Origin of the sequence: Massilia rhizosphaerae, from assembly GCF_016093545.1 — a bacterium.
Lineage (GTDB): Bacteria > Pseudomonadota > Gammaproteobacteria > Burkholderiales > Burkholderiaceae_D > Telluria > Telluria rhizosphaerae.
Window position 1 is genome coordinate 1 of the sequence record NZ_JADKYX010000006.1, and the last position, 56,691, is coordinate 56,691.

A 56,691-nucleotide genomic window follows, 5' to 3' on the forward strand; every position below is an offset into this window, starting at 1 on the left:
GAAGCATGCCAAGCACTTCTGGCGCCGCTTCGTTGCCAGGAACGGCGCGGATTTGCTCGACGAAATTCAATCCTTGATGAGAGGCTTCGGCAGCAAGTTCACGATAAATTTTGCATGACTACTTAGTGAATTAACACGGCCACCTTTAATTGGCCGCTACGAACGATTCTTACCAAGAACGATGTTTCTGCGCTGTATGTGCATACAGTATAATCACTGGCCTCGTGAATCCACTATTGGAAGCATGATTGCCGCGCGGCAATCAAAAAATAAGTTGACGGAATTTCATATTTGCACAAAAATTAGGTTGACGTTTCCGAAAAAACGCACCAAAATTAGGTTGACACAATCCCGAAAGTGCACAAATGACCTTGCCTCTGCCTAGCACCTTTAATCACAACCTTTCTCACGATCGCTTGGAATTCATAGCGCGTCTACTCCTGGATGAGCTTTATGCTACGGAGGACGACTTGACTAGACCTACTGACAACGGTTATACGCGTGGCTGCACGACGTTCATGCGTCAACGGAATCGCATTATTGCAGAGGCGCTGACCGGACAACAGCCTTGGTTGACGATCGTGAATTCTGGTAATGATTTGGTGTTCGCTCTTGGTGGGGTTCCGTGCAGGTTTAGCAACGATGATCCTGCTAATCCTTCTAAGGTTGCTGTGCTCACTGCGAACCGGTATCAGACAGAGTTTCTTGAGTTCGCCCCTGCGACAGACGCTGGACGGTTTTGCTTCGTAATTGATCGTGGTTACAACGGCGCTGATGAGCCGAGGGTAGAGTTTTTAGGGTTTACAGCCAACGATACATTGGCTTGCCGCTGGGTGTCGGGCACGATTCGAGTTCTTCGGGTTGAAGGCAAACAGGCGCTGCCACAAGCCGTTGAAGTGGCGAAACCTGTCGTTGCGCCCAAGCGCCGCGACGATGGAGATGTTGCTGAAGAATCGGTTCAATGAGCAATTTTATTGGAAGTAATTTACGACTAATTCGCCTATTTCACAGACTTTCTCTTGCGGACTTAGGCGAACGAGTTAGCGTGTCTAAACAGTTTCTGAGCAGAATCGAAAATGGTGGTGAGGCAGTGGCGGATTCGCTAGAAGACGCTTTAGCTGCTGAGCTAAATGTACTTCCCGATTTCTTTTATCACGTTGACCCCAATCCGATCACAGATGAGCAATGCCATTTTCGAAGGCAACTCACTACAAAGATAGTTCTTAGGCACGAAGCTCGCGCTCGAGGTGAAATTTTGAAGCGCCTTGTTGGCGTTTTGGACGAGCATGTCGAGCTTCCTAAGTACCAAGTTGCTGAAGCTGATCCTACCTATGCAGAATCCATTGAGCGCGCGGCAGAAAAATTCAGATCAGCCTTTGGGCTCGGCCTTGGGCCTCTTAGCAACGTAACTCGAATCGCTGAAAACGCGGGTGCCGCAGTTATGAAAGTCCGTGGCCTCGCAAGTGAAATCGACGCAATTTCGTTCGCTACTAAACGGCCTATCATTGCCTTGAACGATACGGATCGGTCCGCGTGTCGTGAGCGGTTTGGCATCGCACACGAACTCGGTCATTTCTCTTTGCACATTGGCATTTTGACTGGTGATAGGTTGACTGAAGCCCAAGCAAATCATTTCGCAAGTGCTTTGTTAATGCCTAGGAGCACGTTTGTACGCGAGTGTCCAATTGCAATCAGGGGTTCTCGGTTGAACTGGCCGGGACTTTCAGAGTTAAAGCTACGTTGGGGTGTTTCGAAGGCAGCTATCCTCTTTAGAGGAAAGCAACTTGGAGTATTTAACGAGGAACAAGTACGAGCAGGCTATATTAGGCTCAATCGTCATGGGGAAGCTGTTCAAGAATCTGAGGATAGGTTCATGACAAGCGAAGAGCCAGAGATCATCGTTGATGGATTGGAAGTAATGAGAGATCACTTTGGGATCCCGACAGCAGCGATTGCGCGTGAGATGCGTGTTCAACCATGCTTGCTTGATAGCTTACTTCCTCTGCCATGCGTAGAAAGAGCAGAAAACGTCGTCGCATTCCGTCGCTAAGTATTATTTGGGCCAGTGGAGATAAAGCGAGTTCGCCAGAAGTTTGACGAGTCTTTCTCTTCGAGGAGTGCCCAGCTGGACCGTTCGCAATATCCGTCTCATGCAACGCATGGGGCCGAAGGGGGACGTCGATCTAAAGCGCGTTGGATAGCTTGCCGCATCCTGTACAGGCAGTCGGCGTGATTGCCGTCGTGCGCACGCGCGTCGTGGTGGGCCGGGCAGAATAGCACGGTCTCTAGGTCCTTGCCGTGACCCGCAGTAAGGTAGGCCTCGCCGCAACCGGCGCGCCAGTCGCTGCTGGTCACACCCACCATATTAGATATACGGCCGCATAACACTTACTCTGTTCCGTCTCGTCCGTCTCGTTAGCCGTTGCCACCATGAGGCGTGTGACACCTCTAGGTCAAAGCCATAGCGGGCTTCCTGCCGCAACTCCATGGCCGCCGGTAGTCGGCTTGGGTCGATGCCAATCGCGGCACAGTAGTAGTCTAGTACCTGCTGTGGGTCCTCAAGCGCGAGTACCGTGTCATGCAGGTGCAGCGGCAACGGGAGCGCATGTTCTGGCGCACCATTAGGCGACCAACTACGCCGGACTGCACCTCTCGATAGCAAGTTCCGGAATAGGTTCCATTCGTAGATCAAGACGCCGTCGATTTCGTAAGCATTGAAATAAGGCAGCGTATGCACAACGACAAAATACGAGTTCGCCAAAATGTGATCGACGGAGATTTTGATGTCTCCCAGTGCAGAACGAACTTGATCCAGTACTGCGGGTTCGGCGAGTCTGGCGCGCAGCGCGGCGAGACGGTTGACGCCCTTAGTCAACGGTCCATTTTTCGCTCCCCAATCGTGCAATTCGTCGTCTAAGCCGGCTGTGCGGCTGTCGCGTTTCCATTTGGCCTGTACGAAAAAAAATTTGCGACGCTCAACGTCATAAAGGGTTAGGTCACAGTCGTACATTGAACCTGCGCCATTGGCGCTACGCTTGAAACCGGGCCGAACTAAGTAATCGGTGGATGGCACGTGTTTGCGCACATAGGTTGTGATCTCATCCTCGAATTTTTCCCCCAGCTGAGTTGCTTGAGTTTCGCTTAGGACGGCGCCCTTGCAGCAGTGGATTGCATGGGCGAGTCCAGTCGTTCCAAGACTGAGCGTGCCCGAAACGCTGCGCTGAATGCCTTGGTCCGAGGGCAGCGCATTCGCGCGTTCAGTCAATACATGATCGAGCAAGTCGGAGTCTAGACGTAGTCGTTCGATCAGGTCGGAGTCCGGGCGCAGGATCGTTTCGCCGGCCAAGCGTACCAATTCCAACAGGGCGAACCAGCGGCACAAGTTGCGCGCATTGCGAATAAGCGGGACTACCTCTGGGGCGCGGCGCATATGGGAACCGAGCGAGAAAAAGGTGTCGAGAAAGCGGTCTGCTAATTCGTCTAGCAGCTCTGGCCTAACCAGCGCGGCAATGCCGCTAGTTCCTGTTCGATCATATCGACGCAGATCGGCAATAAGTGCAAGCAACTCTCGACGAAGCATCAACTCCGTATGCTCCTGCATCGGCGCTGTTAACACTCGATTGCGGAGGCATTTGATACCGCTGGGTGTCAGGGAAAACTCGATCTGTGAACCGATGCTTTGCGCCTTGAACAAGCCGGCTAGCGCAAGGAAGGCAGCTTCGTGCAAGGCAATCGCGCGCAGAGCTAAACGACTGCTATCTACATCGAGCTTGGACATTGATCCGGCAGCGGGTACGGGGTGACCTTGTGCTTTGGCACGCTTTTCCGCACGCTTCCGCACCCAAGCAGCATTATCACGTAACACTTCCTCAAGCAGAAATAATTGCGTCTTGAGCATATCTTCAGGCATCCGAGGCAGTCGCCGTGAGCCGATTGCACCAGGTTGCATGAATACGCCAGAAGCGTCATCAATTTGCGAAACAGGTAATGCGCCCTCCCAGATAGCCCGAGTATTGGCCATTCCGCGGTACGCTTGAGCCAGTTGCGGCAACTTTTCGTCAACACGTTTGCAACTTTCGTCGCTGAAAGGGTGGCGAAAAAAATTTTTAAGCGATTCCCATTCGGGCCGTACCAACAGCGCCAGATCTATGTCGATCAGCATAGGAGTAGCAAACAGTAAGAGGAAAGCCCACATGAGCGAGCCATCGGTTGTCTATCGGACATGCAATCATCAAAAAAAGGCGGCGCTCGAATGTGTTGACGGGTGCGCTAAACGCACCCAATATGTGAACCAGTGCGACGCGTCGAGCGCTGCACTGAAGACGAACCACTTGGCGCCGCAATGGCGTCCCGTCACGGCCTGGACCCAGAGCGGACGTCACTCCTCCACAGGAACCCAGTCGGACGGAAGCTGATGCCATGGTGCGTCAGGAAATTTTCTAGCCAGTGCTTGCTTTTTTACCCGCTCACGTCTGATGCTTCCACCTACCGACCATGCATCCCCGTTGCCGTTGTAGTCCACTCTTAACCGCTCGGGCACATGGGCCTCAGCGTCGTACGCAGCGATAATTTCCAGATCTTGAATACTTGGATCGTGTACTTGGGTTGTCCCGATAGTTACTCCGCCCTTCCAAATAGTCACCTCAGTGGTACCTACTGGCCATTGCACCATGGCGGCCTGGTCGCAAAGCGCTGTATGAATGGGATGCGTTCCTATGCTCAACCACTTTCCTGATCTGACAGCCCGCCCAATAGAAGGATGTCCAACTAAGAAACGAGACATGACTGCGGCAGAAAGTGCATCAGGAATTGAAACGACTTCGCTCCTTAAGCGAAAGAAGCCGATACTTTTTTCTGGCGTCACTTGACCATAGTAGATGAATCCGTCATCACCGTCGATCGCGTATAACGCACCTGGCTTCAGGCTAGCTCGTGCGCTCGGGAAAGGGGTAAATGGTAGAGATTGACGTAGAGGTGCCGACATGGTTTTGAGACTTACACTACAGGGTTGGTTCAGTGATCTGAGCGTCCATCAAGGCCACTCTTCGCCGGAAGCAGACGGTTTAACTACTCATCGTCAAGTTCGAGCAAGGGCGGCAGCGGCGTTCCGTCCTCCAACGATCCTAGCTCGTCTCTCGCCATCCGCATCAGCTTTTCGACTTCGGTGAACGGCAGCTCCTCGACGCACAACGTTGAATGCGGCTTCGAAGGCTGCTTCTTGGCCAGCACGTATTTGCAGCGGGGCGACTTCCAGGATCATCAACGTTGCTTTCAACGGTAAAGGTTTGTGATGGCGAAAGGCCGGGAGCCCTGAACGGCCGATCTTGGCCGAATTCTGCCTGTCACGACCGGCGGCGTCCGACCCTGAGCATACGGTCGCGGCCCACGAGGGCTCAACGAGTCTATCCGGAACCAGACCCATGGAACAGGCGTTCGAGTTGGCCCAGCTCGCAGTCAATGCCAGCGGTGACAGTCCATTCTTCAGTTGCGCCCTGCAATCCGTGCAGCTCGACGTTGAAGACAACATTCCCGAGTGCAGTACAGGTCGCGGAAAGCTTGAAATCTCCTTCAATCGACTGCCATTCCCGTGTGCCTCTCCATGGCCCGTCCTGCTTGCCAAGGTCGGCAAGGAACGCTTGAAGTCCGGGAGCATCGCCGGTTTCAACCCACACTTCGACCTTTGCCGAGACGGGGAAACCAACGAGCTCAGCGAGCAAATACGAGCCGCTTGCGCAGCTGATTCTAAGTTCGCGATTTGAGCTACAGGATCGGATATTGATCATGGGGAGCGAGCACTTGTTAGGTCGGAATTGCAGGTCCGCTTGTGGCCCAGGCTGTGTAAAAACGCGACCCGGGTGGCGCGATGCCGCGACTCGACCTCTTAAAGCGCTCGCTACGCCGTTTTCTCGAGGTCGGGAATGGTAAAGAGCCCCCTGAAAACACGCGTGTCGCGCGTTTTTACACAGCCTCGGCCGATTGCAGGCGTCCGGTATGGCTCAGTGTATGAGCTTGTTGCTGCTGGAGCAAGTACGACGTCTCCTCAGGCGCTCTACAGTCGGATGTTTTGCGGCGCCAAGTCGCACGGGTTCGGGCACGGCGAACGGTGAGACAAATCGTCGAGCTGTTCCCGCTACCGCTTCGGATACCCCGTAATCTCCGCAATCTCCCGATACAGCGGCTTCAACTGCCGATACATCTTCAGATAGACCTGCCGGTACAGCCGCTCGTACACGTCGCGGTGCGCCGGCACGGGTTCGAACACGCGGCCCACCCGCGTCATCGCCCCGATGGCCGCCGCGAAATCGCGATGCAGGCCGAGGCCCACGGCCGCGTCGATGGCGGCGCCCAGGCCCGACGTTTCGTACACGTGCGGGCGCGCCGTCGGCAGGCCGAAGATGTCGGCCGTCAGCTGCATCGCGCAGTCGCTCTGCGAGCCGCCGCCCGATACGCGCAGCTCGGTGATCGCCACGCCGCTGCGTTTTTCGATGCGTTCCTTCCCTTCGCGCAGCGCGTATGCCAACCCTTCCAGGATTGCGCGGTAGACGTGCGCGCGGGTGTGCACGTCGCCGAAGCCGACGATGGCGCCCTTCGCCTCGCGGCCCGGCACGCGGATGCCCGGCGTCCAGTACGGCTGCAGCATCAGGCCCATCGCTCCCGGCGGGACGGCGCTCGCCATCTGGTCGAACAGCTGTTCGGGCGCCACGTCCTCCGCCAGCGCGCGGGCCAGTTCGCGGTGACCGAACTGCTCCTTGAACCAGTTGACCATCCAGTAGCCGCGGAACACCTGCACCTCGCTGCTGTACGCGCCGGGGATCGCGGCCGGATACGGCGGCAGGAACGGCGTCACCTCGACGTAGCGCGTGCCCGTCGTGTTGATGGTTGCCGTCGTGCCGTAGCTGAGACATCCCACGTGCGGCTCGCGGCAGCCGGCGCCGATCACCTCGCACGCCTTGTCGGCGGCGGCCGCCAGCAGCGGCGTGCCGGCCGGGATGCCGGTCGCCTCGGATGCCGCACGGCTGATTTCGCCCAGACGCTCGCCCGGTTCCACGAGTTCCGGCAGCATGCGCGGCTCGACTGCCAGCGCCTGCCACTTCCAGTCGCGCGGGCCGGCCCAGCGGCGGCGCTTGTAATCGAACGGGACGTAGGCGACCTGCGAGCCGGACGAGTCGGCGAAACGCCCGCACAGCCGCCAGTTCAAGTAGCCGGACAGCAGCAGGAATTTGTCGGTCGCGGCCCAGACGTCCGGTTCGTGCGCGCGGATCCAATTGATCTCGGCCTCGCCGCGGAAATAATCGATGGTGCGGTCTACGCGCGCCAGCTTGAACGCGGCACGCCACCACCACGGCAGCGGCGGCACGATGTCCGTGTGACGCTGGTCGAGCCACGTGATCGCGGGCCGCAGCGGCCGGCCGTCGCGGTCGAGGTTGACGACCGTGCCGCGCTGCGTCGTCACCGCCACGCCGGCGATCGATGCGCGGCGCACGCCGGGCCGGGTCCACAGACCCTGGCACGCGCGGCACAGCGATTGCCAGTAATCTTCCGGGTCGTGCTCGGCCCAGCCGGGGTGCGTGGAAAAATACGGGTCCAGCATCACCTGCGATTTGGCGACGATGTTGCCGGCGAGGTCGAACAGGATCGCGCGCACGCTCTGGGTGCCGTTGTCGATGGCGAGGATGGTGGGCTCAAGCTTCATCGGGCAGGCCGTGGTGCTGGTTCCAGTGCGCGCGGTAGGCCGCTTCTTCCTGCGCCCACTGCGCGTCGTCCCAGCCGAGTTCCGGCTGGCAGATGGCGCGGATGCGTGCCATGTGTGCAGCGCCGCCGCCGCGCAGCAGCAGGCCGAGGCGGGTGCGGCGCAGCAGCACGTCGTCGAGGTGCTGCACGGCTTCGGCGCGCGCGGCCCAGCGCAGCTCGGCCCACGCGGTGTCCGTGCCGGGAATGCGTTCCAGTTCGCCCGGCCGCGCCGCGTCCAGCAGCGCCGCGGCGCAGGCGCCGTAACGGCCGCGCAGGCGGCGGCCGAGCCCCGCGTCGACGCTGCCCCGCCCCGCCGGCATGGCCACGGGCGCGAACACGGCGCGGACGTCGAGCGGATCGCGCCAGCCCGGCAGTTGCGCCTGCACGAGGCGCAGCGCGTCGAGGGCGATGGCGCGGAACGTCGTCAGCTTGCCGCCGGCGATGGCGACGAGGCCGTCCGCGCTCCACACGACGTGCTCGCGCCCCTCCTGCGACGGCGCCCCGCCCTCCTTGCCCGCGATGACGGGGCGCACGCCCGCGTAGGTCGACACGATGTCCTCGTCGGTTAGTTGCAGATGTGGGAACTGCGCCCGCAGCGCCGCCATCAGGTAGTCGACCTCCGCGCGGGTGATGCGGGCCTCGCGCTCCATCGGGTCGCGGTGGTCCAGGTCCGTCGTGCCGACCAAGGTCGCGCCCTCCCACGGAAAGGCGAACACGGGCCGGCCGTCGTGCGGGTGCATCAGGCTGACGGCGCGCGCCAGCGGCAGGCGCCACGCGGGCAGGACCAGGTGGCTGCCGCGCAGCGGACGCAGGCGCGGGCCTGCGCCATGCAGGGGCCCGGACCACGCCCCCGTCGCGTCGACGACGACCTTGGCGCGCACCGTGTATTCGGTGCCGTCGACGCCGCAGGCGAGCGTCGCGCCGCACACCCTGCCCCCGTCGCGCAGCAGCGCGGTCGCGCCGAGATGGTTGACGGCCGCCGCGCCGTGGCCCTGCGCCTCGCGCAGCACGCGCAGCACGAGCCGGGCGTCGTCCGTGCGGGCGTCCGTGTAGACGATGCCGCCCGCGAGGCCGTCCCGTTTCACGTTCGGCGCCGCCATCAGGAAGTCGTCGGCGGGCAGCCAGTGGCGTTCGCGCCGTCCGGCCATCATGTCGTAGAGCGCAAGGCCGGCCAGGAAGCTGCGCCGCCCGCGCGCCTTGCCGTACTGCGGGAACGCGAAGCCCTGCGGCTCGACGAGGCCGGGGGCGCAGTGCAGCAGCATCTCGCGCTCGCGCACGGATTCCGCCGTCAGGCGCACGTGGCCGTCCTTCAGGTAGCGCAGGCCGCCGTGCACGAGCTTCGACGAACGGCTCGACGTGCCCCATGCGAAGTCGCGGCGTTCGACCAGCAGCGCGCGCAGGCCGCGCCGCGCGGCCTCCAGCAGCACGCCGGCGCCGCAGATGCCGCCGCCGATCACGAGCACGTCCCAGTCGCGCGCCAGCGCGTCCGGCAAGCCCGCGCGTCCGCCCCGTTGCCACAACGCGGAGAACTGGCCGCTCATGGCGTCACCAGCTTGCCGGGATTCATGCGGCCGTCCGGGTCGAACGCTCGGAACAGCGCGCGCAGCGCGGCCATGCCCAGTTCGCCCTTCTCGCGCGCGAGCCACGGCGCGTGGTCGCGGCCTACGCCGTGCTGGTGGCTGATCGTGCCGCCGCTCGCGACGATCGCGTCCGACACGGCCGTCTTGAGCAGGCGCCAGCGCGCCAGGTCCGCGTCGTAGTCGCCGGCCAGGCGCCAGATAAACGTCGAATAGACGCTGGCGCCCTGCGGATACAGGTGCGACAGGTGCGTGTACGCGTGCACGCGTTCGCCGTCCCGGGCGAGCGCATCGTGCGCGGCGCCTTCGATCGCCTGCATGGCCGGCGTGACGCGGGGCCAGTCGAGCGCCGTCTCCACCGTGTCGATCGCATAGCCGTGCGACCACGCGCTGTTGCGCAAGTAGACGTTGCGGAAGCGGTTGCGCTTCCAACGCTCGCCCAGCCCGCGGCCCGCATGCACGCCGCCGTCGCGCCGCGCCAGGGACAACGCGCCCTTCAAGGCGGCGCGGGCCTGGGCGCGCTCGCCGCTGGCGCCCACGAGCAGCATGCATTTGCCGGCGCCCGCGCCGCGCAGCTTCAGCCACGCCTCGAGCAGCGCCACCTGGCGGCCGTGGCCGGCCAGGGTGAGCATCGTCGCCGTCTCCACCGCGTTCGACAGGCGCAGCATCGACAGGCCCAAACGCGCCTGCACGATCGTCCGCACCGCGAGTTCGGCGGCCGTCCAGTCGGGGAAGAACACGGCGTGGAAAGCCTCGTACGACGGCAGGGGCGCGATGCGGACCGTCGCTTCCGTCAGGATGCCGAGCCGCCCTTCCGACCCCAGCACCAGTTCGCGCAAGTCCGGACCGGCGGCGGAAGCGGGAAAGGTCGGGATGACGAGCGGGCCGGCCGGCGTCTCGACGCGGCCGCCGGCGAACAACTGCTCGATGCGGCCGTAGCGCAGCGATTGCTGGCCGGACGAGCGCGTGACGACCCAGCCGCCCAATGTCGAATAATCGAACGATTGCGGGAAGTGGCCCAGCGTGTGGCCGTGCGCGCGCAGCTGCGCTTCCAGATCGGGCCCCGCCACGCCGGCCTCGAACACGGCCAGCTGCGCGTCGCGGTCGATGGCGACGAGCGCGCGCATGCGCGACGTGTCGACGGACAAGGTGGGGCGCGCGCCGACGGTATCCAGGTGGCCGGCGACGCTCGTGCCGCCGCCGTACGGGACGACGGCCGCGTCGTTGTCCGCGGCCCAGCGCAGCAGCGCGCGCACGTCGTCCGCGCTTTCGGGAAAGGCGACGGCGTCCGGCGCCGCGTCGATGCGGCCGTAGCGCAGCCGCAGCCAGTCCGGCAGGCTCTGGCCCGTCGCATGCGCCAGGCGAGTCGCGGGACGCGCGTCGGCCAGCGGATGCGCCGGCAGCCGGCCGGGCGGGAGCGCCCCGCACAGCGCGTCGAACGCGGCGTCGCGCGGCGCCGTGCCCGCGCCGATGCCCGCGCGCAGGAACGCCAGCGCTGCCTCGCCCAGCGCCACCTCGATCGTATCGTCTCCCCACCCGTTCCAGCGTCGCATCCTGCCGTTCTCCCCGTCGTGTTATGTCGTTATACTCGTTGGCGACCACTTTAAGAAAAACGACGACGGGGGTATTGCGGATTCATGCCAAGCGCTTGTTCGAACATGCCAGCCTCGCCGCCGCGCGTCACCGCGGCCTATCTGCAGCCGCTGCTGGAGACGGCCGCCGCGCGCGGCGTCACGCCGGCCGCGCTGGCGGCGGCCGCCGGTCTCGCATCGGGCGCGCTGGACCCGCCGCCGGACACGCTGGCGGCGCTCGACTACATCGCGCTGCTGGACGCGGGCAGCCGCCTCGCGCGCGATCCGCATTTCGGCCTGCACGTGGGCGAGCGCGTGCGGCCCGGCACGTACAGCGTGTACGGCCTCGTGCTGCTGGCCTGCCGCGACATCGGCCAGGCGCTGGAACAGACGCAGCGCTACGAACGGCTGGCGCACGATCTCGGCCGCTCGCGCCTCGAACCGCTCGGCACCCTCGCGCGCTACACGTGGACCAGCCATTTTCCCGGCGCGAGCCGCCACCTGGCGGAAAGCGTGTTCGCCGGCATCCGCACGTTCGGCAGCTGGCTCGCGGGCCGGCCGCTGGCGCCGCATGCCCTCGCCTTCGCGCACGCGCGCCCGCGCGAAGCCGACCCGGCGGAATACGCGCGCGTGCTGGGCATGGTGCCGGACTTCGGCGCGCCCGCGCACACGGTCGATTTCGATGCGGCGCTGCTCGCGCTGCCGCTGCCGGCCGCGGACACGGGCATGTATCCGCTGCTGCAGCAGCATGCCGAACGCCTGCTGCGCGAACGGGAGCGGGCGGCGGGGGACATCGTCGCGCAGGTGCACGCGGCCATCGTGCCGCGCCTCGCGACGGAGCCCGTGCGGCTGGCCGGCATCGCGGCGGCGCTCGACCTGTCGCCGCGCACCCTGCAGCGCAAGCTGGCCGACGCGGGCGCGACGTTCCAGCACGTGCTCGACGCGGCGCGCTATGCGCTGGCGATGGACTACCTGCGCCAGGACGGGCTGTCGCTCGTCGACATCGCCTTCCTCCTCGGCTTCCAGGAACAGAGCGCGTTCACGCACGCGTTCCGCGAATGGTCGGGCATGAATCCGGGCGCCTGGCGCGAACGGACGTCGGCGCGTTCATGAAACCTATCATTTCTGAATGTTCGCGTTAACATTTCATGTTAGACTTTGAAATCACGTCGACACGACGTTGACCAACGCATCCGCCCTGGGGGACTGTCGGCGGGTTGAACAACACGAACAGGAAAAGAAAAAATGTGGAAGTCGTTATTCCTTGCGGGGGCGTCCGTGTGGGCGCTGTCGGCGCAGGCCGCGGCGCCGGCCATGCAGCGCGTCGGCACGGGCATGCAGGTGCGCACGGACGCGGGCGTGCTGACCATCGAACCGGTGGCGCCGCGCGTGATCCACGTCCGCTTCGGCCCGGCGGGCTTCGCGGGCAATTACAACCCGGCCGTCATCGCGCCGCCGGAGAAGATCGCCTTCAAGATCGACGAGGGCGCCGACGCCTGGACGCTGTCGACGGCCGACCTGCGCGTGCGCGTGGCGCGCGCCGACGGCAACGTCACGTTCCAGACGCCTGACGGCAAGGACGTCCTGCAGGAAGGCGGCCGCGACGTCACGCACGGCGTCACGCAGCGCTTCAATACGGGCGGCATCGTGTACGGCCTCGGCCAGCACCAGAACGGCCTGCTCGACTACAGCGGCAACATCGTGCGCCTGCAGCAGGCCAACCGCGACGTGGCCGTGCCGGTGCTCGTCTCGCCCAAGGGGTTCGGCATCCTGTGGAACAACGCGGCCGTCACCAACGTGGAACTCGACCTGCCCTCGGGCCCGGCCATGCTGCTCCGTTCGGAGGCGGGCGGCGTCGACTACCATTTCATGTACGGGCCCGAGCTCGACGACGTGATCAAGGACTACCGCCACCTGACCGGCACGGCGCCGATGATGGCGCGCTGGACGTGGGGCCTGTGGCAATCGAAGGAACACTACGCGACGCAGGACGAGCTGCTCGGCATCGCCGCGAAATACCGTGAAATGAAGGTGCCGCTCGACGCCGTCATCCAGGACTGGCAGTACTGGGCGCCGGGCCAGTGGGGCAGCCACGCGTTCGACAAGTCGCGCTACCCCGATCCGGCCGCGATGGTCAAGAAGCTGCACGACGAGCACGTCCACGCCATCATCTCGGTGTGGGCCCGTCTCGACCCGGACACGGCGAACACCAAGGCGCTGGACGCCATCGGCGGCCTGTACCCGGCCACCTACCCGAACGTCTACCCGGCCGGCAAGGGCCGCTGGTACGACGCGTACAACCCGCGCGCCCGCGACCTGTACTGGCGCCAGGTCATGCGTGGCCTCGGCACGCTCGGCTTCGACGGCTGGTGGCTGGACGCGTCCGAGGCGGAACTGGGCGGCTGGTGGGGCCAGATGCGCGACGTGAAGACCGCCGCCGGACCGGGCAGCGTCGTCTACAACGCCTACCCCCTGCTGCACACGACGGCCGTGCATGACGGCATGGTGCGCGATCAACACGAAAAGCGCGCATTCATCCTGACCCGTTCCGCCTACGCGGGCCAGCAGCGCAACGCGGCCATCACGTGGTCGGGCGACACGATGGGCACCTGGGACGTGTTCCGCCGCCAGGTGCCCGCCGCGCTGAACTTCACCATGAGCGGCATCCCGTACTGGTCGGCCGACATCGGCGGCTTCTTCGGCGGCAAGCCGAAGGACCCGGCCTATGCGGAACTGTTCACGCGCTGGTTCCAGTTCGGCGTCTTCAACCCGATGTTCCGCGTGCACGGCACCGGCGACAGCAAGGAAATCTGGCAGTTCGACGACGCCACGCAGGCGATCCTGCGCCGCTACATCGACCTGCGCTACCGCCTGCTGCCGTACATCTATTCGGCGTCGTGGGACGTCACGCACAACGACGGCACGATGATGCGCGCCCTCGCCTTCGACTTCCGCGACGACGTCCAGGCCCTGCACATCCCGGACGAATACATGTTCGGCAAGGCCCTGCTGGTGGCGCCCGTCGTGCAGGCGACCGCGCAGGCGCGCGAGGTCTACCTGCCCGGCAAGGATGCGTGGTTCGATTTCTGGACCGGCGCGAAGCTGGATGCCGGCCGGGTCGTGACGGCGAAGGCCGACATCGCGACGATCCCCGTCTACGTGCGCGCCGGCAGCATCCTGCCGCTGGGCCCCGTCAAGCAGTTCGCGGACGAGAAGTCGGACGCGCCGATCGACCTCGTCGTCTATCCAGGCAAGGATGGCGCGTATGAACTGTACGACGATGGCGGCGACGGCTACGCCTACCAGAAAGGCGCCTACGCGCTGGTGCGGATGACGTGGCACGACGGCGCCAAGCGGCTCGACATCGCCGCGCGCCAGGGCCGCTACGACGGCATGCCGGCGCGCCAGGCGTTCGCCGTGCACTGCGGCCCGCAAGCCGGCGCCATCGTCAAGGTCGTCTACGACGGCAAGGCCACCTCCGTCGCGCTGCCGCACTGCGGCGGCTGAACGGGCTCAGGACCTGCGCGCCCGTGCGCGCAGGTCGTCCAGCGCCGGCACGATGGCGAGGCCGCACAGCAGCAATGCGAGCGGCACCGTCGCCACGTAGCCGAGCACCTTGAAGCCGAGGGCGCCGGCCACGCCGCCGCCGAAAAAGCTGCCCAGCAGCCCGCACAAGACTCCGAGGCGCTCGTGGTTGGCCGTCACGCGCGGCCGCGCCGGGTTGCCCGGGCCCTTGTCGATATTCCAGTACAACATCTTGCCCAGTTCGATGCCGATGTCGGTGACGATGCCCGTCATGTGCGTCGTGCGGATCTCGGCATGCGACAGCTTCGTCACGAGCGCGTTCTGCAGGCCCATCGTATAGCACAACAGCATCACGGTCGCGGGCACGAACAGGCCTTTGACCTCGGACAGGCGCGCGCCCAGCACGCCGAACGCCAGCAGCAGCACGGCTTCGAACAGCAGCGGCAGCGCGTACTCGCTCGCGAGCGCGCGCCGGCGGCCGTAGTTGACGAGCAGCGCCGTGCTGGCCGCCCCGAGCACGAACGAGAGCATGGCGCCCAGCGCGTCCAGCACGAGGTCGAACGCGCCCAGCGCGAGGTTGTCGGACGCCGACGACACGATGCCCGTCATGTGCGACGTGTACTGGTGTACGGCCAGGAAGCCGCCGGCATTCATCGCACCGGCCACGCCGGCGAGGGTGAAGCCGAGATGGCGGTTGGCGCGCGCGCTGCGCGCCTGGGCGGTAAGGGTGCGGACGTAGTTGACGGGCATGATGGGTGGGCGGCAGGGATTCCTTCCATCAATACTAGCGCAGCCGGAGGCGCCCGGAAAGGCCGCCGCGGCACCGGATTGCGCCTACGTGGCTATAATTGCCCTTCTCATACCGAACATCGCCAAGAAACCACATCGCCGTGAATCCACATCTCGACCGCCTGCATCCCTATCCGTTCGAAAAGCTGCGCCAGTTGTTCGCCGGCGTCACGCCGAATCCCGACTACCAGCCCATCAGCCTGGGCATCGGGGAACCGAAGCACCCGACGCCCGCCTTCATCCAGAAAGCCCTGACGCACGCGCTGGCCGGCCTGGCCTCGTATCCGACCACGCACGGGACCGAACCGCTGCGCGCCGCGATCGCCGGCTGGCTGGAACGCCGCTACGGCATTCCGGCGCTGGACCCGGCCACGATGGTGCTGCCGGTGAACGGATCGCGCGAGGCGCTGTTCGCGATCGCGCACAGCGTGGTCGACGCATCGAAGCCGGGCGCCCTCGTCGTCAGCCCGAATCCGTTCTACCAGATCTACGAAGGCGCGGCCTACCTCGCGGGCGCCGAGCCGTATTTCGTGAACTCCCAGCCGGCGCGCAACTTCGCCTGCGACTATGCCGGCGTGCCGGCAGACGTGTGGCCGCGCGTGCAACTGCTGTACCTGTGCTCCCCCGGCAATCCGACGGGCGCCGTGCTCACGCTGGACGATTGGCGCGAACTGTTCGCGCTGTCCGACCGCCACGGCTTCGTCATCGCGGCCGACGAATGCTATTCCGAGATCTATTTCGGCGCCACGCCCCCGCTGGGCGCGCTGGAAGCGGCGCACCAGCTGGGCCGGAGCGGCGGCGCGCGGCCGTATCCGAACCTGATCGTGTTCTCGAGCCTGTCGAAGCGCTCGAACGTGCCGGGCATGCGCTCGGGCTTCGTCGCCGGCGATCCGGAACTGATGAAGAAATTCCTGCTGTACCGCACCTACTGCGGCGGGGCGATGTCGCCGCCGGTGCAGGCCGCGTCGATCGCCGCGTGGAACGACGAGGCCCACGTGCAGGACAACCGCACCCTGTACAAGGAAAAATTCAACCTCATCACCCCGCTGCTGAAACAGGTGATGGACGTGGAACTGCCGGACGCCGGCTTCTACCTGTGGGCGGACGTGCGCCGCACCGGCCTGTCGGACACGGAGTTCGCACGCGGCCTGTACGCCGAATATAATGTGACGGTTTTGCCCGGCAGTTACCTGGCGCGCGACGCGCACGGCAGCAATCCGGGCCGCAACCGCATCCGCATGGCGCTCGTCGCCGAAGTGGACGAAGGACTGGAGGCGGCGAATCGCATCGTCCAGTTCTGCAACAACCTCAAGGCTTCCTGAATCACCACCTGAACAGACCGACATCATGACCCAACAACTCCAGAGCATCATCGACACCGCGTGGGAACAGCGCGCAGACATCAGCCCGGCGGGCGCCAGCGCGGAAGTGCGCGACGCGGTCGCCCACGTCCTGGCCGGCCTTGACGACGGCACCCTGCGCGTCGCCCAGAAAGATTCCGGCAGCTGGGTCGTGAACCAGTGGATCAAGAAAGCCGTCCTGCTGTCGTTCCGCCTCGAGAACAACGTGCCGGTCGAGGGCGGCGGCATGCAGTTCTACGACAAGGTTCCGACCAAGTTCGCCAACTACACCGCCGAAGATTTCGCCAAGGGCGGTTTCCGCGTCGTCCCGCCGGCCGTCGCCCGCCGCGGCTCGTTCATCGGCAAGAACGTCGTCCTGATGCCGTCGTACGTGAACATCGGCGCCTACGTCGACGAAGGCGCGATGGTCGACACGTGGGCCACCGTCGGCTCCTGCGCCCAGATCGGCAAGAACGTCCACCTGTCGGGCGGCGTGGGCATCGGCGGCGTGCTGGAACCGATGCAGGCCAACCCGACCATCATCGAAGACAACTGCTTCATCGGCGCCCGTTCGGAAATCGTGGAAGGCGTGATCGTCGAAGAGAACTCGGTGATCTCGATGGGCGTGTACATCGGCCAGTCGACCAAGATCTACAACCGCGAGACGGGCGAAGTGACGTATGGCCGCATCCCGGCCGGTTCCGTCGTCGTGTCAGGCAGCCTGCCGTCGGCCGACGGCAAGTACAGCCTGTATTGCGCGGTGATCGTCAAGCAGGTCGATGCCAAGACCCGCGCGAAGACCGGTATCAACGAGTTGCTGCGCGGCGTTTGATCCGCCACTTCATGTGTTGGTGATGGTGGGCTCGGGGAGCCCACCCTACGCGAGATGCCGTAGGGTGGGCACCCCGTGCCCACCATTACATTTGCACCGTCGCGCCATCAGGTTAGAATCCCTTAAACGCAAAAAATTACCGCGAAGCAAGGGAGAACACCATGATGATGGAACGCCTGTTCCAATTGATGAAGGAAAAGAACGCGTCCGACATGTTCTTCGCGGTCAATTCCCCAGTCCACATCAAGATCAACGGGAACCTCATCCCGATCAACCAGAACAAGCTCGAGCCGGAAAACATCCGCGTCCTGCTGTCGGAAATCGCATCGCCCGAGCAGATGGACGAGCTGGACCGCGACAACGAGCTCAATATGGGCATCTCGGTGGCCAATCTCGGCCGCTTCCGCCTGTCCGCCTTCCGCCAGCGGGGCAGCATTTCCGCCGTGTTCCGTTTTGTTCCCGCAACGATCCCGCCGCTGGCCGAACTGGGCCTGCCGCCCGTGCTGTCCGAGCTGATCATGGAAAAACGGGGCTTGCTGCTGATCGTCGGCGCGACCGGCTCCGGCAAGTCGACGACGATCGCCTCGATGCTCGACCACCGCAACGAGCAGCGCCACGGCCACATCCTCACCCTGGAAGACCCGATCGAATACCTGTTCAAGAACAAGAAATCGATCGTCAACCAGCGCGAGATCGGCAGCGACGCGAAGAGCTTCGACGTCGCCCTGCGCAATTCGATGCGCCAGGCGCCGGACTGCATCCTGATCGGCGAGATCCGCGACAAGGACACGATGGCCGCCGCCCTCGCCTACGCCCAGTCCGGCCACCTCGTGCTCGCGACCCTGCACGCGAACAACAGCTACAACGCGCTGAACCGCATCATCAGCTTCTACCCGATCGAAAACCGCCCCGCCCTGCTGCAGGACTTGTCGTCGAGCGTGAAGGCCATCGTGTCGCAGCGCCTCGTGCGCGCCAAGGCCGGCGGACGGCGCCAGGCGGCCGTGGAAATCATGGTCAACACGCGCTACGTCGCCGACCTGATCGAGAAGGGCGACATCGGCCAGATCAAGGAAGCGATGGACAAGAGCCTGTCGCCGGGCTCGCAATCGTTCGAAAAAGCGCTGCTGGAACTCGTGCAGGCCGACCTCGTCACGCAGGACGAGGCGCTCGCGAATGCCGACTCGGCCACCAACCTGCTCTGGCTGATCAACAACGGGCCGGACAGCAAGGCAAAGGAAGAGGAAGCGCCCAAGCCGGCCGAGCCGGAAGGGCCGTCGTTCACGGAGTTCACGCTGGACAATTAAGCGGCCGCGCCTGCGCGCTGCCGGGGCGCCGCCCTTGCTAAACTATCGGGTGGATGGCCGGCCTGTGCTATCCTTTCCGGCTTCCCCAACAGCAAGATCGACCGGCCGCACGGCCGGCAGCGACCGCCATGAAAAAGATCCTCTACGGCATTCCCAACTGCGACACCGTCAAGAAAGCCCGCACCTGGCTCGCCGACAACGGCCAGGAATTCGCGTTCCACGACTTCAAGAAACAGGGTCTGGACCGCGCCACCGTCCTGCACTGGCTCGAGCAACTTGACTGGGAAACCCTCGTCAACCGCAAGGGCACGACGTGGCGCAAGCTGTCCGACGAGCGCCGCGCGCAAGTCGTCGACAAGGCCAGCGCCCTCGACCTGATGCTGGAGAATCCGTCCGTCATCAAGCGTCCGGTGCTGGAAGGCGCCGGTAAATTGTCGGTCGGCTTTTCCGTCGCGCAGTACGAAGAGCTGTTCGGAGACTGGCCCGCATGAAACCGTCGCGCACCCAGAAGCTGACCGAAGAGCTGATCACGCTCGACTCCGTCACGCCGCACGACAAGGGTTGCCAGCAGAAGTTGCAGGAATTGCTGGCGCCCCTCGGCTTTCGCTGCGAGACGATCGAATCGAACGGCGTGACGAATCTCTGGGCCCGGCGCGGCGACGCAGCGCCCGTGTTCGTGTTCGCCGGCCACACGGACGTCGTGCCGACCGGTCCCGCCAGCCAATGGGCGTCGCAGCCGTTCACGCCAACCCTCCGCGACGGCAAGCTGTACGGCCGCGGCGCGTCGGACATGAAGACGTCGATCGCGGCCATGGTCGTCGCCGTCGAGGAATTCGTCGGCGCGCATCCGGACCACATCGGCTCGATCGCCTTCCTGCTCACGTCCGACGAGGAAGGCCCGGCCACGGACGGCACCGTCATCGTCTGCGACCTGCTGGAAGAACGGGGCGAGACGATCGACTACTGCCTCGTGGGCGAGCCGACGTCCAGCCACGTGCTGGGCGACATGATCAAGAACGGCCGCCGCGGCTCGCTGTCCGGCTGCCTCGTCGTCAAGGGCGTGCAGGGCCATATCGCCTACCCGCACCTGGCGCGCAACCCGATCCACCTGGCGGCGCCGGCGCTGGCCGAGCTCGCGGCCGAGCAATGGGATGAGGGCAACGAATACTTTCCGCCGACGAGCTGGCAGATGTCGAACATCGCGGCCGGCACGGGCGCGACGAACGTGATCCCGGGCGAACTCAAGGTCGATTTCAATTTCCGCTTTTCCACCGCGAGCACGGCCGAGAGCCTGCAGGCGCGCGTGCACGCGATCCTCGACCGCCACGGCCTCGACTACGATCTCAAGTGGACCCTGTCCGGCCTGCCCTTCCTCACGCCCAAAGGCACGCTGTCGGACGCGATCTGCGGCGCCATCATGCAGGAACTGGGCGTGTCGACGGAATTGTCGACCACGGGCGGGACGTCGGACGGGCGCTTCATCGCCCGCATCTGCCCCCAGGTGATAGAATGCGGGCCACCCAACGACAGCATCCACAAGATCGACGAGCACATCGACGTGCGCTACATCGATCCGCTCAAGAACATCTACCGGCGCACGCTGGAGCGATTGCTGACCATCCCGCCGTCCGCGGCATAACGACGAGACCTGGCCATGACCACGACCCAATTCTGCACGCCGCGCGACCTGCTGCGCTACGCCGTCACCCGCTTCAACGGTGCCAAGCTGTTCTTCGGCCACGGCAGCGCCGAAGCGTTCGACGAGGCCGCCTACCTGATCCTGCACACCCTGAAACTGCCGCTGGACAAGCTCGAGCCCTTCCTCGACGCCCGCCTGCTGCCGGAAGAAGTGCTGCAGGTGCTGGCCGTCATCGAGCGCCGCGTCACCGAGCGCGTGCCCGCCGCCTACATCACGAACGAAGCATGGCTGGGCAGCTACAACTTCTACGTCGACGAGCGCGTGCTCGTGCCGCGCTCGTTCATCGCCGAGCTGATCCCGAACCAGTTCAGCCCGTGGGTGGCCGATCCGGACGCCGTCGAGAACGTGCTCGAACTGTGCACCGGCTCCGGCTGCCTGGCGATCATGCTGGCGGACGCGTTCCCGAACGCCGTCGTCGACGCCGTCGACATCTCGCAGGACGCGCTGGCCGTTGCCGAGCGCAACATCCGCGACTACAAGCTGGAAGGCCGCGTGAACCCGATCGAGTCCGACCTGTACCAGCACGTGCCGTTCAAGAAATACGACCTGATCGTCACGAACCCGCCGTACGTGAACAGCGACTCGATGGGCAAGCTGCCGCCGGAATACCTGCGCGAGCCGCAAATCGCCCTGGCCGGCGGCGACGACGGCATGGACCTCGTGCGCAAGATCGTCGACGGCGCGGCCGAGCGCCTGACGCCGGAAGGCGTGCTGGTCGTCGAGATCGGCAACGAGCGCGAGTTCGCGGAAGCGGCGTTCGGGCACCTGGGCCTGACGTGGTTGACCACGAGCCAGGGCGACGATGCCGTCTTCCTGCTGACGGCCGAACAGTTATCGCTGTAGGGTGGGCGGCCTCCGCCCACCAAATGCGTGCGTCGCGGTAACGCATGGTGGGCACGCATTTCATGCCCCCGGCATAAAATGCCCCACCCTACTGTCTGCGCCTCCCGAGCTAGATTGCAAGTAATATGATCCGATTTTCCAACGTCAGTCTCATGCGCGGCACGAAGCCGCTGCTGGAAGACGCCGACCTCACCCTCAACCCCGGCGACAAGATCGGCCTGATCGGCGCGAACGGCGCCGGCAAATCCAGCCTGTTCGCAATGCTGCGCAATGAGCTTCATCCGGACCAGGGCGGGATCGACTTCCCCGCGCGCTGGCGCATGGCCTACGTGGCGCAGGAGACCCCGGCGCTGGATCGTCCCGCCATCGAGTACGCCATCGACGGCGACGCCCACTTGCGTACCCTGCAGGCCGAGCTCGATCGCCTGGAAGCCCTGCCGCACACGACGGACAACGGCATCGCCATCGGCCACGTGCACTCGGGCCTCGCCGACGCCGACGCGTACACGGTGCAGTCGCGCGCCGAGCAGCTGCTGCTGGGCCTCGGCTTCTCGCTGGACCAGATGCGCCAGCCCGTCGCCAGCTTCTCGGGCGGCTGGCGCATGCGCCTGAACCTGGCGCAGGCGCTGATGTGCCCTTCCGACCTGCTGCTGCTGGACGAGCCGACCAACCACCTGGACCTGGACGCCATCATCTGGCTCGAGGACTGGCTCAAGCGCTATGCGGGCACCCTGATCATCATCTCGCACGACCGCGATTTCCTCGACGAGATCGTGAACGTCGTCGTGCACATCGACGAGCGCAAGCTGAAGCGCTACTCCGGCAACTACTCCGCGTTCGAGCGCCAGCGCGCCGCGCACCTGGTCCTCGCCGCGGCCGCGTACGAAAAACAGCAGCGCACCCGCGCCCACCTGCAATCGTTCGTCGACCGCTTCAAGGCCAAGGCCACCAAGGCCCGCCAGGCGCAGAGCCGCATGAAGGCGCTGGCGAAGATGGAAGAACTGGCGCCGCTGCGCGCGGCCGCCGAGTTCTCGTTCGAGTTCCGCGATCCGCTGTCGGCACCGAATCCGCTGCTCGTGATGGAAGACGTCGACGCCGGCTACCCCATCCTCGACGGCCACGGCGACAAGGTCGGCGGCAAGACCATCGTCCACAAGGTGAACTTCTCGCTGCAGACGGGCCAGCGCATCGGCCTGTTGGGCGTGAACGGCGCCGGCAAATCGACGCTGATCAAGACCGTGGCGGGCGACCTCGCGCCGCTGGCCGGTACGGCGACGCTCGGCAAAGGCCTCGTGATCGGCTACTTCGCCCAGCACCAGGTCGAGATGCTGCGCCACGACGAATCGCCGCTGTGGCACCTGCAGAAGATCGCGCCGACGACGCGCGAGCAGGAGCTGCGCAACTTCCTCGGCGGCTTCAACTTCCCGGGCGATATGGTGACGAGTTCCATCGCGCCGTTCTCCGGCGGCGAGAAGGCGCGCCTGGCGCTGGCGCTGATCGTGTGGCAGCGCCCGAACCTGCTGCTGCTGGACGAGCCGACCAACCACCTGGACCTGGAAACGCGCGAAGCACTCACCCTGGCGCTGGCGCAGTTCGAAGGCACGCTCGTCGTCGTCTCGCACGACCGCCACCTGCTGCGCGCGACGACCGACCAGTTCATCATCGTGGCCGACGGCCGCCTGCAGCCATTCGACGGCGACCTGGACGACTACAAGGACTGGCTGTTCCAGACCAAGCTGAAGGCCGACGGCGCCGCCAGCGCGCCGCTGCCCTCGTCCGCCCCGGCGGCAGCCGCCCCCGCCGTCGACCGCAAGGAACAGAAGCGCCTGGAAGCGGAAGAACGCCAGCGCCTCGCGGCGCTCAAGAAGCCGATCGAAAACCGCATCAAGCGGCTGGAAGAGCAGATGGCCAAGTTGAACGCGAAGAAGGCCGAGGTCGACGCCCGGCTGCTGGAACCGGGCATCTACGAGGCCGACAAGAAGGAAGAGCTCAAGAACCTCGTGGCCGACCAGGCATTCCTCACGCGCGACCTGGGCAATCTCGAAAACGAGTGGCTGGAGTTGCAGGAGCAGCTGGAAAGCCTCGTCGCGTAGCGCGCGGGATAAAACGCCCTCTGCTCCGGCGGCCGAATTTGGTTATTCTTTCGATTCCTCAACTGGAAACGCAGGCATTGACGCAATTGGCATCACCAGGATATCCGGATCGTCGGGAAGTGGTACAAACCCGTATTTTGCATAGAAGCTGGCAGCTCCGTCCTTGGCATCTACGAAGAGCGCAAATCCTCCAACGAGTTTCGAAGCCCGATATGCTCGCTCCATCGCTTCAAACAACAGGTATTCTCCATGGCCCTGCTTCTGCGCGTTCACGGACACTGCCAGTCGCGCAAGCGTATATCCAGACACGTTTGCGGGAAGCTTCTTTGCCATCGTCTGAGGCAAATCTTCCTTAGGGGTGACAACCCTGATGGCCATGGTGACGAAACCAATAATCACTGTCGGCTGCTCGTCGTCGATGAGCACAAATGTCTTGGATGTCCCATTTTTCTGATGTTGTCGAGCCGTGGTTTTGAACCAGTGATCGAGGTCCGGATTCCCACAGTCGAAGCTCGCTACATCATGCGCTTTTTCCAGCGCTTGTACTTTCAGTGTTGCCATATTTCTCTTTCATGAAACGCTTGAATCCGCGTTCCATCGCCGCGTTAGGCTTCGGTGGGTTGTCAAGCAAGTTGAGTAACATGGCCGCATCGTTATTTGAAATCATGATCCGTTTTTCCCGGTCCACGATCTTCTGCGCTTTTTCCAGTGCAGCTTGAACCACAAAACCATTCAATGTAGTTCCAGTCAACTCAGCTGCCGAGTTTAAAGTTTCCGCTACTGCGGCTGAAATCCTCGCGGTGATCCGCTCTTTTTCAACTAAAGCGCTCATATAAATACCTCTCAGGTTTTAAAAGTGTTTCCTGCTCCTTCCATTTATGCAGGCAGGTTTTTCATGACCAAGTCACTATAGCGCCCCCCAGGGCCGGCGTCAAATTGACGCCATGCGGCAACATGGCACCTATCGGCAATCTGGCACCAAGGGGACCGCTCGTGTCGAGGCCCCAGCCGCACCCTCCCCGGCGGGAACGACGATTGTCAGGCGACCTGGCGCGCCTCTTTTTTCGGCCGGCGCACCGACATCAGCCGGTCGATGTCGACGAGGATCAGCCGGCGCGTCCCCACCTGCCCCAGTCCGATCAGGTAATCGACCGGGGCATCGTCCGTGGCCGGCACGGGCGACACCTGCTCCGGCGTCAACGACACGACGCCCGTCACGCCATCCACCACCATCCCCATCACGCATGAAGACAGCCTGAGGATGATCACGTCGGTCATCGGATCGGGCGCGCCGGGCGCCCGGCCGCAGGCGGCGCGCATGTCGACGAGCGGCATGATCACGCCGCGCGACACCGCGACGCCGCCGATGATCTCGCCGGCCGACGCGAACCGCTCGAGCGCCTTGAGCACGCGCAGTTCCTGCACCTTGGCGAAATCGAGCCCGTATTCGAGCCCGCCGAGGGTGAAGCTCAGGAATTGGGTGGTCGTGGTCAGAGTCGTGTGCATGGCGAATCCTTTCTCAAGACCGCCATGCTAAGACGATGACGGCCAGCAATTGTTGAGTGCAGTCAACAATTTATGAGACATTTCCTACCTTGCGTTCAGCGCCTGCGTCCGTACAATGTTCGGAATTGACCTAGAGGGGATGACGATGTTTCGGTGGCTGCAACGCTTGATCTCCGGCCCGGCCGCCGGGCAACCCCAGCCTGCCGCGGCTGCCGTCGAGGCGGTTCCCATGCCCGCGGCGCCAGTGCCCGCGCCGGCCCCCGCTGCGGTGCCGGTACCGGTGCCGGGATCCGCTCCCGCTCGGGCGGGCACGGCCCCCGTCTCGTTCGAGCAGCTGGAGCGGATCAACGGCGCCTGGAACGCCTGGCTGTTCGACCGCGCCGACGGCGGCCTGGAGCTCTCCGGCGCCGAAGCCCGCGTGCTGGATGCGCTGGCCGCGATCGTCGCGTCGCAGCAGTCCGGCGCGGCGCTCGTGCGGCGCATGCCGGGGCTCGTGCCGCAACTGCTGCAAAGCCTGCGCAGCGAAACCTTTTCCGGCGCCGCGCTGTCGCGCACGATCGCCTCCGACCCCGTGCTGGTGGCGGCCGTCGTCCGCCTCGCCAACAGCTGTTACCAGGGGAACGGGCAAGCCATCGCGAGCATCGAGCACGCTGTGATCCTGATCGGCCAGGAGGGCCTGCGCCAGCTGATCACGACGGTCGCGTTCCGGCCGATCATCGACATGCATTCCGGGTTCTACACGCGCCGGCTGGCGCCGCACCTGTGGGCGCATTCGGAGCGCTGCGCGCTGGCCGCGCGCCAGGCGGCCGGCGCCGGCATCGAGCCGTTCGACGCGTTCCTGGCCGGACTGCTGCAGAACGTGGGGCTGATCGTCAGCCTGCGCGTCATGGACCAGACGGCGCAGGACGGCGAGCGCCTCGGCTCCGACGTCTTCCTGGCCCAGCTGGCGCGCGACACGCGCCGCCTGTGCGCGAGCATCGCGCGCGAGTGGAATTTTCCGGACACGGTGGCACAGGCGCTGCTGGAACAGGGAGAGCTGCGGCGCGGCGCGCCGGTGTCGCCGCTGGGGCGCTTGCTCAAGCTGACGGATTACCTGGGGAAGGTGAGGATGCTCGTCGAACAGGGGCTGGTAGACGAAGCCGACGAAGCCCTGTTCGCGGGCCTGCCGCCCGAGGCGGCGCAATGCTACGACGCGTTGGCCGCGACGTATCACGATTGACGGCGGCGCGAGCGCTCGGTGGGCGCGGGGCGCCCGCCCTACGACTTGAGAGACCTCGTAGGGTGGGCACCCCGTGCCCACCAAAAGGTGTCGCCGAGGACCATCAGCGCTTCGTCAGCTTCGCATCCTCGATGGCCAGCTGCTTGTTCTGCGCATCCAGCCAGGCCTTGAGCGGCGCGAAGTAGTCGAGCATCGCCGTCGCATCCATCTTGTCCGACCCCGTGATGGCCTTCAGCGCTTCCGGCCACGGCTTGCTGGTGCCCATCGCCAGCATCTGCTGGAACTTGGCGCCCGCCTTCTTGTTGCCGTAGATCGAGCAGCGGTACAGCGGTCCCGTGTCGCCCGCTTCCTTGCACAGCGCGCGGTGGAACTGGAACTGCAGCACGTGGGCGAGGAAGTAGCGTGCGTACGGGGTGTCGCTGGCGACGTGGTACTTGGCGCCGGCGTCGAAGCCGGCGTCGTCCGCGATCGGGGCGGGACGCGACACGCCCTGGTACTGCTCCGTCAGCGCCCACCAGGCCTTGTCGTAGTCGGCCGGCTTGACCTTGCCGTCGTACACCTCCCAGCGCCACTTGTCGACCTTGTACGCGAACGGCAGGAACGCGACCTTCTGCAACGCCGTGTACAGCAGCGGGCCGATCTCCTGCTGCGGATCCGGGTCCGTTTTCATGAGGCCGATCTTCTTGAGATAGGCCGGCGTGATCGACAGCGCGACGGTGTCGCCGATCGCTTCGTGGAAGCCGTCGTTGGCGCCGTTCTTGAACATCGGCGGCTGCCCGCTGTACGCGAGGTCGTAGTACAGGTGGCCCAGCTCGTGGTGGATGGTGCGGAAGTCTTCGGCCGTCGGCGTGATGCACATCTTGACGCGCACGTCGTCCTGGCCGTCCAGGTCCCACGCGGACGCGTGGCACACGACTTCGCGGTCGCGCGGCTTGGTCAAGAGCGAACGTTCCCAGAACGTGGCCGGCAGCTTCTGCATGCCCAGCGACGTGTAGAAGCCTTCCGCGTAGCGCGTCATTTCGACGGCGCTTGCCTTGCGCTCTTCCAGCAGCGCGGTCAGGTCCGCGCCCTTCTCCAGGCCTTGCGGTTTCAGGATCGGGTACAGGTTGTCCCAGCTCTGCGCCCACATATTGCCCAGCAGGTGGGCGGGAATCGGGCCGTCGGCCGGCACGGCATCCGGGCCGTAGGCCTGGCGCAGCTTGTAGCGCGTGTAGGTGTGCAGCGATTCGTACAGCGGCTTCACCTGCTGCCACAGACGCTCCATCTCGGCCGCGAAAGCACTGGGGGCCATGTCGTAGCGCGAGCGCCACAGGGCGCCGGTATCGGCATAGCCCATCGTGCGGGCGCCCTTGTTCGACAGCTCGACGTATTTCGCATAGTCCTGCTTGTACGCGCGCGACTGGGCATGCCAGCCGAGCCAGACTTCCTTCAGGCGCGCCGGATCGTGGCTCGTGGCCAGCACTTTTTCCAGTTCGCCCAGCGGCATGCAATCGGGCTTCGCCCCGTCCGGGGCGGCCGGCGGGCAGTACTTGGCCTTGCCGTACGCGCCCGTCATGCTGGCGGCCAGGCGCGCGTACGCGGCGCGGTCGGCGGCGTTTTCCAGCATCAGCGACTGCTGCATCAGCATCAGCTTGCGGCGACTTGCATCGGACACCTTCAGGCCGTTGTAGCGGCGCGCATTGAGGGCGATGTCGCCGCTCACGGTGAGGTAGCGTTCGTTGGCCTGGGCGGTCAGGGTTTCGGTGTCGAGCGTGATGAAGTTCTCGGCCACCCACTCGGCGCGGCCGGCGTCGAGCCCCAACTGGTCGAGTTTCTGTTCGGCGTCGGCGACGAAGCGCTCGGCGTCAAGCACGGTCGGCTTGCCTTTGGTGTTGGTGGCCTTGGTGGCGGCGCTTGCCGGATGGGCGAGCAGCGCACCGGCGCACAGCGCGGCGACCAGCGCGCCGATCGGGCTGCGCTGGTGGATGGGACGCATGTTGTTCAAGGTTTCCCCTCTATTGGTTTGGATTCGTCATGGATCGGCCTCGCGGCCACCGCAAGTATATGCTGCCGCGGGTCCGTCGCGAATCTTTACGCCGCGGGGACGGCGTCGCTGCTCCATGCGAAGTTGCCGGCGCCGCCCAGGAACAACAGCTCGCCCGCCTGCGGACCGCGCAGGCGCGTGCGGATCTCGCGCGGCGTCCAGAGGTACGGCTGCCCGTCCGCCGGGCTGTAGCCGAGGATGCGCACCTGCGTCTCGCCCTGCACCGAGGCGATCGTCACGCCGGACACCGTGGCGGCGTCGTTGCGCTGCGCCTCCAGGCTCGCGAGCATGGCCGTGCCGGCCTGCTGCTCGGCCTCGGCGGCCTTGATCTTCGCGGAGACGTCGCCCATCGCCTTGAGCGCGGGCGCCACGTCCTGCGCCAGCTTCTGGAACTGGCGGCCCTGTTCGGGCGACAGATTGACCTCGCCCTTGCGCACGCGCGTCGCCAGCATCATGTAGCCGCGCACGTCCGGCTTGGCCGTCATGGCGTCCATCGCGGCCTTGAGCTGCGCGGCCAGCGCGGCGAATTGCGCGACGCGCTGCGTCACCGCCGCGATCACCTCGCCGATCTGCTGGCCGTCCGGGCGCAGCACGGCGACGAGCATCTCGCTCTGCTTGCGCGGCACCGCGCACTCCACGGTCACGCGCCGGCCCGCGAGCGCGCAGCCCTCGGCCATCTTGACGACCACTTCATCGCCCACGATCTCGCAGTTGACGGCATGCGCGATCTCGACGCGCGTACCGGCGACGACGCAGTTCTCCGCGCGCTCCAGCACGATCCTGCCGTCCTCCGCGCTCAGCACGGCGGCGGACGCGACGCCGCGCACGTGGATGTCGCCGCGCGCGTTGCGGGCGCCGCCGCCCACGAGGTTGGCGCGCATCACGATCGTGCCGCCGCGCGACACCAGATCGCCGAACACGTCGCCGTGCACCGTGATGCTGTCGGCTTCGATCACGCGCTTTTCCTGGACCTCGCCGAACTCCTCGTAGTCGCCCGTCAGGTTCAGGTTGCCCGTCGTCTTGGCGCTGACGCCGTCGCGGCTGACCACCTTGTCGTCGATTGAAATACGGCTCGTCTTCCCGTCGATCATCAGGAAGCCGGCCCGGCTCGACACGAGGAAGTCGCCTTCCGGCATGCGCTCGACCTTCGTGCCCGTACCGGCATACGCCGCGAGATCGGTGTCGCTTCCCGGCTTCGGGAACAGCTTCGTGCCGGACATCTCGAAGCCCGGCACGCCGGGCGTCGCGGGCCGCTTCTCGAGCAGCCGCACGCCGGCCTGGATCTGCGGGAAGCGGTTCTGGAAGCTGTTCAGGTCGAGGCGGCCGTTGGCCAGTTCGAGCGGCGCGTCGTTGCGGTGGATGTCGTCGGACACTTCGACGATGTGCGCGTCCGCGCCCGGCACGGGATCGCACTGGCGCGCGACCGTGACGCGGTCGGCCTTGTTCGAGGCGATCGCGGCGCGGATGGCGTCCAGGTCGAGGCCGAAGCGCAGGCCCTTGCCCCACATGTCGGCGACGAATTCGTCGACGTCGAGACGGGTCGGGATGCCCTCGCCTTCCGGGTCGGCCGGGTCGGGCAGCCAGACCGGCTCGAAATAGTATTCCGCATACCCGCGCCCGATCTTGGCGGCGCGGTACAGCGCGCGGCGCGCCGGGTCGAACGGCTGGATGTCGGCGGCGATGCGCACGACGGCGGCGCCGTCCGGCCCGCGCGGCAGGTCCGGGCCGTGGCCGAACAAGGCTTTCATCAGGACCGGATAGTCGACGCCGACGAAGTAATTGCCGGCGCGGTAGACGTTGTCGACGGCGGCGAGGAGCGTCGTGCCGAGCACGGAGGGGTCCGCGTAGACCCCGTCGTCACGCTGGGCGATGCAATGCTCGGGGCCGGTTGCTGCGATCCGGGTCGCCGTTGCCTGCGCCTGTTCGTGCATGGGCGACGCGGCGGGAGAGTCTGTCGTCAAGATACGCTCCGTGCAATGATTTGCCACGGCAAGGGCTGGGCCGGGGCGGAATCCGGCTAGCGTATCATGTTGTCAGCTGAAAATAAACAAGAAGCAACTAAGTTGACGCATGGAAAGCAAAAACAAGCCGCTCAACGGCGCTGCGGGTACAAATCCATGCCTGCTTCGTTGATCTGGCGGCGCAGGTCGCGCCGTTCGTCCGGCGTCATGCGGCCGCTGCGGCGCTCGTGCTGCGGTTCGCGCTGCTCGCGCTGATCCTGCTGCGGGGCCCGGCGCTGGTCGTCGAAGCCGCGCATGTCGTCGCGCGGGTCGCGATCCTGCGGCAGGTGGAAGCGGGAAAACTGCGATTGCGACTGCGATTGCGATTGCGATTGCTGCAGGCCGCCCTGCTCGTCCCGGCGGTCGCCGTGCTGCTGGGCAAACGCGCTGCCGGCTCCCAGCACCAGGGCGCACGCCAGCACGGCAAAGCGGGCCAGGCGGCCTGCCTGTTTCGCTGCGTGATGGTGTGTGAACGCACTGTTCATGGTGTTCCTCATTCGCGTTGCCGACTTAGGAGTAAGCTGTAGGGTGGAGCTGTGTTCCAGCTGCGATTCGATGAGGCCAGTGTATGAGGAATCAGCTCCAGGCATAAGGCGAATTGGGTAAAGTTTGTAACACAATGTAATGGCTCGGCGATACCCCCTTGGCGTCGAGCCATTAGACGTTACCATAGCGACATTAATCTGACAAATCCGACAGAAGATGAATGCAACGAGCTCGAATGCCGGCACGGCCGGCGCGAATGGCGGCCACTCGGCCCGGATCATGGTCGTCGACGACGACGTGCGCCTGCGCGACCTGCTGCGCCGCTACCTGACCGAACAGGGCTTCCAGGTCGTGACGGCGGAGAGCGCGCCGGCGATGAACAAGCTGTGGTTGCGCGAGCGCTACGACCTGCTGGTGCTGGACCTGATGCTGCCCGGCGAGGACGGCCTGTCGATCTGCCGCCGCCTGCGCGGCGCCGGCGACCAGACCCCGATCATCATGCTCACGGCGAAAGGCGAGGACGTCGACCGCATCGTCGGCCTCGAGATGGGCGCCGACGACTACCTGCCGAAACCGTTCAACCCGCGCGAGCTGGTGGCCCGCATCAACGCGGTCCTGCGCCGCAAGGGCCCGGACGAGATCCCCGGCGCCCCCAGCGAGACGCCGCAGACCTTCGAGTTCGGCGACTTCGTGCTGGACCTCGGCACCCGCACGCTGAAGAAGAACGGCGAGACAGTGCCGCTGACGACGGGCGAATTCTCGGTGCTGAAGGTGTTCGCGCGCCACGCGCGCCAGCCGCTGTCGCGCGAAAAGCTGATGGAACTGGCGCGCGGCCGCGAATACGAGGTGTTCGACCGTTCGCTGGACGTGCAGATCTCGCGCCTGCGCAAGCTGATCGAGCCCGATCCGTCGAGCCCGCTGTACATCCAGACCGTGTGGGGCCTGGGCTACGTATTCATTCCTGAAGGCCAGCCGCGCTAGTGTTCGCATCGAACCCGAAGGACGAGCCCATGCCGCGTTTCTTCGGCAGGATGAAAAGCGGCCTGTTCTGGCGCACCTTCTTCCTGCTGTCCGTGCTCACGGGCCTGTCGATGGCCTCGTGGATCGGCATGCTCAACGTGTTCCAGCGCGGCCCGCAGGTCGAGCAGACGGCCGAGCTGCTCGTATCCGTCGTCACGATCACCAAGGCCGCGCTGACGCACTCCGCGCCCGACCTGCGGCGCGAACTGCTGTTCGAGCTGGTGTCGAACGAAGGCATCCGCATCTACGACGTGAAGCCGACGGACACCGTGGAGCCGCCGCCGCCGAATTCCTTGATGCCGGAAGTGGCCGCCCTCGTGCGCGACAAGCTGGGTCCGGACACGCGCTTCTCGCGCCAGGTGAACGACATCCCCGGCTTCTGGGTCAGCTTCGACATCGACGGCGACAAGTACTGGCTCATGCTGGAACGCGACAAGCTGCCCGGCCTCACGCGCGTGCAATGGCTGGGCTGGGCCACGGTCGTCGGCGTGCTGTCGCTGCTGGGCGCGGCGCTGATTTCCAGCCTCGTGAACCTGCCGCTGGCGCGCCTGACGGCGGCCGCCCGCTCGATCGCCCAGGGCAAGCGCCCCCCCCCGCTGCCGGAAAAGGGATCGCGCGAGATCATCGAGGCGAACCGCAGCTTCAACCAGATGGTCGAAGACCTGCAGCAGCTGGAAAAGGACCGCGCCGTGATCCTGGCCGGCATCTCGCACGACCTGCGCACGCCGCTCGCGCGCATGCAGCTGGAAGTGGAGATGGCGCCGCTGTCGGACGAGGCGCGCACCGGCATGCAGTCGGACATCGCCCAGATGGACGCCATCATCGGCCAGTTCCTCGACTTCGCCCGCCCCACCGAAAGCGCGACGTTCGTGCCGGTCAACCTGTCCGAGCTGCTGGAAGACTGCGCGCACGCGGCCGACCGCATCGCGGACGTGCGCACGACGACCGACATCGCCCCGGACATCCACGTGATGGGCAACGCGACGGACCTGCGCCGCGTGATCAACAACGTCATCGAGAACGCCCGGCGCTACGGCAAGACGCCGGGCGCGGACGTGACGGAAATCGACATCGCCCTGCACGTCAGGATGACGGGCCACGGCCGCCGCGCCGTCGTCGAGATCAACGACCACGGCACCGGCGTGCCGGACGACCAAATCCAGCAACTGCTGCGGCCGTTCACCCGGCTGGACAGCGCCCGCGGCCAGGCCAACGGCGCCGGCCTGGGTCTGGCGATCGTCGAGCGGGTCATCTCCCGCCACAACGCCGAACTGACGGTGCGCAACCGCGACGGCGGCGGCCTCGTGCTGCAGTTCGCGCTGCCGCTGGCCGGCTGAACCGCCGGCCGCGGCTTACGGCAGGTTGACGAGCGCCGGGACGAGGTAGTCGGCGCGCGGGCTGCCGAGGCCCGTGACGTAGTCGTAGCCGCCGGCCGTCGTGCACAGGGTGCCGCAGGTGCCGTTCGTGCCCGCCGTGATGTCGTGGACGTCCGATCCGTAGTTCGACTTCGCCGCCGTGTACACCGCGTTGTAGGCCGCGCCGACGTTGCCCTTGCCGGCCGCCTTGCGCATCCCGTTGGCGATGGCGATCAGGCCCGCCCACTGCGGCGCGCCGGCGCTCGTGCCGCCGATCTGGAACCAGCCGGCCTGGCCGTTGTAGGACACGGAATCGTAGATCGCGAACCCCGTCGCCGGATCGGCGTCGTAGGCCACGTCGGGCGCACCGCGGCGGCCCGCGTACGGCAGCGGCCAGGCGGCCTGGGCCGCCGTTTCCGGCTCGTAGGCGCTCAAGCCGCCGCCGCTGCCGGACCACGCGGTCTCGCCGAGGTAATTGCCGTAGACATCGTTCTGCAAGGTGGTGCCGCCCACGCTCAGCACGTATTGCGAGGCGGACGGGTATTCGACGCCGTAGCCGCTGTCGCCGGACGAGGCGACGAAGCTCACGCCGGCCGCGCGGAAGTGCGAGTCGTAATTCGTCTCGCTGCCGAACTCGCTGCCGCCGAAACTCATCGACACCACGGTGGCGCCGTTCTTGACCGCCACGTCCACGGCGGCCATCAGGTCGCCGAACCGGCTCGACGCCGCTTCCACCAGCACGATCTTCGCCTGCGGCGCGATGGCATGCGCCCATTCGACGTCGAGGGCGATCTCGAGCGCCCAGCCGCTGTCGGCCGACGGTTTGTGGCCGGACGCATAGATCTTGCGGAAGCAGCCGTTGGCCGTCGTGCAGGCCGCCAAGCCGTATTGTGTGGAGAACACGCCCAGGTCCGATTCGATTTTCGGGTGGTCGTAGGCGTCGACGATGGCGATGGTCTGCCCGGCGCCCAGCCCCGCCAGCTGATCGAAGCCGTAGGCGTGGCGCACCAGCGCGGGCGTCTTGGCGCCGCTGGCGGCACCGGCGGCATACGGATGGACGTGGAACGGCGGGCGCGCATGCCCCGCTTCGGGGCGGTGCCCCTCGCGGAACGGTACGTGGTCGGGGTCTTGCTGGGCGTGGGCGACGTTTGCGAACAGGGCGGCAGCCACCAGGGCGGGGAACAAGGTCTTCATGATGGACGGTGAGTGGGAAAGATTTCCATGCGGGAACATACATGCATATTACGTTCCGCATGGAAACTTTCTGTTACGGATTGTCAATGTGTTGTGCCGCCGCGCACGCCGGGGCCGTTAAGCGCGTGACCGCACGGTCGCCGCCGGGCCGCGGCACTAGAGTCGACTCACACCACTATCGAGGAGGCCAAGATGAAAAAACTGCTCATTGCCACGCTGCTGGCCGGCACCTTCGGCAGCATCGCGCTGCCTGCCGCCGCCGACGTCGTCATCCGCACCGCCCCGCCGCCGCCGCGCGACGAAGCCGTGCCGGCGGCGCGCCACGGTCATGTGTGGGCGCCGGGCCACTGGGAATGGCGTCACGGCCGCTACGTCTGGGTCAGGGGCATGTGGCTGCGCGAACGTCACGGCTATGCCTATCACGCGCCAAGGTGGGTCGAGCGCGACGGCCGCTGGGTGATGGAACGCGGGGGCTGGCGCCGCGGCGACCGCGACGGCGACGGTGTGCCGAACCGTTTCGACGCCCATCCGAACAATCCGCGTCGCGACTGACGGCCTTTTTTCGGCTGCGGCCGGATAAAAGAAACCGCCTGCGCATCGCTGCGTCAGGCGGTGAATCCAAGTTTGCACTTGGAGGAGACAGAGGAGACCAGCGCCCGGGGGCGCTGTAACAGGATGGCAAATTGGGACGACAGCGGCGGCTGCAAGAGGCCGATCGCATAAAATTTTTCCCGTCGACGTGTAGGCCTGGTCGGACAATCACCGGCCCGCATCGATGCTAGACTGGCGCCCCATGGACGCTCCTTCTCTCCACGTGCGCAGCTACGGCGCCGACCTCGGCGCCGACCGCCACGATTACGCCCAGCTCGTACTGCCCCTCGGCGGCGCCGTGCTGCTGGACATCGAAGGCCGGCGGGACAGGCTGGACGTGCTGCGCGGCGCCTGCGTCGCGCCGGGCGCCTGGCACGCCCAAGCCGGCGACGGCCCCAACGCATCGCTGATCCTCGACGTCGACGCCGGCGCGCTGTCCCATCCGGCCTGGGAACGCCTGCTGGAGCGCCCGTTCATGGCGCTGGGTCCCGGCGCGCGCAAGCTCATCGAATTCATGGGTGTGATGCGCGCGCAGCCGGATTTGCTGGCGGGCTGGGTACCGCTGCTGCTGGACACCATCGCGCTGGACGCGCCCCGCCCCACGTCGCGCCTCGCGGCCCTGCTGGCTCGCGTCGACGCGGAACCCGGCCTCGCGTGGACGACGGAGACGATGGCCCGCTGCGCCGGCCTGTCCGTCAGCCGCCTCCACGCCCTGTTCCGCACCGAACTGGCCACGAGCCCGCACGCGTGGCTGCGCGACCTGCGCCTGTCGCGCGCCCGCGCCTGGCTGGCGGAAACGTCGCGCCCGATCGCCGACATCGCGCTGGCGGCCGGCTTTTCCGACCAGAGCGCGCTGACGCGGGCGTTGCGGGATGCGACGGGGATGACGCCGGGGGCCTACCGGCGGGCGAGGTCGGCTCGCGCGAGCTAGTCGGCGTCGCGCAGCCAGGACTTGCTTCTCGGTGCGCTGGCGACAGTGGTCTGTTCCGGCTCGCGATACGTCGCCGGACTGAACTTGCGATCCACCTCTTGCGGAGCTGGCGCCGCCGGGCGGGCCTTGGTTGCCAAAGCCGTCTTGACGCCCAGCGAACATCGATAGACGACCGCGCAGACGGCCACGATGATGGCGCTCAACGTGATCGCCAGGCCGTCGGGGCGGCCCGCGACCACCAGGATGCAGGCGCCGACCACGATGTCGAGCAGGACGAGATAGTTGAAACGGGATTGGGTCGCGGGACCCGCGTGTTTGTCTGGCGTGTTCATTCTGGCAAGCATCTGGCTGGTCGGCGTCCGTGGGGGCACCGCATCCGTACTGCGAATCATAACATTTCCATGTGGAAATTTCTTGAGCCCGGTCGAACGAGGCGAGGCCCGGCCTGGCGAGGCCCGGCCTGGCGAGGCCCGGTCAAAATTCCAGTAGCCGGAGCCAAGACGGCCGCCGCCCCGCCCCCGACAATGGCGGCTTTCCGCATCCGGAGCACCACCCGTGACCGTCAACAAAACCCTCCTCGGCTGCGCGGCCGGCATCGTCGCCGGCGCCTTCTGGGGACTCGTCTTCCTCGCGCCCAGGCTGGCCGCCGGTTTCCCGCCGCTGCAATTGGCCGCCGGCCGCTATCTCGCCTACGGCCTCGTCGCCGCCGTGTGCCTCGCCCCGTCCTGGCGCCGGCTGAAGGGCGCGCTCGGCTGGCGCGAATGGCGCGCCCTCGCCTGGCTCAGCGTCATCGGCAACATCCTGTACTACGTGCTGCTGGCGCAAGCCGTACGGACGGGCGGCGTCGCGCTGACGGCCTTCGTGATCGGCCTGCTGCCGCTCGCCGTCACCATCGTCGGCAGCCGCGCGCGCCATGCGCCGCCACTGCGAGTGTTGCTGCCCTCGCTGGCCTGCAGCGCGGCGGGACTCGTGTGCATCAGCTGGCAATCGCTGGCCGCATCCGGCTGGGGCTCGTTGACGGGATTGGCGTGCGCCGGCGGCGCCCTGGTCTCGTGGACGACCTATGCCGTCAGCAACAGCCGCTGGCTCGCCAGGCTCGATCACGTGTCGGCGCAGGACTGGAGCCTGCTGACGGGCGTCGTCACGGGCCTCGAAGCCATCGTGCTGGCCGTGCCCGCGTTTTGCGGCGACGCGCTCGTCCACACGGGCGCGGACTGGGTTCGCTTCGGCGGTCTCTGCGGCGCCATGGCCCTGTTCTGTTCCGTGCTGGGCAATGGACTGTGGAATATCGCCAGCCGCGCGCTGCCGCTCGCCCTGACGGGGCAGATGATCGTGTTCGAGACCGTCTTCGCGTCGCTGTACGGCTATCTGTGGGAAGGCCGCGGGCCGACCGCGCGCGAAGGACTCGCGCTGGCCCTGCTCGTCGCAGGCGTCGTGATGTGCGCCCGGGCGCACCGCGACGACGCGCGCGCCATCACCGCGGACGCGCAAGCGCACGCGTGACGCGCGCGGGGAGCGCCCCGGCCGTCAGCGGCGTACCGGCGGCGCCGCCTGCTGCGGCTGCGCGCCCTGCGTGCCGCCGCCGCCGCCCGGGCCCTGCTCGCCGCCCGACGTCCCCGCGCCCTGCTCGGTGCCCGTGGCGTGCACCGTCGATCGGCCCGCGCCGCGCGGTCCCGGCGCATCGGCGGCGGCGGCCACGACGGGCCGCTGCCTGGAACCGACCGGGATGTTGACCCACTTCGCCGCGGACGGCGGCGCCGGCTGGGCGCTGAAATAGGCGGACAGCGCCGTCACGTCGGCGTCCGCCAGCGCCTGCGCGACGTGGGTCATCTGGCCGCTGCTGTCCGTCTTGCGCGCGCCGTTCTTCCACTCCGCCATCGCCGCCTTCAGGTAGCTCGCGTGCTGGCCCGCCAGGTACGGATACGCGGGCGGATTGCCCACGCCGCCCGGTCCGTGGCAGTTGGCGCAGGCCTGCACGCCTCTCGTGTTGTCGCCGATGGCAGACAACGTGCGGCCGCGGTCGGGGCCGGCGGCCGCCGGTTTGGCACCGGCCGGCGGCGCGGCGGGCGCGTCGCCGAGCGACGCGTAATAGGCGCTGACGTCGCGGATCTGCTCCGCGCTCATCGCCTTGGCGACCGGCTCCATGACCGGATTCACGCGCGCGCCGTTCGCATACGCCCCCAGCTGCTTGCCGAGATAGGCGGCGGACTGGCCGGCGATGCGCGGAACGCCCCCGGCCGCATTGCCCTCGCCCTGCGCGCCGTGGCAGCTGACGCAGGCCATGACGCCGTTCGGCGTGCCGCTCGTCGCGAGTTGCTGGCCAGCCTGCGGGTTGGGCTGGCCCTGGGCGGGCGCCGCGGCCGCGCCGGGCACGCCGAGCGCGTTGGCTTCGCCGCCGCCCGCGTTCTGCTGGGCGAGGTTGCCGGCGCCGCCCTGGGCCCCCGGCTGGGCCGCCGCCGGGTTCGCGGCGGGTGGCGCAGGCAAGTGCTCGGCAGCGCGCGGCGCGGCGGCCGGTTCGTGGGCGCCGCGCTGGCAGCCGGCGACAAGCAGGAGGGCCAGCACGGCGGGGCCGTAGCGGAACAGGATCGGCGCCTTCATGCGTGCACCAACGCCTGCCCGGGCGCCTTGAGATAGCGGTTGACGATGGCCTCGGCCGCCATGTACGCCAGCGCGCCCACGGTATTCGTGGGGTTGTAGGTGGCGTTCTGCGGGAAGTTCGAGGCGCCGATGACGAACAGGTTGGGCACGTCCCAGCTTTGCAGGTAGCGGTTGACGACGCTCGTCCGCGGATCGACGCCCATCACGGTGCCGCCCGTGTTGTGCGTGGTCTGGTACTGGGTGACGGTGTACGGGCCCTTACGGGGCGACGCGACGACCTGCCGCCCGCCCATCGCGCGGGCGATGCCGGCGGCCTTGTCCGTGACGAAGGCCGACATGCGCAGGTCGTTGGCGGGAAAGTCGAACGTGATGCGCAGCAGCGGCAGGCCCCACGCGTCCTTGTACGTGGGGTCGAGGTCGAGGTAGTTGTTGCGGCTGGCCATCGACGTGCCGTGCACGGTCAGCACCGACGTGTGGTTGTAGTGGCGCACGACGGCTTCCTTCCACTTGGCGCCCCAGGCCGGCGTGCCGGGCGGCGTCGGATGGAATTCAATGGGGCGCCCATGCGACATGACGTCCCCCATGTAGGCGCCGCCGATGAATTTGTGCGGACCATGGTCGAAGTTGTCGGCGACAAAGTCCGCGATCACGGTGCCGCTCGCGCCCGAGCGCATGAACGGGTTGATGTTGACGGATTCGTCGAAGAAGACCTGCACCGAACCCATCGTCTGGTACGCGTAATTGCGTCCCACGACGCCCTGCCCCGTCTTCGGATCGTAGGGCTGGCCGATACCGGACAACAGCATCATTCGCACATTGTTCAGCGCGAACGAACACAGGATGACGAGCTTGGCCGGCTGTTCGAACTGGCGGCCGGCGGCGTCGACGTAGGTGACGCCCGTCGCCGTCTTTTTATCCTTGGCCAGGTCGATGCGCAGGACCTGCGACTGCGTGCGCAGCGTGAAATTCTTGTCCTTCAGGAGAACGGGCAGCAGGATCGTCTGCGGCGACGATTTCGCGTAGTGCTCGCAGCCGTAGCGCTCGCAATAGCCGCAGAACATGCAGGCCTGCAGGGTCAGTCCCTCGGGGTTCGTGTACGGCTGGCTGAGGTTCGACGACGGTTGCGGGAACGGGTGGTAGCCGAGGCGGGCCGCGGCCTTGCGGAAGATGGCGGACCCGTACGGCTCTTTCATGGGCGGCGTGGGGTATGGGCGCGCGCGCGGATCCTCGAACGGATTGCCGCCCGCGATCTTGCTGCCCTTGACATTGCCGGCCAGGCCGCTCGTGCCCAGCAGGTATTCGAAGCGGTCGTAGTGCGGTTCCATGTCGGCCGCCGTCACGCCCCAGTCCTGCACGGTGAGTTCGGGATCGATGAAGCCCTTGCCGTAGCGCTGCTCGACGTGGCTGCGCAGCCGGAATTCGTCGTCCTGGAAGCGGTACGTCTGGCCGTTCCAGTGCACGGCGGCGCCGCCCAGGCCGGTGCCGGGCAGGAAGCCTTCCCAGCGCCGGATCGGCAGCGCGACCTGGTCCACGTTGTTGCGGAAGGTCATGGCCTCCTTCGTGTTGTCCTGCATGAGCGCCTTGCGCACCGAGTAGCGCAGTTCGTCGTGCATGTGCGGCCCCTGGAAATCGGGCACCGTGAACTGGGCGTTGCCGCGCTCCAGGCCGACGACCGTGAGGCCTGCCTTCGTCAGCTCGCGGCCGAGCATCGTGCCGACGAGGCCCACGCCCACCAGCACCGCATCCACTTCCTTGAGGCGCGTCGCCATCACGCGCCTCCTTTCTTCGCCGCGCCCGCGACGGGGTTGGGTCCGACCGCCCTCGGCTGGGCCGACGCGGGCACGACGTGGATCACACGCCGGTTGTCCTCGCCCATGCTCATCGGTGGCCGCGTGAACAGGATGCCGTGCTGGTCGACGAGGTGGTAGAAGCTCGCGTAGGCGCCGGGGAAGCCGATCATCTTCCACGCCACCATGTCCTTGTTGCCGCCGTAGATCGGGTCGGAGAAGAAGCCTTCGATCGTCAGCGCCAGCAGCGATGCGAAAAAGACGTGGGCCGGCACGCCGTTCAGGTTCTGGTTGCCGGTCTGCAGGCTTTCCAGATAGGCGTCCTGGTCGGTGCCGGGCAGCTTGTCGAAGGTGGTGTTGCGGCGCTTGCGCAGGTCGTCGTCGATGGCGCGCAAGGCGTTGCGGAACAGCTCGGCCGGCGTGAACGGCAGCTGGTAGCCCTGGCCCGGCAGGCCCGGTTGCCACGGGCCGCTGCGGTACAGGCGCTCGCCCGCGCCCCAGGCGCCGCCCAGCTGGCGGTCGATGTAGTTGGGGACGCCGGCCTCGAGCGCGCCGGGACCGTTGGCGTCGAGCGGGATCAGCCGGGCCACGGCCGCTTCGACGAAGCGCGCCTCGTCGGGGCGGAAGAACAGGTAAGCGGTGTGCGCCTGGGCGCCGGCCCCCGGAGTTGCTGCGGCGGTGCCGTGCTCGGGCCGGGTGGCGTCGGGGGCGAGCGCGTGGGCCTGCGCCGTCAGCGCCGCGGCCGTGGCGCCCGCCGCCTTGAAGAAGGTGCGTCGGTTGAGTTTCTCCATCGTCGTTCCTTATTCGGATTGTTCGAACGTGCGAAACGCCTGGCCCGATGCTTGGAACGGCTCGGCAGCCAAAGGTTCGGCCGGGCCCGTCGATGTTTGATGCGGACAGGGTGAGGCAACGAACAGATGGAACCGGCCGCGACGGGCACCATTCGAGGCTAGCACAGGAGAACATCATGAAGCGCCCAGTTAGACTGCTGAGCATGATCGCCGCCGCGGTACTGGCGGCGCCGGCACTGGCCGGAGACATCGTAAAATGTGTGGACAGCAACGGCCACATCACCTTGACGGACCAGCCTTGCGCGTCCGGTTCCGTCACGATGCCGGTGTCGCGCGACACCGGGGCGCCGCCGCCCCAGCGCCACGTGCTGCCCGCGGCGGAGCTGCACCATCCGGCCTGGAAACGGCCCAATCTCGCCGCGCCCGCGAAGCTGGCGCGCGACGTTGCCACGCTGAAGGAAGCGCGGCGCATGCTGATGCTGCAGGATGCGCGGCCGCGCCTGGCGGGGATCCAGTAGGGTGGGCGACCCTCGCCCACCAAACGCACGCGTCGCCGCAACGCATGGTGGGCACGGGAGTGCCCACCCTACAATAGGTGGTCGTCGAACGACGCGAACCCGAGCAGGTCCGGCTCGTTGGCCGACAGGCCCAGCGTGCGCACGAGCTTGAGCACGTCCTCGCCCTGGATGAAGCTGGCCGATGAACTCGCGGCCAGCAGCTTGTCCGCCGGCTGCGAACGCGCCACGGCATAGCCCTGCACGTAGTCGACGCCGATCTCGGCCAGGGTGCGGATCGTGGCCGCGTCCTCGGCCCATTCGGCGATCGTGCGCATGCCCAGGTTGGCGGCCAGGTTGACGATCGCTTCGACGATCGCGACGTTGGCCGGGTGGGCGTTGATGTTGACGATGAAGTTGCCGTCGATCTTGAGCACGTCGGCCGGCAATTCCTTCAGGTACGAGAACGACGTGTAGCCGGCGCCGAAATCGTCCAGCGCCACCTTCACGCCGAACGCGCGCACCTGGTCGATGAAGCGGCGCGTGTTGTCCAGGTCGTGCAGCGCCACGCTTTCCGTGATCTCCATGCACAGGCGGCTCGCCACGTGCGTGTAGCGCGACAGGATTTCCAGCGTGTCCTGCACGAAGCGCTCGTCGTTGAGCGAGGCGCCCGACAGGTTCATGCACACGAAGCGCGTGTTGACGAGGGACTCGAGATTGTCCTCGATCCACGACAGCGTCGTCGACAGCACCCAGCGGTCGATCACGCCCGCGCGCCCGCTCTTCTCGGCGGCCGCGATCAGGGGTCCCGCCGGGGCCACGCGGCCGTCCGCCTCGCGCATGCGCAGCAGCACCTCGAAGTTCAGCGATTCGTACGGCGCGGTGAGCGACATGATCGGCTGCATCTCGAGGAACATGCCTTCGGTCGCGTCCGGACCGGACAGGCGCGCGACCAGGTTCAATTCGTTGGCGCGTTCCTGGAACGCGTTCGAGCCGCGCTCGTACACGACGAGGCCGTCGCTGTGGCCGCCCTTCGCTTCGCGGCAGGCGCGGTCCGCGGTCGACACGGCATCCTTCATCGGCATGCCCGGCGACACTTCGATCAGGCCGACGGAGCCGCGCACGTGGAACGCCTTGTCGCCCACGCGGTAGGGCGTGCCGCCGATGCGGTCGACGATGCCGCGGCAGATCAGCGACGCCAGCGGGATCGCGGTGTCCGGCATCACGATCACGAATTCGTCGCCGCCCACGCGCCCGATCTTCTGGCCGCCGGCCAGCGTGAGCTCCATGCGCTCGCACACCTGTTTCAGGACTTCGTCGCCGGCCGCGTGGCCGAACAGGTCGTTGATCAGCTTGAAGCGGTCGAGGTCGATGTAGGCCAGCGCCAGCGGCTTGCCCGCGTCGAGCAACTGCGCGGCGCCGTCGAACACTTTTTCGATGCCGCGCCGGTTGAAGACCTTCGTCAGCGGGTCGTTGTTGGCCATGAAACGCAACTGTTCCGTGGCGCGGTATTGCTCGGTGACGTCCTGCAGCACCGCTTCCACGCGTCCCCGCGCGAGCGTGGCGTTGACCATGAAGCGCTGGGCGCCGTCGCGGCTGACGATCTGCATCTCGGCCTCGCTGCGCACGTGCACCTGTTCCAGCAATTCGGACCAAAGGTTGTCCGCGAAGAACTGCTTCCACGACGTGCGGCCGGGGACGATGTCGGGCATGCCCAGCATCTTGCGCATGGCCGGGTTGGCGCTCACGATGTTGCCGTACATGTCGAGCGTGAACAGGCCGACGGGCATCGCCTCGAACGCATGCTCCAGCTTTTCCTGGGCTTCCCTGCGCTTCTGGGTCTCCATGCGCATCTGCTCGGCCACGGCCAGGGCGGCCAGCAGGCTCGACGCGAGGGCCGCCGTGACGCTGTTGATCACGTCCAGCACCTGGTGCATGCCGAGCGCCGCCGACACCACCTCGGCCAGCGACGCCACGTACGTCAGCGCGAACGAAGCCGCGAACCAGCCCGCCACGCGGTTGCGCGAACGCAGGATGATCGTCAGCAGGCCCAGCGTCATCAGCGTGAACCCGAAGGCCATGATCACCCACAGCATCGGCAGGAAGGTCCCGTACGGCAGCGTCACGGCGCCGATGAGCAGCGGGATGCACGCCCATTGCGTGATGCGCAGCGGGATGGCCCAGCGCGTCTCGACGAGGTCGTCGCGGAACAGCGCCTGGTACAGCGTGAGCGTGGACACGCCGTACAGCGCGATGGTCAGCGCGCGGCTCAGCAGCATCCATTGCGGGGGCACCATCATGCCCAGCCACTGGGTGTCCCAGCCGGCCGACAGGCCGGCGATGCGCAGGTTCAGGATCAGCCAGCCGGCGAACAGGACGTACAGCGGCTGGCGGTTGATGAGGGCCGTGATCAGCACGAACAGCGCCAGCACGATCATGCCGCCGTCGAGCAGGCCCGACTTGCGGTGATACCCTTCGACGGACAGGTCGAACTGCGTTTCCGGCCATTGCACGACGTTCACGCGCGCCGGTCCGGCGAACGTGCCGCGGCACAGGATCTCGCGCGGCAGCTCGGGCAGCTGCAAGACGAAGCCGGCCTTCGCCGTGTACAGGTACGGCGTGCCCGCGTCGCGCGTGGCCGTGCCGAGCGGCTGCAGGGTGGTCGCGTCCCAGCAGGCGAGGTCGACCGCGTGGCGCGACGGGAATTCGATGACGTCGCCGACGGCGCTGCCCGGCGCGCGCGGGCGCGTGCTGAAACGGAACCAGACGGGCGCCTCGGACAAGTGTGTGTCGAAGTACGACACCGGGATGGCGGTGTGCAGGCGCGCATTGGCCGCGGCCGGGGACAACGGGGCCGTCTCCTTCAGGACGCGGATGTCGCGCGCATCGCTGCTGCCGGCCACGTACTGGTTGTCCCAGCACAGCAGGGCCACGACGGAAACGACGCCGATCGCGATCGGAATCAGGTAATAAGCGAACGCCCGGAATATCTGGTCCAACGCGTACTGCGCCAGGCCCGGCAATTTCCAGCGGCCGGATGATGTGAATTGCATGAGTATCTGCGAATAATCGTTTCGCAAGGATACCGCGTTAATGTAGTGCCGTCATGCAATTATTGAATCAAGCGACCAGTTCGTAACGATCCGAGGCCTGCGACGCAACATTCGCCCCCCGCGCGCTCGGCTGCGGCGGCCGTACGCCCGTCCGTCCGCTGACGTCGATATCCGGGTGGTAAGTGTGGCAAAAGAAGCTCAGCAGCGGGTGCTGAGCGGCCGTCCAGCGCGCCTCGATCGTCTCGATGTCGAAGGCCATCACCCGGTGCGGGATATTGCCCACGTGGCGCAGCGGGACGAATCCCACCTCCGGAAACACGTCGACGAAGGTCAGTTGCTCGTACTGGCGGTCGATCGGCGCCCGGCCCGTCGCGATGGCCCACGTGATGTCGTTCTGCTGGCAATACAGGACGCCGGCCTTGAGCAGCGCCGTCTTGACGACGCGGCCGATACGGCCGTTGTCCACGCCCAGGCGGCTCATTTCCGCCAGCGGCCGCCCGCGCAGCCAGTCCGGCAGCGCGACCGACTCCTCGACGTGCAGGGGTTCATGCAGATTCGTCTGCATCCGGGCGGTGCCCAGCGGTGCGCCGTCCAGCTTGGATTCGGCCAGGAAAACGATTGCGTCGTCGCCGTAATCAGCGGCTTCGGGGCGGCCCAGCTGACGCGCAAAGTCCGGCACGTGACGGGCATAGGCGGCGTGGCGCACTCGGACGGCCTTCCACAGGTCGGCCTCGTTGTCCACGCGTCGGATCGTGAAGGGCAGGCGTTCCGTCAGCTTGCCCGGCACGCCGAGGGCGTGCACGGGGCGAAGGACGCCGGGGTGGCGCATTTCCATGTTGACTCCTGAGTTGATGTTCAGAAACGTAATTTCCGCTTTGAACTTTATCAATGTTGCAGGGGTTAACAAATTGTCGAAAAAGCGCGTATTTTGCCCCTATTTCAATTTTCAATAAATCACACTCAACAAAGTTAATCTTCCGTCAATTGCCGAGCCAAGCCGCTGACGCGGACCGAACCGCCTCGCGGCATGGCGGCCCGCAGGTCGCGGCTGGCCAGCGCCAGGACGAGATGGTTCGCGCCCGCGTGCGCGAGGGCCGGCGCGATGCGCGGATCGAGGTCGGCATCGTGGTAGCCAAACAACACCCGCGCATCGGCGACGAGTTCCGGCGCGGCCGGGCGGCTCCACGTGGGCGGCGATGCGCTGGACGTCCTTGATGTCGGGTGCTTGCATGGATGTCATCGGTTTCCTTTGCGATCGAATGGATGAATGGATGAAGGTCAGGGCGTCAGCACGGCGGCCAGGCGCGCGGCGAGAAAATCGACCAGCGCCTGCACGCGCGGCGCCAGCGCGCCCTGTTTGTAGAAGACGGCCCACACGGGCTGGGTCCAGGGCAGCGCCGCGTCTTCCAGCAGCGGCACGAGGCGGCCCGCGGCGACGTCGGCGCGCGTGAGGAAGTCCGACAGGCTGACGACGCCGGCGCCCGCCAGCGCGAGGTGGCGGACCGTCTCGCCGCTCGTGGCCGTGACGTGCGGCGCGATGCGCCAGCCGTCCTCGCCGTCCGCGCGCAGCGGCCACGTGTTCAGCGACGCCGGGGCGACGAAGCCGATCAGCCGGTGCCGGGCGAGATCCTCGACGCGCGCGGGAATGCCGTGGCGGTCGAGGTACGCGGGCGCGGCCAGCACGCGGATGCGGCTGCGTCCCAGCCCGCGCGCGTTCAGCGTGGAATCGGGCAGGTCGCCGATGCGGATCGCGACGTCGGCCCTTTCCTCGATCAGGTCGACGACCGTCTCGCCGCTGGCCAGCTCCAGCTGCACCTGCGGATAGGCGTCGAGGAAATCCGGCAGCAGCGGCGCGATCAGGTGGTCCAGCACGGGGGTGGCGGCGTTCACGCGCACGAGGCCCGCGGGCTGCGCGCGCGCGTGGGCGGCCTGGCGCTCGGTCTCGTCCAGGTCGGCGAGGATGCGGCGCGCCCGGCCCAGCAGCCAGCCGCCTTCCCCGGTGAGGTCGAGGCGACGCGTCGTGCGGTGGATGAGCGTCATGCCGAGCTGCCGCTCCAGGCGGGCGACGGTGCGCGACACGCCGGACGGCGTCTGCCCCAGGCGTTCGGCCGCCCCCGAGAACGAGCCGGTGTCGATCACGGCCACGAAGGCGGTCAACGCTGCCACGTCCAGCATTTTTGCTCCCAGGTCAAAAGTCTATTGTACGGCGGCGGGTTTTTCTTTGCGGACGCGGCGGCCAGAATGCGCCATCGTCCACGGCATCGACAAGGAGAACACCATGCCTCTCGCCTTATGGGCGCTCACGCTGAGCGCCTTCGCCATCGGCACGACGGAATTCGTGATCGTCGGCCTCATTCCCACCATCGCCGCCAGCCTGCGCGTGTCCGTGCCGTCCGCCGGCCTGCTCGTGAGCCTGTATGCGCTCGGCGTCGCCGTCGGCGCGCCGGTGCTGACCGCCCTCACCGGCCGCGTGCCGCGCAAGACGCTGCTGCTGGGCCTCATGCTGCTGTTCACGGCCGGGAACCTGACCGCGTGGCTGGCCCCCGGCTACGCCGCCCTGATGGCCGCGCGCGTGCTGACGGGGCTCGCGCACGGCGTCTTCTTCTCGATCGGTTCGACGATCGCGACGAGCCTCGTGCCCAAGGAAAAAGCGGCCAGCGCCATCGCCCTGATGTTCAGCGGCCTGACCGTCGCCCTCGTCACCGGCGTGCCGCTCGGGACGTTCATCGGTCAGCGTTTCGGCTGGCAGACGACGTTCCTGGCCGTCGCGCTGCTGGGCGTCGTGGCATTCGCCGGCATCGCCCTGCTCGTCCCGCGCGGCATTGCCGGCAGCGCGCCCGCGGGCCTGCTCACGCAATTGGCGGTGTTGAAGAAACCGCGCCTGCTGCTCGTGTACGCGATGACGGCGCTGGGCTATGGCGGCTCGTTCATCGCCTTCACGTACTTGGCGCCCATCCTGGAACGGGTCGCCGGTTTTGCGCCGGACAGCGTCGGCCTCGTGATGCTCGTGTACGGCGTGTCGGTCGCCTTCGGCAACATCTGGGGCGGCCGGCTGGCGGACCGCAAGGGCCCCGTGCGCGCCCTGCAGATCGTGTTCGCGCTGCTGGCCGCCGTGCTGTTCGTCCTCGACGTCACGGCCGCGCACAAGATCGCCGTCCTCGCCACGGTGCTGGCCTGGGGCGCGGTCGCCTTCGGCAACGTGCCGGGCCTGCAGGTCTACGTCGTGCGCCGCGCCGAGATCGACGCGCCGCGCGCCGTGGACGTGGCCTCCGGCTTGAACATCGCCGCGTTCAACGTCGGCATCGCCCTCGGCGCCTGGGGCGGCGGCCTGATCGTCGCGCACCTGGGCCTGATGCACACGCCGTGGATCGGCGGCCTGGTCGTCGCCGGCGCGCTCGCCCTCACGACGTTCGCGGGCTGGCTGGACCGCCGCGATCCCGCGCCGCAGCCGGACCGCGCGGCGCGCCCCGAACGGGTCGCCGCCATGCATTGATGCGTCGTCGAACGAAGATGGGCCGTTATTTGTCCAGCTCGCCGTAATGGCGGAAAATGCCTTCCTCGTTGAAGGGCAGCCGCCGCCTGGATTTCAGGTAGGCCGCGATGCGCGGCCGCGCGGCCACCCGGTCGTGCAGCGCCGTCAACAGCGGGTAGCCCGCGTCGATGCGGGCCAGCGCCTTGGGAAAGGCGTAACGCAGGCCGGCGACGAGCTGGAACAGCGACAGGTCGGCATACGTGACCGCGTCGCCCAGCAGATAGTCTTTCGGCTCGGGCCGGGCCAGCAGGTTCTCGAACCAGTCGAAGAATTTCGGGATGCGCGTGTCGATGAAGTCGGCCGCGCGGCGCTTGGCTTCCGGGCGCTGGTCCTCGAAGTACAGCGACGGGGCGATCGGATGATGGGTGTCGTGCGCCTCCGCCACGATGTCGGCGATGGTCAGCTGGATCTGGTTCACCCAAAATTTCCCCTGCGCATCCTGCGGCGTCAGCCCGTGGCGCTCGCCCAGGAACATCAGGATGTTGGCGGTCTGGCCCACCGTCACGTCGCCCGCCTTCAGGAACGGCGGCGCGAACGACGGATGGTCGGCGCCATCCATCGCCGCCATCATGCGCGCCATGCCGCCCGGCTCGCGCGCCACGTCGACGTAGTGCACGCCCGCCTCTTCCAGCGCCAGGCGCACGAATTCGCCGCGGCCCTGGATGCTCGGCCAGTAAAAAAGTTCATACACCATGCCATGCTCCTCAACTTGTTCGGTCTGACTCAATTATCGAGCAGCTTTTCGATGTTCGGCGCGGCAATCGTGCTAGTCTTGCGTTTGGCACTTGCCTGACAAAAGATCAACAAAGAGAGACATGAAGACAATAAAAGGGATGGAGAGAACGAGTTACCGATGGCACCTATCTTGATTTACTGAACAATTATCTTCCGTTGAGTAATCCGCCCGCCAGAACGGTGGACGGGACAAGATGAACCACCGATAACGAATTGCCCGGAGCGCACCATGATTTTCGCTCACCTGACCAAACACTGGATGGCCAGCCGGCGCCAGTACAGCCTGTCGTCGTGGGTCCTGTGCATCGCGCGCAGCCTGCGCGTGCTGGCGTATTACCGCGACCACCGCGCATTGTGCCGGCTCGGCGTCTACCGCAACCACGTCGCGGGATCGGCCAACGACGACCTGTTTCACCACCTCAGCCACCGCGACTACCTGATCAAGGGCCTCACCCCGCGCCAGCGCGTGCAGGCCGTGCTGAGCCACTACCGCTTCGAGGAAACGACGTTCAACGACGGCTACCTCGACGCCGTCTACGGCCAGCGCTGCCTCCCCTTGTGGCAGCACGAGGCCGACGGCAGCACCTTCACGATCCAGCTGGAGATGGCGTCGCGCAGCAATGCCGAAGGCGACCTCACCATCGCGCTCATCGCGGACGGCAAATGCCTGCACCGCCTGTCCTTCAGCTGGCTCGAGGGCGACATGGTGGGCGTCGACATGCCCGTCGTCCCCTTCGTCGCGCGCAACCAGGGGCGGTGGATCGATTCCGGCGCCGCGTTCGACGCGTTCGAGCGCGTCTTCCCCAACAACTCGCCCAGCTTCTTCTGCTTCGCGGCCATGCAGGGCATCGCGCTGGCGCTCGGCATGGACAAGGTGGTGGCGATCCGCAGCGAAGCGCACATCGCCTACGACCCGGACCCGGAAAAGCATTTCGCCAACGCGTACGACGGCTTCTGGAAAATCCTCGGCGGCGAGGACATGCCCGGCCGCGACGGCTACCTGATCGCGCTGCCGTTCTACGTCAAGCCGCTGTCCGAGATGCCGTCCAAGCACCGCAAGCGGGCGGCCCTGCGGCGCGAACACTGGCGCCTCATCGGCGACTCGGCCCGCGCCGTCATCCAGCGTCACCTGCTGCACGCCCGGGCTCACGTGGCGCATCCGGCCGCGATCCCAGAGCCGGCCTGAAGGGCGTCGTAGTCGTTCTGCCTATTGACAAACGCACCATCCTGGGGCGCGATATGCTACACTCGCGCCTTCGCTAGGGGTCCTGGGAGTTCGCTTCCCGGGTGAGAGATACCCTTCGTACCTGATCTGGATAATGCCAGCGAAGGAAAGCGCAACGCCATTCCCTCCTTGTTTGCCCTTCCCCGTTGGCTCCGGCTTTAAAAAAAAGCAGCGCGCCCGATCGCCGGCGCGCGAAACGAGCACACCATGAACCGTCATTTGAAGACCACCGCAGCCGCGTACGCCATCGCGCAAGCCTTCGTCGCGAACGCGCACGCGCAGGACACCACCCACCCCGTCGCCGAAGTCGTGGTCACGGGCAACCGCTTCATCGCCGTCGACCGCGCCAGCGTCGGCGGCTTCGGCGAGGCGTCGCTGTTCGACACCCCGGCCTCCATCACCGCCATCGGCCGCACGCAGATGCAGGACCTGTCGATCCGCTCGACGACCGACGCCATGCGCTTCGACGCCTCCGTCGCCGACGCGTACAACGCCGTCGGCTATGCCGAGCAATTCTCGATCCGCGGCTTCGCGCTGGACAACAACTACAGCTACCGCAAGGACGGCTTCGCCATCCCCGGCGACACCCAGATCCCGCTGGAGAACAAGGAACGCATCGAAGTGCTGAAGGGCCTCGCGGGCCTGACGGCCGGCATCGCGACGCCGGGCGGCATCGTCAACTACGTCACCAAGCGCCCGACGGCCGCGCCGCTGCGCTCGGCCACCGTGGAAGTCTCCGAGCGCGGCACCCTGTACGGCACGATCGATCTCGGCGGCCGCTTCGACGACCGCCGCTTCGGCTACCGCATCAACGCGGCCGCCGCCGACCTGCATCCGTACGTGCGCGGCGCGAACGGCGACCGCCAGTTCGTGTCGGCCGCCTTCGACTGGCAGATCACGCCGGATGCGCTGCTCCGGCTGGACATGGATTACCAGCGCAAGGCCCAGATCACGGCGCCCGGCTTCCAGCTGATCCGCAACGAAGCGCTGCCGACGGGCGTGTCGCCGAAGATGCTGCTGAACGACCAGCCGTGGACGCGCCCCGTCAAGACGAAGGACAGCAATCTTGGGCTGCGCTTCGAATACAAGCTGGCGCCGGACTGGCTCGCGACCGTGGCCGCCAACAAGCACTGGTTCAAGCGCGACGACTTCACCGCCTTCCCTTACGGCTGCAGCAACGAGGGCGCCGGCTACTATCCCGGCTACTGCGGCAACGGCGACTACGACGTCTACGACTACCAGAGCACGGGCGAGCGCAAGTCGCCGTGGGGCGTGCAGGCGCAGGTGCAAGGCAAGTTCGCGACGGGCGCGATCCGCCACGCGCTGACCGTCGGCACGTCGTATTCCGAGCGCCACGACAGCTTCGGCGACTACGTGTACGACTACGTCGGCTACAGCAATCTGTGGACCCCGCTCGTGTCGCCGCACGTCCCGGCAGACCGCGTGACGGGCCCCGTGTTCGAGCGCCGCAGCGACGAGGAACGCGCCCTGTTCGCCCAGGACATCGTCGGCCTGGCGAGCGACCTGACCCTGCACGCGGGCCTGCGCCACGTCCAGGTCAAGCGCAGCGAATTCGTCGACGCGGCGACCGGCTACGTGCACAGCGACGATTCCTTCCTGCTGCCGAGCGTCGCCCTCGTATTCCATCCGGGACATGCGTGGAACGTCTACGCCGCCGTCAGCCACGGCCTGCAGCACGGCGGCATCGCGCCGATGCAGACGACGAACGAGAACCAGGTCTTGGCGCCGCAGCGTTCGCACCAGGTCGAGATCGGCGCCAAGGCAGCGCTGGACAACGGCATCGACCTGTCGGCCGCGCTGTTCCAGATCCGCCAGGGCCTGGAGTACACGGATGCGAACAACACGTTCGTCCGCAACGGCCGCGAAACGCACCGCGGCGTCGAGTTGACGGCGCAGGGCAAGGCGACGCCGGCACTGGACTGGAGCCTGTCGTTGATGGCGCTGAACACGCGCCAGGAAGGCACGGGCCAGGCGAGCATCGACGGCAAGCGCGTGACGGACGTCCCCGCGTTCAAGTCGATGGCCTGGGTGCAGTATGCCGTGGACGCCGTGCCCGGCCTGAAGCTGGACGGCACGTGGCAGTACTCGGGCAAGAAGGCGTTCGACGTCGAGAACACGGTGTTCGTGCCGGACTACCACGTGTTCGGCGTGGGCGCGTCGTACGGCGTGAAATGGGGCGCGACGAACGTCACGCTGCGCGCGCGGGCCGAGAACCTGTTCGACAAGTTCTACTGGCGCGACGTGACGCCGGAGCTGGGCGGCTATCTGCTGCCGGGAGCGCCGCGCACGTTCCGGATGTCGGCGCAGTTCGACTTCTGAGCGGGCGTCACGCGCCGGGCGGGCCGATCACGGCCTCGACCTGGCGCATCCGCGCATCCAGCTCTCCCGTCAACAACGTAAACGGAATCCCGCGCGCGTCGAGCACGGCCAGGAGCTGCGCATGCACGCGCAGGCGCACTTCCTCCGACTCGCGCTGCAGGCCGTCCGGCACCCACGGCAGATCGGGTGCCGCGACGAGCGTGAACGCGTAGTCGTGCGCCGCTTCCAAATCCAGCAGCTCGGGCGGCACGCGGCCCCAGTAGATGCGGCTGTACACGGCCGTCATCAACGGCGTCGTGTCGACGAACAGGAAATCGCTCACGCGCGCATCCACGCCGAGCGCCAATTCGCGGTCGCGCTGCGTGCGCGCAATGCCGACCTGGTCGTCCTCGCGCGGCACGCGCGCGTGGACCTCGACGAATTCGCGCAGGTATTCCGGCACCCACAACGTGGCGTAGCGACGCGCCAGCGCGTCCGCCAGCGTCGACTTGCCCGTCGATTCCGCGCCCAGCAGGGCGATCCGGCGCGGCGCCGTCATGCGCCCTCGGCCACCGGCGCGCCGGCGTGCGGTCCCGCGTCCGCGCGCGCGGCGGCCGTCCACGCGCGCAGGCCCAGCACGGCCAGCACCACGAACACGGCATACAGGACGGCCGTCAGGTGCAGGCCCTTGTAGACGTACAGCCCCACGTACAGCACGTCGACGACGATCCACGTGTGCCAGTTCTCGATCTTCTTTTTCGCCGTCAGCAGTTGGCCGAGCAGGCTGCCGGCCGTGAGGAAGCCGTCCATGCGCGGCACGTCCGTGTCCGTGTACGCCTTGAGGAACGCCGACAACGCCAAGAAGCCGACGGCCCAGCCGATCAGCGAGGCGATCCAGCCCCTGCGCGACAGGCGCGTCACCGGCAGCGGCCTGCCGGCGGCGCCGCGCAGCCACTGCCACCAGCCCCAGATCGACGCGGCGATGAACACGCCCTGCAGGCCGGCGTCGCCGTACAGCCGGGCATCGAAGAACACGACGCCGTACGTGGCCGACGAGACGATCGCGAAGAACCAGCCCCAGTGATTGCGCAGGATCGTCAGGACGACCGTCGCGACCGACAGCACGAAGCCGAGCAGCTCGAGCGGCGTGGTGGTAAAGCCAAGCAGGACCAGGGTATCGTTCATGGATGAGGAGATGCGGGCGAGTCGGCGATTATGGAAGGTGGCGCGGGTTTATGCAACCGGCGGACGAGTGTCCGTTTCCGGACACCGGTGCCCGCCGCCGGGCACCGGCGCGGCCGCCTGCATCCCGCGTCACGGGGGAAACGAGGCTGGCACGGGGCTTGCAATACAGGCAGCATCGCAACGCATCGCCGCCGACATCGACTTCGACCATGGACCAGGCCCTCAGTCTCGACATCATCCGCCGCCGCACCCGCCTGCGCGTCGCCACCACGCTCCTGCTGCTCGCCGCCCTGGGCGCCGGCGCATGGGGATTGAACCGCGTGCTGCGGCCCAGCGTCTCCGCCGACGACGTCGTCATCGCCCAGGTCCGGCGCGGCAACGTCGACAACACGATCAATGCGTCCGGCGTCGTCATCCCCGTGCACGAGGAAGTGGTGACGAGTCCGGGCGCGAGCCGCGTGGCGCACGTCCACGCCAAGCCCGGCCAGCAGGTCCGCGCCGGCGACCTGCTGCTGGAACTGGACGACCGCGAGATCCGCCTCGCGCTGGAAGCGTTGAAGGAACAACTGGCGCAGCAGGACGTCCGCATCACGACCCTGACGCAGGACATGCAGCAGAAGCGCACGCAGATCGCCAGCGCCATCGAACTGCTGGAGATCGACCTGCAGGCCGCGCGCGCCACGCTGGAACGCAACCAGAAGCTGCGCGCGAGCGGCCTGGTCTCGGGCGAGAACCTGCTGACGGCGGAACTGAACGTCAAGCGCACCGGGATCCAGCTGCGCCAGCAGCGCGCGCTGCTCGAAGACACGCGCCGCGCCACGGCGACCAACATCGCGGCCGCCGACCTGCAGAAAGCGATCCTGCAAAAGCAGATCGCGCAGCAGGAACAGCTGCTGGACCGCACCCGCGTGCGGGCGCCGTTCACGGGCATGCTGACCTGGCTCGTCGAGGAAGAAGGGGCCAGCGTGGCGGCCGGCCAGCTCGTGGCACGCGTGTCGGAGTCGAACAACTACCGGGTCGAAGCGACGCTGTCCGACTTCCACACGCGCCAGCTCGCGCCCGGGCAGGCCGTGCGCGTGACGCAGAACGGCGAGGTCCTGGCCGGCACGGTCCACACGATTCTGCCGGAAATCCAGAACGGCACGATCAAGCTGCTCGTCGACCTGGCCCAGCCCCGCAACGGCGCCCTGCGCAACAAGATGCGCGTCGACGTCGACGTCGTCACGGCGCGCCGCGCGAACGTGCTGGTGGTCGACAACGGCGCCGCGTTCAACGGCCGCGGACCGCAGCCGGCGTTCGTCGTCGAGGACGGCGTGGCGCGCAAGCGGACCGTCACGCTGGGCGCCAGCGACGGCAAGGCGGTCGAAGTCGTCGCCGGCGCGCGCGCGGGCGAGCGCGTGATCGTCTCGGACACCCGCGCGTTCAAGGACCTGGACGCGATCCGCATTTCGAATTAACGCATTTTCCACACCTACGAGGACACCATGATCAGACTGCACAACGTCAGCAAGACCTACCGCACGGACAAGGTCGAGACGCTGGCATTGAAGGACATCGACCTCTTCATCGACCGCGGCGAATTCGTCGCCATGATGGGGCCCAGCGGCTGCGGCAAGAGCACGCTGCTGAATCTCATCGGCTTGCTGGACCGGCCCGGCCAGGGCAGCGTGGAGATCGGCGGCGCGGCGATCGCCTCGTACCGCGACAAGGAGGTGGCACGGCTGCGCAACCGCACGTTCGGCTTCGTGTTCCAGAGCTTCCACCTGATCCCCGACCTGCGCGTGATCGACAACGTCGAGCTGCCCCTGCTCTACCGCAGCATGTCCGGCGGCGAGCGGCGCCGGCTCGCGCGCGCGGCGCTCGAACGCGTGGGGCTCGGCGCGCGCATGGAGCATTTTCCGAACCAGCTGTCCGGCGGCCAGCAGCAGCGCGTGGCGATCGCGCGCGCCATCGTCGGCCAACCGCAGGTGCTGCTCGCGGACGAGCCGACGGGTAACCTGGACAGCAAGATGGGGGCCGAGGTCATGGACATCCTGCTCAAGCTGAATGCCGAGGGCACGACGGTCGTGATGGTCACGCACGACGAGATTGACGCCCGCCGCGTCGGCCGCATCGTGCGGCTGTTCGACGGCCAGCTGGTGGAACCGGAGCGTCTCCATGCTGCGTAACTACCTGCTGACCGCCTACAAGGTCTTCTTGCGCCGCAAGCTGTTCACGGCGATCAACCTGGCGTGCATCGTGCTCACGCTCGTCGTGCTGATGGTGATCACGGCGCTGCTCCAGACGACGTTCTGGCCGAGCGGCGTGGAGGGCAAGAGCAACCGTTTCCTGCAGGTCTACAGCATCCGCAGCGAGAGCCCCGACGGCAGGAGCACAAGCACCACCCTGCTCGGCTACAAGACCATCGACAAGTACCTGAAGCCGCTGACGGGCGTCGAACGCGTCTCGGCCTTCACGCTGCCCGGCACGGTGTCCGTCTACCAGGGTGACCGCGTGAGCCAGCTCGACATGCGCCGCGTCGACGCCGACTACTGGAAGATCCTGGATTTCCGCGTGCTGGCCGGTCGCCTGCCGAACGAAGACGACGACCGTCTCGGCCGCCTCGTCGCCGTCGTCAACGCGTCGACCGCGCGCCGCCTGTTCCCGGCCGCCTCCGCGGTGGGGCAACGCATCAGCGTGAGCGGGCAGACGTTCGAGATCATCGGCGTGGTCGCGGACGTCATGCACATGAACGCCTATGCGGACATCTGGACGCCGTTGACGACGTTCCCGTCGACCGATTACCAGAATGACCTCACGGGGAATTTCGTCGCCCTGCTGCTGGCGCGCGAACCAAGCGACCTGCCGCGCATCCAGCGCGAAGTCGAACGTGTCGCGACGACCTTCGTCAGCGCCGACCCGCACACCTTTCCGATCACGCGGTTCTGGGCCGACAGCAAACTGGACGTGTTCGCGCGCATCCTCCTGGGCCGGCAGGGCGTCGCCGATTCCGGCGCCTCCCGGCTGCTGCTGATGGTAGGCGCCGGCATGCTGCTGTTCATGCTGCTGCCCGCGCTGAACCTCGTCAACCTGAACATGGGACGCATCATGGAGCGCAGCGCGGAGATCGGCGTGCGCAAGGCATTCGGCGCCACCAGCCTTCAGCTGGCGGGCCAGCTGGTCGTCGAGAACGTGCTGCTGTGCCTCGCGGGAGGCCTGCTCGGCCTCGCGTGCGCCCGGCTCGTGCTGTGGTGGCTCGAAGCGTCGCAGTTGATTCCCTACCTGGAAGTCGGCTTCAACCTGCCCGTGTTCGGCTGCGGCATGCTGCTCGCCCTCGTCTTCGGCCTGCTTTCCGGCGCGCTGC

50 protein-coding genes and 1 riboswitch (1 of these 51 only partly in view) are annotated in these 56,691 nt (G+C 66.5%); of the genes, 24 read left to right on the forward strand and 26 right to left on the reverse strand.

Features of this window, described 5'->3' with window-relative positions; all coding sequences use genetic code 11:
* Window positions 1-365: 365 nt before the first annotated feature.
* Both ISF28_RS10950 and ISF28_RS10955 read left to right on the forward strand, forming a co-directional pair.
* Window positions 366-965: a hypothetical protein gene (locus ISF28_RS10950; protein WP_198117222.1), complete on the forward strand. Its 600-nt coding sequence runs from the start codon at window positions 366-368 to the stop codon at window positions 963-965.
* Entirely contained in the window at window positions 962-2,050 is a 1,089-nt protein-coding gene (locus ISF28_RS10955) for an XRE family transcriptional regulator (RefSeq protein WP_198117223.1), read from the forward strand. Before ISF28_RS10950 ends, ISF28_RS10955 begins: the two co-directional genes overlap by 4 nt.
* A gap of 315 nt (window positions 2,051-2,365) precedes the next feature.
* Here ISF28_RS10955 and ISF28_RS10960 read toward each other — a convergent pair whose 3' ends face one another.
* From ISF28_RS10960 to ISF28_RS10990, 7 genes are all read right to left on the reverse strand, one after another.
* Window positions 2,366-4,162: a hypothetical protein gene (locus ISF28_RS10960; protein ID WP_198117224.1), complete on the reverse strand. Its 1,797-nt coding sequence runs from the start codon at window positions 4,160-4,162 to the stop codon at window positions 2,366-2,368.
* 216 nt (window positions 4,163-4,378) lie between these two features.
* A complete protein-coding gene (locus ISF28_RS10965; protein ID WP_198117225.1) occupies window positions 4,379-4,984 on the reverse strand; it encodes a hypothetical protein in 606 nt (201 codons plus the stop codon).
* 83 nt (window positions 4,985-5,067) lie between these two features.
* A complete protein-coding gene (locus ISF28_RS10970; RefSeq protein ID WP_198117226.1) occupies window positions 5,068-5,229 on the reverse strand; it encodes a hypothetical protein in 162 nt (53 codons plus the stop codon).
* A gap of 173 nt (window positions 5,230-5,402) precedes the next feature.
* On the reverse strand, window positions 5,403-5,783 hold the full coding sequence (locus tag ISF28_RS31170; protein WP_370663419.1) for a DUF6228 family protein: 381 nt from the start codon (window positions 5,781-5,783) through the stop codon (window positions 5,403-5,405).
* 347 nt (window positions 5,784-6,130) lie between these two features.
* Window positions 6,131-7,693: an FGGY-family carbohydrate kinase gene (locus ISF28_RS10980; protein ID WP_198117228.1), complete on the reverse strand. Its 1,563-nt coding sequence runs from the start codon at window positions 7,691-7,693 to the stop codon at window positions 6,131-6,133.
* Window positions 7,683-9,272, reverse strand: a complete 1,590-nt coding sequence (locus ISF28_RS10985; protein ID WP_198117229.1) for a glycerol-3-phosphate dehydrogenase/oxidase — start codon at window positions 9,270-9,272, stop codon at window positions 7,683-7,685. The genes ISF28_RS10980 and ISF28_RS10985 overlap by 11 nt, the downstream gene beginning before the upstream one ends.
* Window positions 9,269-10,861, reverse strand: coding sequence for an FAD-binding oxidoreductase (locus ISF28_RS10990; RefSeq protein WP_198117230.1), 1,593 nt, complete (start codon window positions 10,859-10,861; stop codon window positions 9,269-9,271). Before ISF28_RS10990 ends, ISF28_RS10985 begins: the two co-directional genes overlap by 4 nt.
* A 105-nt stretch (window positions 10,862-10,966) precedes the next feature.
* Here ISF28_RS10990 and ISF28_RS10995 point away from each other — a divergent pair, with 105 nt between their 5' ends.
* Window positions 10,967-11,992, forward strand: coding sequence for an AraC family transcriptional regulator (locus ISF28_RS10995; RefSeq protein WP_229519011.1), 1,026 nt, complete (start codon window positions 10,967-10,969; stop codon window positions 11,990-11,992).
* A gap of 132 nt (window positions 11,993-12,124) precedes the next feature.
* A complete protein-coding gene (locus tag ISF28_RS11000; RefSeq protein WP_198117232.1) occupies window positions 12,125-14,386 on the forward strand; it encodes a glycoside hydrolase family 31 protein in 2,262 nt (753 codons plus the stop codon).
* Between the two features lie 6 nt (window positions 14,387-14,392).
* Here the strand turns inward: ISF28_RS11000 and ISF28_RS11005 are convergent, their stop codons facing one another.
* Window positions 14,393-15,154: a YoaK family protein gene (locus tag ISF28_RS11005; protein WP_198117233.1), complete on the reverse strand. Its 762-nt coding sequence runs from the start codon at window positions 15,152-15,154 to the stop codon at window positions 14,393-14,395.
* A gap of 140 nt (window positions 15,155-15,294) precedes the next feature.
* Between ISF28_RS11005 and dapC the strand changes: the two genes are divergently transcribed.
* The 7 genes from dapC (at window position 15,295) to ISF28_RS11040 (ending at window position 23,304) form a co-directional block, all read left to right on the forward strand.
* On the forward strand, window positions 15,295-16,515 hold the full coding sequence (gene dapC / locus ISF28_RS11010) for a succinyldiaminopimelate transaminase (RefSeq protein WP_198117234.1): 1,221 nt from the start codon (window positions 15,295-15,297) through the stop codon (window positions 16,513-16,515).
* A gap of 25 nt (window positions 16,516-16,540) precedes the next feature.
* Window positions 16,541-17,365 carry a 2,3,4,5-tetrahydropyridine-2,6-dicarboxylate N-succinyltransferase gene (gene dapD / locus ISF28_RS11015; protein WP_198117235.1) on the forward strand — a complete coding sequence of 275 codons (825 nt, stop codon included), beginning with the start codon at window positions 16,541-16,543 and terminating at the stop codon, window positions 17,363-17,365.
* 161 nt (window positions 17,366-17,526) lie between these two features.
* A complete protein-coding gene (locus tag ISF28_RS11020) occupies window positions 17,527-18,669 on the forward strand; it encodes a PilT/PilU family type 4a pilus ATPase (protein ID WP_198117236.1) in 1,143 nt (380 codons plus the stop codon).
* Between the two features lie 128 nt (window positions 18,670-18,797).
* A complete protein-coding gene (locus ISF28_RS11025; RefSeq protein ID WP_198117237.1) occupies window positions 18,798-19,160 on the forward strand; it encodes an ArsC family reductase in 363 nt (120 codons plus the stop codon).
* Window positions 19,157-20,308: a succinyl-diaminopimelate desuccinylase gene (dapE, locus tag ISF28_RS11030; protein WP_198117238.1), complete on the forward strand. Its 1,152-nt coding sequence runs from the start codon at window positions 19,157-19,159 to the stop codon at window positions 20,306-20,308. The genes ISF28_RS11025 and dapE overlap by 4 nt, the downstream gene beginning before the upstream one ends.
* 15 nt (window positions 20,309-20,323) lie before the next feature.
* Window positions 20,324-21,211: a 50S ribosomal protein L3 N(5)-glutamine methyltransferase gene (gene prmB / locus ISF28_RS11035; RefSeq protein WP_198117239.1), complete on the forward strand. Its 888-nt coding sequence runs from the start codon at window positions 20,324-20,326 to the stop codon at window positions 21,209-21,211.
* Window positions 21,212-21,336: 125 nt separating this feature from the next.
* Window positions 21,337-23,304, forward strand: coding sequence for an ATP-binding cassette domain-containing protein (locus ISF28_RS11040; protein ID WP_198117240.1), 1,968 nt, complete (start codon window positions 21,337-21,339; stop codon window positions 23,302-23,304).
* 42 nt (window positions 23,305-23,346) lie between these two features.
* On the opposite strand, the gene ISF28_RS11045 is transcribed toward ISF28_RS11040, so the two are convergent.
* The 3 genes from ISF28_RS11045 to ISF28_RS11055 form a co-directional block, all read right to left on the reverse strand.
* Window positions 23,347-23,865 carry a GNAT family N-acetyltransferase gene (locus tag ISF28_RS11045; RefSeq protein ID WP_198117241.1) on the reverse strand — a complete coding sequence of 173 codons (519 nt, stop codon included), beginning with the start codon at window positions 23,863-23,865 and terminating at the stop codon, window positions 23,347-23,349.
* On the reverse strand, window positions 23,825-24,136 hold the full coding sequence (locus tag ISF28_RS11050; RefSeq protein ID WP_198117242.1) for a type II toxin-antitoxin system TacA family antitoxin: 312 nt from the start codon (window positions 24,134-24,136) through the stop codon (window positions 23,825-23,827). The genes ISF28_RS11045 and ISF28_RS11050 overlap by 41 nt, the downstream gene beginning before the upstream one ends.
* 206 nt (window positions 24,137-24,342) lie before the next feature.
* Window positions 24,343-24,810 (reverse strand): chemotaxis protein CheW, encoded by a 468-nt coding sequence (locus ISF28_RS11055; protein ID WP_198117243.1) that lies wholly within the window; start codon window positions 24,808-24,810, stop codon window positions 24,343-24,345.
* Between the two features lie 229 nt (window positions 24,811-25,039).
* On the opposite strand from ISF28_RS11055, the gene ISF28_RS11060 reads away from it, so the two are divergent.
* On the forward strand, window positions 25,040-26,029 hold the full coding sequence (locus tag ISF28_RS11060) for an HDOD domain-containing protein (protein WP_229519013.1): 990 nt from the start codon (window positions 25,040-25,042) through the stop codon (window positions 26,027-26,029).
* 103 nt (window positions 26,030-26,132) lie between these two features.
* On the opposite strand, the gene ISF28_RS11065 is transcribed toward ISF28_RS11060, so the two are convergent.
* From ISF28_RS11065 to ISF28_RS11075, 3 genes are all read right to left on the reverse strand, one after another.
* Window positions 26,133-28,004: a M2 family metallopeptidase gene (locus tag ISF28_RS11065; protein ID WP_198117466.1), complete on the reverse strand. Its 1,872-nt coding sequence runs from the start codon at window positions 28,002-28,004 to the stop codon at window positions 26,133-26,135.
* Window positions 28,005-28,099: 95 nt separating this feature from the next.
* Window positions 28,100-30,013 (reverse strand): flagellar assembly protein A, encoded by a 1,914-nt coding sequence (locus ISF28_RS11070; RefSeq protein ID WP_229519014.1) that lies wholly within the window; start codon window positions 30,011-30,013, stop codon window positions 28,100-28,102.
* Between the two features lie 131 nt (window positions 30,014-30,144).
* Complete coding sequence (locus ISF28_RS11075) at window positions 30,145-30,537, reverse strand: hypothetical protein (protein WP_198117245.1); 393 nt, start codon at window positions 30,535-30,537, stop codon at window positions 30,145-30,147.
* A gap of 217 nt (window positions 30,538-30,754) precedes the next feature.
* Here ISF28_RS11075 and ompR point away from each other — a divergent pair, with 217 nt between their 5' ends.
* Window positions 30,755-31,519 (forward strand): osmolarity response regulator transcription factor OmpR, encoded by a 765-nt coding sequence (gene ompR / locus ISF28_RS11080; RefSeq protein ID WP_056137191.1) that lies wholly within the window; start codon window positions 30,755-30,757, stop codon window positions 31,517-31,519.
* 29 nt (window positions 31,520-31,548) lie between these two features.
* Window positions 31,549-32,895, forward strand: a complete 1,347-nt coding sequence (locus ISF28_RS11085; RefSeq protein WP_198117246.1) for an ATP-binding protein — start codon at window positions 31,549-31,551, stop codon at window positions 32,893-32,895.
* A 15-nt stretch (window positions 32,896-32,910) separates the two neighbouring features.
* Here the strand turns inward: ISF28_RS11085 and ISF28_RS11090 are convergent, their stop codons facing one another.
* Window positions 32,911-34,107, reverse strand: coding sequence for a S53 family peptidase (locus tag ISF28_RS11090; RefSeq protein ID WP_198117247.1), 1,197 nt, complete (start codon window positions 34,105-34,107; stop codon window positions 32,911-32,913).
* A 192-nt stretch (window positions 34,108-34,299) separates the two neighbouring features.
* On the opposite strand from ISF28_RS11090, the gene ISF28_RS11095 reads away from it, so the two are divergent.
* Window positions 34,300-34,659: a YXWGXW repeat-containing protein gene (locus tag ISF28_RS11095; RefSeq protein WP_198117248.1), complete on the forward strand. Its 360-nt coding sequence runs from the start codon at window positions 34,300-34,302 to the stop codon at window positions 34,657-34,659.
* Window positions 34,660-34,900: 241 nt separating this feature from the next.
* Window positions 34,901-35,629, forward strand: coding sequence for a helix-turn-helix transcriptional regulator (locus ISF28_RS11100; RefSeq protein ID WP_198117249.1), 729 nt, complete (start codon window positions 34,901-34,903; stop codon window positions 35,627-35,629).
* Here ISF28_RS11100 and ISF28_RS11105 read toward each other — a convergent pair.
* The gene (locus ISF28_RS11105; protein WP_198117250.1) at window positions 35,626-35,961 is read right to left on the reverse strand and encodes a hypothetical protein; all 336 of its coding nucleotides are present in this window, start codon (window positions 35,959-35,961) and stop codon (window positions 35,626-35,628) included. The genes ISF28_RS11100 and ISF28_RS11105 overlap by 4 nt on opposite strands.
* A 223-nt stretch (window positions 35,962-36,184) precedes the next feature.
* Here ISF28_RS11105 and ISF28_RS11110 point away from each other — a divergent pair, with 223 nt between their 5' ends.
* Window positions 36,185-37,132 carry a DMT family transporter gene (locus ISF28_RS11110; protein ID WP_198117251.1) on the forward strand — a complete coding sequence of 316 codons (948 nt, stop codon included), beginning with the start codon at window positions 36,185-36,187 and terminating at the stop codon, window positions 37,130-37,132.
* Window positions 37,133-37,156: 24 nt separating this feature from the next.
* On the opposite strand, the gene ISF28_RS11115 is transcribed toward ISF28_RS11110, so the two are convergent.
* From ISF28_RS11115 to ISF28_RS11125, 3 genes are read right to left on the reverse strand one after another with little or no spacing between them, the layout of a single operon-like run.
* On the reverse strand, window positions 37,157-38,227 hold the full coding sequence (locus ISF28_RS11115; protein WP_198117252.1) for a c-type cytochrome: 1,071 nt from the start codon (window positions 38,225-38,227) through the stop codon (window positions 37,157-37,159).
* Entirely contained in the window at window positions 38,224-39,996 is a 1,773-nt protein-coding gene (locus ISF28_RS11120; protein WP_198117253.1) for a GMC family oxidoreductase, read from the reverse strand. Before ISF28_RS11120 ends, ISF28_RS11115 begins: the two co-directional genes overlap by 4 nt.
* Window positions 39,996-40,805, reverse strand: coding sequence for a gluconate 2-dehydrogenase subunit 3 family protein (locus tag ISF28_RS11125; RefSeq protein ID WP_198117254.1), 810 nt, complete (start codon window positions 40,803-40,805; stop codon window positions 39,996-39,998). The genes ISF28_RS11120 and ISF28_RS11125 overlap by 1 nt, the downstream gene beginning before the upstream one ends.
* Window positions 40,806-40,981: 176 nt before the next feature.
* Between ISF28_RS11125 and ISF28_RS11130 the strand changes: the two genes are divergently transcribed.
* Entirely contained in the window at window positions 40,982-41,323 is a 342-nt protein-coding gene (locus ISF28_RS11130) for a DUF4124 domain-containing protein (RefSeq protein WP_198117255.1), read from the forward strand.
* Between the two features lie 68 nt (window positions 41,324-41,391).
* Here ISF28_RS11130 and ISF28_RS11135 read toward each other — a convergent pair whose 3' ends face one another.
* The 4 genes from ISF28_RS11135 to ISF28_RS11150 all read right to left on the reverse strand — a co-directional run bounded on the left by ISF28_RS11135 (window position 41,392) and on the right by ISF28_RS11150 (window position 46,527).
* The gene (locus ISF28_RS11135; protein ID WP_198117256.1) at window positions 41,392-44,352 is read right to left on the reverse strand and encodes a putative bifunctional diguanylate cyclase/phosphodiesterase; all 2,961 of its coding nucleotides are present in this window, start codon (window positions 44,350-44,352) and stop codon (window positions 41,392-41,394) included.
* Between the two features lie 67 nt (window positions 44,353-44,419).
* Window positions 44,420-45,187: a hypothetical protein gene (locus tag ISF28_RS11140; RefSeq protein WP_198117257.1), complete on the reverse strand. Its 768-nt coding sequence runs from the start codon at window positions 45,185-45,187 to the stop codon at window positions 44,420-44,422.
* 134 nt (window positions 45,188-45,321) lie between these two features.
* On the reverse strand, window positions 45,322-45,492 hold the full coding sequence (locus tag ISF28_RS11145; protein WP_370663420.1) for a hypothetical protein: 171 nt from the start codon (window positions 45,490-45,492) through the stop codon (window positions 45,322-45,324).
* A 138-nt stretch (window positions 45,493-45,630) separates the two neighbouring features.
* Window positions 45,631-46,527, reverse strand: coding sequence for a LysR family transcriptional regulator (locus ISF28_RS11150; RefSeq protein ID WP_198117258.1), 897 nt, complete (start codon window positions 46,525-46,527; stop codon window positions 45,631-45,633).
* A 103-nt stretch (window positions 46,528-46,630) separates the two neighbouring features.
* Between ISF28_RS11150 and ISF28_RS11155 the strand changes: the two genes are divergently transcribed.
* Window positions 46,631-47,845: an MFS transporter gene (locus tag ISF28_RS11155; protein ID WP_198117259.1), complete on the forward strand. Its 1,215-nt coding sequence runs from the start codon at window positions 46,631-46,633 to the stop codon at window positions 47,843-47,845.
* A gap of 25 nt (window positions 47,846-47,870) precedes the next feature.
* Here ISF28_RS11155 and ISF28_RS11160 read toward each other — a convergent pair whose 3' ends face one another.
* The gene (locus ISF28_RS11160) at window positions 47,871-48,578 is read right to left on the reverse strand and encodes a glutathione S-transferase (RefSeq protein ID WP_198117260.1); all 708 of its coding nucleotides are present in this window, start codon (window positions 48,576-48,578) and stop codon (window positions 47,871-47,873) included.
* 270 nt (window positions 48,579-48,848) lie between these two features.
* On the opposite strand from ISF28_RS11160, the gene ISF28_RS11165 reads away from it, so the two are divergent.
* Window positions 48,849-49,805 (forward strand): DUF535 family protein, encoded by a 957-nt coding sequence (locus tag ISF28_RS11165; protein ID WP_198117261.1) that lies wholly within the window; start codon window positions 48,849-48,851, stop codon window positions 49,803-49,805.
* A gap of 65 nt (window positions 49,806-49,870) precedes the next feature.
* Window positions 49,871-49,970: riboswitch (TPP riboswitch) on the forward strand.
* A gap of 81 nt (window positions 49,971-50,051) precedes the next feature.
* Entirely contained in the window at window positions 50,052-52,184 is a 2,133-nt protein-coding gene (locus ISF28_RS11170; protein WP_198117262.1) for a TonB-dependent siderophore receptor, read from the forward strand.
* A 7-nt stretch (window positions 52,185-52,191) separates the two neighbouring features.
* Here ISF28_RS11170 and ISF28_RS11175 read toward each other — a convergent pair whose 3' ends face one another.
* Both ISF28_RS11175 and pnuC read right to left on the reverse strand, forming a co-directional pair.
* On the reverse strand, window positions 52,192-52,722 hold the full coding sequence (locus tag ISF28_RS11175; protein ID WP_198117263.1) for an AAA family ATPase: 531 nt from the start codon (window positions 52,720-52,722) through the stop codon (window positions 52,192-52,194).
* Window positions 52,719-53,348, reverse strand: coding sequence for a nicotinamide riboside transporter PnuC (pnuC, locus tag ISF28_RS11180; protein WP_198117264.1), 630 nt, complete (start codon window positions 53,346-53,348; stop codon window positions 52,719-52,721). Before pnuC ends, ISF28_RS11175 begins: the two co-directional genes overlap by 4 nt.
* A gap of 209 nt (window positions 53,349-53,557) precedes the next feature.
* Between pnuC and ISF28_RS11185 the strand changes: the two genes are divergently transcribed.
* The 3 genes in view from ISF28_RS11185 to ISF28_RS11195 are tightly spaced (at most 27 nt apart) and all read left to right on the forward strand, a layout consistent with a single transcriptional unit that may run on beyond the window.
* The gene (locus ISF28_RS11185; protein WP_198117265.1) at window positions 53,558-54,805 is read left to right on the forward strand and encodes an efflux RND transporter periplasmic adaptor subunit; all 1,248 of its coding nucleotides are present in this window, start codon (window positions 53,558-53,560) and stop codon (window positions 54,803-54,805) included.
* Between the two features lie 27 nt (window positions 54,806-54,832).
* Complete coding sequence (locus tag ISF28_RS11190; RefSeq protein ID WP_198117266.1) at window positions 54,833-55,516, forward strand: ABC transporter ATP-binding protein; 684 nt, start codon at window positions 54,833-54,835, stop codon at window positions 55,514-55,516.
* Window positions 55,506-56,691 carry the 5' portion of an ABC transporter permease gene (locus ISF28_RS11195; RefSeq protein WP_198117267.1) on the forward strand. The gene runs 56 nt beyond the window's last position, so the window shows 1,186 of its 1,242 coding nt (coding positions 1-1,186); its start codon is at window positions 55,506-55,508; the stop codon falls past the right edge of the window. Before ISF28_RS11190 ends, ISF28_RS11195 begins: the two co-directional genes overlap by 11 nt.

Excerpts from the sequence above, each read along its gene's own strand:
- ISF28_RS31170 (WP_370663419.1), bottom strand. The coding sequence starts at position 5,783 with ATGATCAATATCCGATCCTGTAGCTCAAATCGCGAACTTAGAATCAGC.
- ISF28_RS10990 (WP_198117230.1), bottom strand. The coding sequence starts at position 10,861 with ATGCGACGCTGGAACGGGTGGGGAGACGATACGATCGAGGTGGCGCTG.
- ISF28_RS11060 (WP_229519013.1), top strand. The coding sequence starts at position 25,040 with ATGCCCGCGGCGCCAGTGCCCGCGCCGGCCCCCGCTGCGGTGCCGGTA.
- ISF28_RS11160 (WP_198117260.1), bottom strand. The coding sequence starts at position 48,578 with ATGGTGTATGAACTTTTTTACTGGCCGAGCATCCAGGGCCGCGGCGAA.
- ISF28_RS11100 (WP_198117249.1), top strand. The coding sequence starts at position 34,901 with ATGGACGCTCCTTCTCTCCACGTGCGCAGCTACGGCGCCGACCTCGGC.
- ISF28_RS11140 (WP_198117257.1), bottom strand. The coding sequence starts at position 45,187 with ATGGAAATGCGCCACCCCGGCGTCCTTCGCCCCGTGCACGCCCTCGGC.
- ISF28_RS10995 (WP_229519011.1), top strand. The coding sequence starts at position 10,967 with ATGCCAGCCTCGCCGCCGCGCGTCACCGCGGCCTATCTGCAGCCGCTG.
- ISF28_RS11170 (WP_198117262.1), top strand. The coding sequence starts at position 50,052 with ATGAACCGTCATTTGAAGACCACCGCAGCCGCGTACGCCATCGCGCAA.
- ISF28_RS11045 (WP_198117241.1), bottom strand. The coding sequence starts at position 23,865 with ATGGCAACACTGAAAGTACAAGCGCTGGAAAAAGCGCATGATGTAGCG.
- ISF28_RS11075 (WP_198117245.1), bottom strand. The coding sequence starts at position 30,537 with ATGAACAGTGCGTTCACACACCATCACGCAGCGAAACAGGCAGGCCGC.
- ISF28_RS11050 (WP_198117242.1), bottom strand. The coding sequence starts at position 24,136 with ATGAGCGCTTTAGTTGAAAAAGAGCGGATCACCGCGAGGATTTCAGCC.
- ISF28_RS10965 (WP_198117225.1), bottom strand. The coding sequence starts at position 4,984 with ATGTCGGCACCTCTACGTCAATCTCTACCATTTACCCCTTTCCCGAGC.
- prmB (WP_198117239.1), top strand. The coding sequence starts at position 20,324 with ATGACCACGACCCAATTCTGCACGCCGCGCGACCTGCTGCGCTACGCC.
- dapD (WP_198117235.1), top strand. The coding sequence starts at position 16,541 with ATGACCCAACAACTCCAGAGCATCATCGACACCGCGTGGGAACAGCGC.
- ISF28_RS10980 (WP_198117228.1), bottom strand. The coding sequence starts at position 7,693 with ATGAAGCTTGAGCCCACCATCCTCGCCATCGACAACGGCACCCAGAGC.
- ISF28_RS11090 (WP_198117247.1), bottom strand. The coding sequence starts at position 34,107 with ATGAAGACCTTGTTCCCCGCCCTGGTGGCTGCCGCCCTGTTCGCAAAC.
- ISF28_RS11185 (WP_198117265.1), top strand. The coding sequence starts at position 53,558 with ATGGACCAGGCCCTCAGTCTCGACATCATCCGCCGCCGCACCCGCCTG.
- ISF28_RS10960 (WP_198117224.1), bottom strand. The coding sequence starts at position 4,162 with ATGCTGATCGACATAGATCTGGCGCTGTTGGTACGGCCCGAATGGGAA.
- ISF28_RS10950 (WP_198117222.1), top strand. The coding sequence starts at position 366 with ATGACCTTGCCTCTGCCTAGCACCTTTAATCACAACCTTTCTCACGAT.
- ISF28_RS11150 (WP_198117258.1), bottom strand. The coding sequence starts at position 46,527 with ATGCTGGACGTGGCAGCGTTGACCGCCTTCGTGGCCGTGATCGACACC.
- ISF28_RS10985 (WP_198117229.1), bottom strand. The coding sequence starts at position 9,272 with ATGAGCGGCCAGTTCTCCGCGTTGTGGCAACGGGGCGGACGCGCGGGC.
- ISF28_RS11190 (WP_198117266.1), top strand. The coding sequence starts at position 54,833 with ATGATCAGACTGCACAACGTCAGCAAGACCTACCGCACGGACAAGGTC.
- dapE (WP_198117238.1), top strand. The coding sequence starts at position 19,157 with ATGAAACCGTCGCGCACCCAGAAGCTGACCGAAGAGCTGATCACGCTC.
- ISF28_RS11085 (WP_198117246.1), top strand. The coding sequence starts at position 31,549 with ATGCCGCGTTTCTTCGGCAGGATGAAAAGCGGCCTGTTCTGGCGCACC.
- ISF28_RS11130 (WP_198117255.1), top strand. The coding sequence starts at position 40,982 with ATGAAGCGCCCAGTTAGACTGCTGAGCATGATCGCCGCCGCGGTACTG.
- ISF28_RS11095 (WP_198117248.1), top strand. The coding sequence starts at position 34,300 with ATGAAAAAACTGCTCATTGCCACGCTGCTGGCCGGCACCTTCGGCAGC.
- ISF28_RS11105 (WP_198117250.1), bottom strand. The coding sequence starts at position 35,961 with ATGAACACGCCAGACAAACACGCGGGTCCCGCGACCCAATCCCGTTTC.
- ISF28_RS10955 (WP_198117223.1), top strand. The coding sequence starts at position 962 with ATGAGCAATTTTATTGGAAGTAATTTACGACTAATTCGCCTATTTCAC.
- ISF28_RS11135 (WP_198117256.1), bottom strand. The coding sequence starts at position 44,352 with ATGCAATTCACATCATCCGGCCGCTGGAAATTGCCGGGCCTGGCGCAG.
- ISF28_RS11115 (WP_198117252.1), bottom strand. The coding sequence starts at position 38,227 with ATGAAGGCGCCGATCCTGTTCCGCTACGGCCCCGCCGTGCTGGCCCTC.
- pnuC (WP_198117264.1), bottom strand. The coding sequence starts at position 53,348 with ATGAACGATACCCTGGTCCTGCTTGGCTTTACCACCACGCCGCTCGAG.
- ISF28_RS11055 (WP_198117243.1), bottom strand. The coding sequence starts at position 24,810 with ATGCACACGACTCTGACCACGACCACCCAATTCCTGAGCTTCACCCTC.
- ISF28_RS11175 (WP_198117263.1), bottom strand. The coding sequence starts at position 52,722 with ATGACGGCGCCGCGCCGGATCGCCCTGCTGGGCGCGGAATCGACGGGC.
- ISF28_RS11125 (WP_198117254.1), bottom strand. The coding sequence starts at position 40,805 with ATGGAGAAACTCAACCGACGCACCTTCTTCAAGGCGGCGGGCGCCACG.
- ompR (WP_056137191.1), top strand. The coding sequence starts at position 30,755 with ATGAATGCAACGAGCTCGAATGCCGGCACGGCCGGCGCGAATGGCGGC.
- ISF28_RS11000 (WP_198117232.1), top strand. The coding sequence starts at position 12,125 with ATGTGGAAGTCGTTATTCCTTGCGGGGGCGTCCGTGTGGGCGCTGTCG.
- ISF28_RS11005 (WP_198117233.1), bottom strand. The coding sequence starts at position 15,154 with ATGCCCGTCAACTACGTCCGCACCCTTACCGCCCAGGCGCGCAGCGCG.
- ISF28_RS11025 (WP_198117237.1), top strand. The coding sequence starts at position 18,798 with ATGAAAAAGATCCTCTACGGCATTCCCAACTGCGACACCGTCAAGAAA.
- ISF28_RS11020 (WP_198117236.1), top strand. The coding sequence starts at position 17,527 with ATGATGATGGAACGCCTGTTCCAATTGATGAAGGAAAAGAACGCGTCC.
- ISF28_RS11165 (WP_198117261.1), top strand. The coding sequence starts at position 48,849 with ATGATTTTCGCTCACCTGACCAAACACTGGATGGCCAGCCGGCGCCAG.
- ISF28_RS11065 (WP_198117466.1), bottom strand. The coding sequence starts at position 28,004 with ATGCGTCCCATCCACCAGCGCAGCCCGATCGGCGCGCTGGTCGCCGCG.
- ISF28_RS11120 (WP_198117253.1), bottom strand. The coding sequence starts at position 39,996 with ATGGCGACGCGCCTCAAGGAAGTGGATGCGGTGCTGGTGGGCGTGGGC.
- ISF28_RS11040 (WP_198117240.1), top strand. The coding sequence starts at position 21,337 with ATGATCCGATTTTCCAACGTCAGTCTCATGCGCGGCACGAAGCCGCTG.
- ISF28_RS11155 (WP_198117259.1), top strand. The coding sequence starts at position 46,631 with ATGCCTCTCGCCTTATGGGCGCTCACGCTGAGCGCCTTCGCCATCGGC.